The 57671-nt window shown below is 40.8% G+C and carries 56 protein-coding genes (2 of these 56 running past the window's edge); 27 read left to right on the top strand and 29 right to left on the bottom strand.

Translation table 11 applies throughout. The annotated features are described in order from the left end of the window. The 3 genes from ileS to murJ form a co-directional block, all read right to left on the bottom strand. On the bottom strand, positions 1-519 hold the 5' portion of the coding sequence (gene ileS, locus AAC000_RS11885; RefSeq protein WP_339722956.1) for an isoleucine--tRNA ligase. Its footprint begins 2298 nt before the window's first position; 519 of the gene's 2817 nt are visible here — the first part of the coding sequence; the start codon lies at positions 517-519; the stop codon falls past the left edge of the window. A gap of 41 nt (positions 520-560) precedes the next feature. Further along, positions 561-1487: a bifunctional riboflavin kinase/FAD synthetase gene (gene ribF / locus AAC000_RS11880; protein WP_339722954.1), complete on the bottom strand. Its 927-nt coding sequence runs from the start codon at positions 1485-1487 to the stop codon at positions 561-563. A gap of 160 nt (positions 1488-1647) precedes the next feature. Next, entirely contained in the window at positions 1648-3219 is a 1572-nt protein-coding gene (murJ, locus tag AAC000_RS11875) for a murein biosynthesis integral membrane protein MurJ (RefSeq protein WP_339722953.1), read from the bottom strand. Between the two features lie 224 nt (positions 3220-3443). Here murJ and rpsT point away from each other — a divergent pair, with 224 nt between their 5' ends. After that, a complete protein-coding gene (rpsT, locus tag AAC000_RS11870; protein ID WP_235312081.1) occupies positions 3444-3707 on the top strand; it encodes a 30S ribosomal protein S20 in 264 nt (87 codons plus the stop codon). A 292-nt stretch (positions 3708-3999) separates the two neighbouring features. On the opposite strand, the gene AAC000_RS11865 is transcribed toward rpsT, so the two are convergent. From AAC000_RS11865 to AAC000_RS11855, 3 genes are read right to left on the bottom strand one after another with little or no spacing between them, the layout of a single operon-like run. Then, positions 4000-4446, bottom strand: a complete 447-nt coding sequence (locus tag AAC000_RS11865; RefSeq protein WP_339722949.1) for a flavodoxin domain-containing protein — start codon at positions 4444-4446, stop codon at positions 4000-4002. A 39-nt stretch (positions 4447-4485) separates the two neighbouring features. Next, positions 4486-5232, bottom strand: a complete 747-nt coding sequence (gene truC / locus AAC000_RS11860) for a tRNA pseudouridine(65) synthase TruC (protein ID WP_339722947.1) — start codon at positions 5230-5232, stop codon at positions 4486-4488. 4 nt (positions 5233-5236) lie between these two features. Then, positions 5237-5557: a YqcC family protein gene (locus AAC000_RS11855; RefSeq protein WP_339722945.1), complete on the bottom strand. Its 321-nt coding sequence runs from the start codon at positions 5555-5557 to the stop codon at positions 5237-5239. Between the two features lie 78 nt (positions 5558-5635). On the opposite strand from AAC000_RS11855, the gene AAC000_RS11850 reads away from it, so the two are divergent. Both AAC000_RS11850 and AAC000_RS11845 read left to right on the top strand, forming a co-directional pair. Next, positions 5636-6661, top strand: a complete 1026-nt coding sequence (locus AAC000_RS11850; RefSeq protein ID WP_339722943.1) for a DUF3549 family protein — start codon at positions 5636-5638, stop codon at positions 6659-6661. Next, positions 6658-6963, top strand: a complete 306-nt coding sequence (locus tag AAC000_RS11845; protein WP_339722941.1) for a DUF3301 domain-containing protein — start codon at positions 6658-6660, stop codon at positions 6961-6963. The genes AAC000_RS11850 and AAC000_RS11845 overlap by 4 nt, the downstream gene beginning before the upstream one ends. A gap of 751 nt (positions 6964-7714) precedes the next feature. Here the strand turns inward: AAC000_RS11845 and AAC000_RS11840 are convergent. Together AAC000_RS11840 and AAC000_RS11835 are read right to left on the bottom strand one after the other, a co-directional pair. Further along, entirely contained in the window at positions 7715-8362 is a 648-nt protein-coding gene (locus AAC000_RS11840) for a GNAT family N-acetyltransferase (protein ID WP_339723006.1), read from the bottom strand. 162 nt (positions 8363-8524) lie between these two features. Beyond that, a complete protein-coding gene (locus tag AAC000_RS11835; RefSeq protein ID WP_339722939.1) occupies positions 8525-8893 on the bottom strand; it encodes a DUF3192 domain-containing protein in 369 nt (122 codons plus the stop codon). A 184-nt stretch (positions 8894-9077) separates the two neighbouring features. Here AAC000_RS11835 and AAC000_RS11830 point away from each other — a divergent pair, with 184 nt between their 5' ends. Beyond that, on the top strand, positions 9078-9368 hold the full coding sequence (locus AAC000_RS11830) for a hypothetical protein (RefSeq protein WP_339722937.1): 291 nt from the start codon (positions 9078-9080) through the stop codon (positions 9366-9368). Here AAC000_RS11830 and syd read toward each other — a convergent pair. Beyond that, entirely contained in the window at positions 9365-9922 is a 558-nt protein-coding gene (syd, locus tag AAC000_RS11825; protein ID WP_339722935.1) for a SecY-interacting protein, read from the bottom strand. The two genes, AAC000_RS11830 and syd, sit on opposite strands and share 4 nt — an antisense overlap. Positions 9923-10060: 138 nt before the next feature. On the opposite strand from syd, the gene queF reads away from it, so the two are divergent. From queF to AAC000_RS11800, 5 genes are all read left to right on the top strand, one after another. Further along, the gene (gene queF / locus AAC000_RS11820; RefSeq protein WP_339722933.1) at positions 10061-10900 is read left to right on the top strand and encodes an NADPH-dependent 7-cyano-7-deazaguanine reductase QueF; all 840 of its coding nucleotides are present in this window, start codon (positions 10061-10063) and stop codon (positions 10898-10900) included. A 44-nt stretch (positions 10901-10944) separates the two neighbouring features. Further along, entirely contained in the window at positions 10945-12303 is a 1359-nt protein-coding gene (gene ppnN, locus AAC000_RS11815; RefSeq protein WP_339722931.1) for a nucleotide 5'-monophosphate nucleosidase PpnN, read from the top strand. Positions 12304-12413: 110 nt separating this feature from the next. Continuing rightward, positions 12414-12788: a DUF3192 domain-containing protein gene (locus AAC000_RS11810; protein ID WP_339722929.1), complete on the top strand. Its 375-nt coding sequence runs from the start codon at positions 12414-12416 to the stop codon at positions 12786-12788. Positions 12789-12800: 12 nt separating this feature from the next. Then, positions 12801-14552 (top strand): hypothetical protein, encoded by a 1752-nt coding sequence (locus AAC000_RS11805; RefSeq protein ID WP_339722927.1) that lies wholly within the window; start codon positions 12801-12803, stop codon positions 14550-14552. Positions 14553-14668: 116 nt separating this feature from the next. Continuing rightward, on the top strand, positions 14669-14971 hold the full coding sequence (locus tag AAC000_RS11800) for a helix-hairpin-helix domain-containing protein (RefSeq protein ID WP_339722925.1): 303 nt from the start codon (positions 14669-14671) through the stop codon (positions 14969-14971). A 50-nt stretch (positions 14972-15021) separates the two neighbouring features. Here the strand turns inward: AAC000_RS11800 and galU are convergent, their stop codons facing one another. Together galU and AAC000_RS11790 are read right to left on the bottom strand one after the other, a co-directional pair. Continuing rightward, the gene (gene galU / locus AAC000_RS11795) at positions 15022-15915 is read right to left on the bottom strand and encodes a UTP--glucose-1-phosphate uridylyltransferase GalU (RefSeq protein WP_339722923.1); all 894 of its coding nucleotides are present in this window, start codon (positions 15913-15915) and stop codon (positions 15022-15024) included. A gap of 1 nt (position 15916) precedes the next feature. After that, on the bottom strand, positions 15917-17257 hold the full coding sequence (locus AAC000_RS11790; RefSeq protein ID WP_339722921.1) for a UDP-glucose/GDP-mannose dehydrogenase family protein: 1341 nt from the start codon (positions 17255-17257) through the stop codon (positions 15917-15919). Between the two features lie 540 nt (positions 17258-17797). Here AAC000_RS11790 and AAC000_RS11785 point away from each other — a divergent pair. The 3 genes from AAC000_RS11785 to galE all read left to right on the top strand — a co-directional run bounded on the left by AAC000_RS11785 (position 17798) and on the right by galE (position 20694). Then, entirely contained in the window at positions 17798-19303 is a 1506-nt protein-coding gene (locus AAC000_RS11785; RefSeq protein ID WP_339722919.1) for a peptide MFS transporter, read from the top strand. A gap of 69 nt (positions 19304-19372) precedes the next feature. Beyond that, on the top strand, positions 19373-19678 hold the full coding sequence (locus AAC000_RS11780) for a DUF6170 family protein (protein ID WP_339722918.1): 306 nt from the start codon (positions 19373-19375) through the stop codon (positions 19676-19678). A 2-nt stretch (positions 19679-19680) separates the two neighbouring features. Continuing rightward, a complete protein-coding gene (galE, locus tag AAC000_RS11775; protein ID WP_339722916.1) occupies positions 19681-20694 on the top strand; it encodes a UDP-glucose 4-epimerase GalE in 1014 nt (337 codons plus the stop codon). A 201-nt stretch (positions 20695-20895) separates the two neighbouring features. Here the strand turns inward: galE and AAC000_RS11770 are convergent, their stop codons facing one another. From AAC000_RS11770 to ccmA, 10 genes are read right to left on the bottom strand one after another with little or no spacing between them, the layout of a single operon-like run. Then, positions 20896-21660 carry a VacJ family lipoprotein gene (locus tag AAC000_RS11770; RefSeq protein ID WP_339723004.1) on the bottom strand — a complete coding sequence of 255 codons (765 nt, stop codon included), beginning with the start codon at positions 21658-21660 and terminating at the stop codon, positions 20896-20898. Beyond that, positions 21660-22919: a c-type cytochrome biogenesis protein CcmI gene (ccmI, locus tag AAC000_RS11765; protein WP_339722914.1), complete on the bottom strand. Its 1260-nt coding sequence runs from the start codon at positions 22917-22919 to the stop codon at positions 21660-21662. Before ccmI ends, AAC000_RS11770 begins: the two co-directional genes overlap by 1 nt. After that, a complete protein-coding gene (locus AAC000_RS11760) occupies positions 22916-23368 on the bottom strand; it encodes a cytochrome c-type biogenesis protein (RefSeq protein ID WP_339722912.1) in 453 nt (150 codons plus the stop codon). The genes ccmI and AAC000_RS11760 overlap by 4 nt, the downstream gene beginning before the upstream one ends. Next, positions 23365-23937, bottom strand: coding sequence for a redoxin family protein (locus AAC000_RS11755; protein ID WP_339722910.1), 573 nt, complete (start codon positions 23935-23937; stop codon positions 23365-23367). Before AAC000_RS11755 ends, AAC000_RS11760 begins: the two co-directional genes overlap by 4 nt. Further along, positions 23934-25940: a heme lyase CcmF/NrfE family subunit gene (locus AAC000_RS11750; protein WP_339722908.1), complete on the bottom strand. Its 2007-nt coding sequence runs from the start codon at positions 25938-25940 to the stop codon at positions 23934-23936. The genes AAC000_RS11755 and AAC000_RS11750 overlap by 4 nt, the downstream gene beginning before the upstream one ends. A 2-nt stretch (positions 25941-25942) precedes the next feature. Next, a complete protein-coding gene (gene ccmE / locus AAC000_RS11745) occupies positions 25943-26428 on the bottom strand; it encodes a cytochrome c maturation protein CcmE (protein ID WP_339722906.1) in 486 nt (161 codons plus the stop codon). Further along, positions 26425-26640, bottom strand: coding sequence for a heme exporter protein CcmD (ccmD, locus tag AAC000_RS11740; protein ID WP_339722904.1), 216 nt, complete (start codon positions 26638-26640; stop codon positions 26425-26427). The genes ccmE and ccmD overlap by 4 nt, the downstream gene beginning before the upstream one ends. After that, the gene (locus AAC000_RS11735) at positions 26640-27398 is read right to left on the bottom strand and encodes a heme ABC transporter permease (RefSeq protein ID WP_339722903.1); all 759 of its coding nucleotides are present in this window, start codon (positions 27396-27398) and stop codon (positions 26640-26642) included. The genes ccmD and AAC000_RS11735 overlap by 1 nt, the downstream gene beginning before the upstream one ends. After that, positions 27398-28051 carry a heme exporter protein CcmB gene (gene ccmB / locus AAC000_RS11730; RefSeq protein ID WP_339722901.1) on the bottom strand — a complete coding sequence of 218 codons (654 nt, stop codon included), beginning with the start codon at positions 28049-28051 and terminating at the stop codon, positions 27398-27400. The genes AAC000_RS11735 and ccmB overlap by 1 nt, the downstream gene beginning before the upstream one ends. A gap of 11 nt (positions 28052-28062) precedes the next feature. Next, positions 28063-28692, bottom strand: a complete 630-nt coding sequence (gene ccmA, locus AAC000_RS11725; protein ID WP_339722900.1) for a cytochrome c biogenesis heme-transporting ATPase CcmA — start codon at positions 28690-28692, stop codon at positions 28063-28065. 245 nt (positions 28693-28937) lie between these two features. Between ccmA and AAC000_RS11720 the strand changes: the two genes are divergently transcribed. The 3 genes from AAC000_RS11720 (at position 28938) to AAC000_RS11710 (ending at position 33076) form a co-directional block, all read left to right on the top strand. Then, positions 28938-31355, top strand: coding sequence for a flagellar hook-length control protein FliK (locus AAC000_RS11720; protein ID WP_339722898.1), 2418 nt, complete (start codon positions 28938-28940; stop codon positions 31353-31355). A gap of 15 nt (positions 31356-31370) precedes the next feature. After that, a complete protein-coding gene (locus tag AAC000_RS11715) occupies positions 31371-31724 on the top strand; it encodes an EscU/YscU/HrcU family type III secretion system export apparatus switch protein (protein ID WP_339722896.1) in 354 nt (117 codons plus the stop codon). Between the two features lie 272 nt (positions 31725-31996). After that, entirely contained in the window at positions 31997-33076 is a 1080-nt protein-coding gene (locus AAC000_RS11710; protein WP_339722894.1) for a methyl-accepting chemotaxis protein, read from the top strand. 106 nt (positions 33077-33182) lie between these two features. Here the strand turns inward: AAC000_RS11710 and recA are convergent, their stop codons facing one another. Both recA and AAC000_RS11700 read right to left on the bottom strand, forming a co-directional pair. Further along, entirely contained in the window at positions 33183-34214 is a 1032-nt protein-coding gene (recA, locus tag AAC000_RS11705; RefSeq protein ID WP_339722892.1) for a recombinase RecA, read from the bottom strand. Positions 34215-34354: 140 nt separating this feature from the next. After that, positions 34355-34840 carry a nicotinamide-nucleotide amidohydrolase family protein gene (locus tag AAC000_RS11700; RefSeq protein WP_339722890.1) on the bottom strand — a complete coding sequence of 162 codons (486 nt, stop codon included), beginning with the start codon at positions 34838-34840 and terminating at the stop codon, positions 34355-34357. Positions 34841-34921: 81 nt separating this feature from the next. On the opposite strand from AAC000_RS11700, the gene mutS reads away from it, so the two are divergent. From mutS to AAC000_RS11665, 7 genes are all read left to right on the top strand, one after another. Further along, entirely contained in the window at positions 34922-37543 is a 2622-nt protein-coding gene (gene mutS, locus AAC000_RS11695) for a DNA mismatch repair protein MutS (protein WP_339723002.1), read from the top strand. A gap of 60 nt (positions 37544-37603) precedes the next feature. After that, positions 37604-37990, top strand: coding sequence for an MAPEG family protein (locus tag AAC000_RS11690; RefSeq protein ID WP_339722888.1), 387 nt, complete (start codon positions 37604-37606; stop codon positions 37988-37990). A gap of 254 nt (positions 37991-38244) precedes the next feature. After that, positions 38245-39876, top strand: a complete 1632-nt coding sequence (locus AAC000_RS11685) for a CTP synthase (protein WP_339722886.1) — start codon at positions 38245-38247, stop codon at positions 39874-39876. A gap of 15 nt (positions 39877-39891) precedes the next feature. Further along, positions 39892-41190 carry a phosphopyruvate hydratase gene (eno, locus tag AAC000_RS11680; RefSeq protein WP_339722885.1) on the top strand — a complete coding sequence of 433 codons (1299 nt, stop codon included), beginning with the start codon at positions 39892-39894 and terminating at the stop codon, positions 41188-41190. Between the two features lie 136 nt (positions 41191-41326). Then, the gene (locus AAC000_RS11675; RefSeq protein WP_339722884.1) at positions 41327-41971 is read left to right on the top strand and encodes a hypothetical protein; all 645 of its coding nucleotides are present in this window, start codon (positions 41327-41329) and stop codon (positions 41969-41971) included. 695 nt (positions 41972-42666) lie between these two features. Continuing rightward, positions 42667-45951, top strand: coding sequence for a carboxypeptidase-like regulatory domain-containing protein (locus AAC000_RS11670; protein WP_339722882.1), 3285 nt, complete (start codon positions 42667-42669; stop codon positions 45949-45951). Positions 45952-46043: 92 nt separating this feature from the next. After that, on the top strand, positions 46044-46508 hold the full coding sequence (locus tag AAC000_RS11665; RefSeq protein WP_339722881.1) for a DUF2059 domain-containing protein: 465 nt from the start codon (positions 46044-46046) through the stop codon (positions 46506-46508). 760 nt (positions 46509-47268) lie between these two features. Here the strand turns inward: AAC000_RS11665 and AAC000_RS11660 are convergent. Continuing rightward, entirely contained in the window at positions 47269-47724 is a 456-nt protein-coding gene (locus AAC000_RS11660; protein ID WP_339722879.1) for a hypothetical protein, read from the bottom strand. A 595-nt stretch (positions 47725-48319) separates the two neighbouring features. On the opposite strand from AAC000_RS11660, the gene leuA reads away from it, so the two are divergent. Genes leuA through leuD form a run of 4 tightly spaced genes read left to right on the top strand, consistent with a single transcriptional unit; the run spans position 48320 to position 53045 of the window. Further along, a complete protein-coding gene (gene leuA, locus AAC000_RS11655) occupies positions 48320-49894 on the top strand; it encodes a 2-isopropylmalate synthase (protein ID WP_339722877.1) in 1575 nt (524 codons plus the stop codon). Positions 49895-49899: 5 nt separating this feature from the next. Further along, complete coding sequence (gene leuB, locus AAC000_RS11650; RefSeq protein WP_339722875.1) at positions 49900-50985, top strand: 3-isopropylmalate dehydrogenase; 1086 nt, start codon at positions 49900-49902, stop codon at positions 50983-50985. An 18-nt stretch (positions 50986-51003) separates the two neighbouring features. After that, the gene (gene leuC / locus AAC000_RS11645; RefSeq protein ID WP_339722874.1) at positions 51004-52416 is read left to right on the top strand and encodes a 3-isopropylmalate dehydratase large subunit; all 1413 of its coding nucleotides are present in this window, start codon (positions 51004-51006) and stop codon (positions 52414-52416) included. A 17-nt stretch (positions 52417-52433) separates the two neighbouring features. After that, the gene (gene leuD, locus AAC000_RS11640; RefSeq protein WP_339722873.1) at positions 52434-53045 is read left to right on the top strand and encodes a 3-isopropylmalate dehydratase small subunit; all 612 of its coding nucleotides are present in this window, start codon (positions 52434-52436) and stop codon (positions 53043-53045) included. Positions 53046-53102: 57 nt separating this feature from the next. Here the strand turns inward: leuD and AAC000_RS11635 are convergent, their stop codons facing one another. From AAC000_RS11635 to AAC000_RS11620, 4 genes are all read right to left on the bottom strand, one after another. Then, the gene (locus AAC000_RS11635) at positions 53103-53744 is read right to left on the bottom strand and encodes a hypothetical protein (protein ID WP_339722871.1); all 642 of its coding nucleotides are present in this window, start codon (positions 53742-53744) and stop codon (positions 53103-53105) included. Positions 53745-53747: 3 nt separating this feature from the next. Beyond that, a complete protein-coding gene (locus tag AAC000_RS11630) occupies positions 53748-54236 on the bottom strand; it encodes an RNA polymerase sigma factor (RefSeq protein WP_339722869.1) in 489 nt (162 codons plus the stop codon). 285 nt (positions 54237-54521) lie between these two features. Next, positions 54522-55079, bottom strand: a complete 558-nt coding sequence (locus AAC000_RS11625) for a zf-TFIIB domain-containing protein (protein WP_339722867.1) — start codon at positions 55077-55079, stop codon at positions 54522-54524. A gap of 100 nt (positions 55080-55179) precedes the next feature. Next, positions 55180-56937, bottom strand: coding sequence for a monovalent cation:proton antiporter-2 (CPA2) family protein (locus AAC000_RS11620; protein WP_339722865.1), 1758 nt, complete (start codon positions 56935-56937; stop codon positions 55180-55182). Between the two features lie 155 nt (positions 56938-57092). Between AAC000_RS11620 and AAC000_RS11615 the strand changes: the two genes are divergently transcribed. Beyond that, positions 57093-57539: a hypothetical protein gene (locus AAC000_RS11615; RefSeq protein ID WP_339722863.1), complete on the top strand. Its 447-nt coding sequence runs from the start codon at positions 57093-57095 to the stop codon at positions 57537-57539. 29 nt (positions 57540-57568) lie between these two features. Here AAC000_RS11615 and AAC000_RS11610 read toward each other — a convergent pair whose 3' ends face one another. Further along, positions 57569-57671, bottom strand: partial view of a hypothetical protein gene (locus AAC000_RS11610; RefSeq protein ID WP_339722862.1) — the 3' portion only. 2288 nt of this gene lie beyond the right edge of the window; the window shows 103 of its 2391 coding nt (coding positions 2289-2391); its start codon lies beyond the right edge, outside the window; its stop codon occupies positions 57569-57571.

Here is a 57671-nt window from a genome sequence, read left to right as displayed (position 1 = left end):
CACTACTAGGCCAAATTCACGAATAATGTTGGCTTCTGATGTAAAGTCCATGGTTTTGTAGGGGTTATCCCATTCACCCAAAACACCTAAACGGATAAAATCTGCCTTTTGACCTGCTATTTGTTTCTCGGCGTAGTCACGGCACTTTTGTCTAAATTCAGCGGCGGTGACTTTTTTACCTGGTTTCCCGACTTTTTTCTCAACCATTAACTCAATGGGTAATCCGTGGCAATCCCAACCAGGCACATAAGGCGCATCAAAGTCCGATAGGGTTTTAGACTTTACAATTATGTCTTTAAGAATTTTGTTAACCGCATGACCAATATGAATATCACCATTCGCATAAGGAGGGCCATCATGGAGAATAAAAGGCGTATTACCTTTTTTGGCTTCACGAATTTGCTGATAGAGTTTTTTCTGTGTCCACTGTGCCAGCATTTTTGGCTCACGTTGCGCTAAGTTACCGCGCATCGGGAACTCAGTTTCAGGCAAGTTCAGGGTATGTTTATAATCACTCATTGCTGCTTAAATCCAAATTGGTCAATTGTTACAGTAAAATATTAAGAGGCCGTTAACAGTGACTTTGCCACTAACGCATCTTTTTGTATTTGTTGATGAAGTAACTCAAAAGAATCGAACTTCATTTCTTGTCTAATTTTGCTTACTAAGGCCACAGAAATAAACTGACCATATAAATCATCACTAAAATCAAACAGATGTACTTCTAATTGTGAACGCTGACCATTCACTGTAGGCCGATGGCCAATATTCGCCACACCGGAATAATGTTTACCCGCCACACTGACTGTGACTGCAAACACACCATTAACCGGAGCCTTACAGCGTTTCAATAAAACATTAGCAGTAGGGAAACCAATAGTTCGTCCTCTTTTATCACCATGTAGTACTTTGCCAGCAATGGTAAAAGGTCGACCTAACATTTGCGTAGCAAGCTTAAAATCATCGTTGCTTAATGCATCACGTACGGCAGTGGAACTAATACGACAATCTGCAAGACGGAAACTTTGGGTGCTGACTACTTCAAATTGACATTTTTTGCCTTCTTCTACAAGTGTAGAAAAATCCCCTACCCTACCTTTACCAAATCGAAAGTCATCGCCCACCACCAAAAACTGAATCCCCAGTTTGTCGACCAATAATCCTTCCACAAAATCAGTAGCACTAAATGCCGCAAAATGTAGATCGAATTTCACGCATAACAAACGGTCAATGCCGAGGGCTTTCAATTGCGTATATTTATCGCGAAGTAAACTGAGTCGAGCGGGCGCCTGTTGGGGCGTAAACAATTCTTCAGGTTGAGGCTCAAATACCATTACCGTCGAAGGTAGTCCCAATTCTTTAGCTTTTTCAACAACTTGACTAAGTACAGCCTGATGCCCTAAATGCACCCCGTCAAACTTGCCAATTGTTAATACACAACCGCGATGTTTGTCACGAATATTATGTAGGCCACGAATTAGTTCCACTACACTCTCTTTAGCTCATAGGCTTGCTTTAAAAGCCAAAAGGCTCATTGAAAATCAATCAAAGGCGCGGATTATAACTGACTACAGGACGATTGAAAGCAGTAACATTAAGGAATCTGCATTTTTAAAAGCCGGTTTTTCCAGTTAACCTTTACGCATGTTATTTTGTGACGGCCTGCGATGCTGAAAAAGTGCTTTTTCTGACCCCTAAAATCAAGAGACTAAAAACAAACACCACTGCCCCTAAAGAAATTAATTTAGCTAACTCAAAAATTTTGTTTATTAAAGATAAATTAACCCAAGAAGCGGATTCCGGATTCAACAAGAAAATAACGGCGCCCATAGCCATACTGGCCAATACAATCTTGATGAGTAGTCTCACTGTTTGTGATGACGCAATATAAACACCTTGCTTATGTAATGCGCCGTAAAGCAGCAAAGCGTTCATAAGAGCCGAAAGAGATGTGGCCATAGCCAACCCCACGTAATCAAATGGCCAGACTAGAATCAAATTAAATAACATATTCGCCCCCATACACCAGATACCAAACTTCACTGGTGTTTTAGTATCTTGTCTCGAATAAAAGCCCGGCGCTAAAACCTTCACTAACATAAAACTTAATAAACCAAATGAATAGGCCATTAGACTATAGGAAGCAAAAGCGGCGTGCTGAGGCGTAAACTCGCCGCGCTGAAATATAGTCAACAACATGGGCTCAGCTAGCATAAACAAACCTGTTGCGGCGGGGATACCCAAAAGACAAACCATTTTCACTGCCCAATCAATATTGGCGCTAAAAGCTTTATCATCCTTAGACACATGATTGCGCGATAAGGTAGGCAAGATTACAGTCGCAATTGCAATGCCGAACAACCCTAACGGAAATTCCAATAGACGGTCAGAATAATACAGAAATGAGATCGCTCCCGTACCCAAGAAGCTAGCAATTACAGTGTCGAACAACAAATTAAGCTGCCCCACTGAGACCCCAAAAAGGGCTGGAATGATCAGGGTGCGAACTTTAACAATATCAGGATCCGACCATCCCCATTTGGGTTTAACTAACAAGCCCGCTTTAAATAAAAATGGCAATAAGAAAAGTAACTGAAAAAGCCCACCTAAAAAGACTCCCCATGCCAAGGCAAAGGCGGGTTCATCAAACCTTGGGGCTAAATATATTGCGCAACTAATGATGGCAACATTAAGCAATACTGGAGTAAAGGCAGCGACAGCAAACTTATTCAGTGTATTAAGAATGGCACCTGCCAAACCGGTTAAAGATACAAATAATAAATAGGGAAAGGTAATTTTAAGCATTAACGACGCTAATTCATATTTTTGTCCGGCGGGTTCGTCATTTAGATACTCAACAAACCAACCCATGCCAAAAAGTGCGGCTAGTATAGGTGAACCAATCACTCCCACAATAGTTACTATGGTGACTATCACGCCTAAAGTACCACTGACTTTAGCCACAAATTGTCTTAGGTGTTCCTCGTCACCTTCATGCTTAACATCGGCTAAAACAGGTATAAATGCCTGTGCAAACGCGCCCTCTGCAAATAAACGTCTCAGAAAATTAGGAATTTTATTGGCGAACAAAAAGACATCTGCATTCGCTCCTGCCCCCATTAAATTGGCAATAACGGCATCTCGCACTAACCCTAAAATACGGGAAATAAATGTCATGGCGCTGACAATCATGCCTGATTTAAATAACTTACCTGACACCTACTTCTTCCTAACCAACAAAAGGGCTATTATGCGTGAATACCAAACGAAGAGTCTATTGATTGGCCAATTAATTTGTGTCGGTGGTCATAACTTAATTTTGCTAAATTAAAAAGAATCCGTTATTTGTCTATAAAAACCACGAAACTGATTGACATAAACCGACTTGATCCTCATAATCCGCACCCTTGAATTTTGACTAGAATTTTTTTGGGAGTTCCAACTTGGCTAACATCAAGTCTGCTAAGAAACGTGCTATACAAGCGGAGAAGCGTCGCCAACACAACGCTAGCCGTCGCTCTATGACACGTACATCTTTGAAAAAAGTACTTTCTGCTATCGCCTCTGGTGATAAAGAAGCTGCTCAAGCTGCATATTCTGCGGCAACACCTTTACTTGACCGTATGGCAACTAAAGGTTTAATACATAAAAATAAGGCTGCTCGTCATAAGAGCCGCCTTGCAGCACAAATTAAAGCCTTAGCTTAATTTTGTACTGATTGAAAAAAAAGCGCCTATGGCGCTTTTTTTATATCTAAAAATTGAGTCAATACCATTCCATCTCAATTACTTGCCACTGTGTTATCTGTGATGAATTAGCGCTAAAAGCAAAAGATATTGAACCACAGAGGGCACGGAGAGCACGGAGGTAAAAACATTTGCCTCTTAACAATCAGTTTTTCTGTGTAGTGAAGCGCTCGGCGCCCGACACTCTGTGTTCTCTGTGGTGAATTCGGTTTAAAAATTGAACCACAATAAAGACACAAAGGATAACCAGAGTTTAGGTTAACGCGGGCAACAATGTTTCTGCCCATGCCAGCACTTCAACTTCTGGCTCGAGGGTTTCACAAGCATCAATCTCCAGTAGTTCTGTTATTGGCTTACCTTGTAACTCGCTCAACAGCTCGAAAATTTTCCGTCCAGCTCCGCAGTAAGTTTCACCATAACTACTATCACCTAGACCTGCCACTGCAAAAGGTTTCTGTTGCATCAATGGGAATTGCTCTCGTAAATCTTGTATAAAAAACTCCAAATTTGGCGGTATATCTCCCTGCCCCGTGGTGGAGCTAATAAATAACATAGACGACACTTTCTTAAAATCATCTAGGGTTGGATCAGTAAACACTTCTGAAGACAATCCTTGTGTACTCAACATAGTGCGAACTTCCTCTGCTACATGTTGTGCGTTTCCATATACCGATCCTACAAAAATACCGATTTTACTCATTTTAAAAGTCCTAATTAGGTAAGGTGATGATTTACATAACTACAAGTTGTTTATTGTTTTTAATTGATGGTGATTAACTTGCCACTTTTCTAATAAATCGTAAATATTTCTATCCAATTCACAACTTAAGACAAGTGTTTCTTCAGATACTGGGTGCTTTAAATGCATAGATTTGCAGGTCAAAGCCAATTGCTTAAAATTAAATTGTTGCCGTAAAAATACGTTATGTTTACCATCGCCGTGGGCGGTGTCTCCGACAATAGGGTGATTGATATGGGCCAAATGCCTTCTAAGCTGATGTTTACGCCCTGTTTTAGGTGTGAGTTGCACCAGTGAATATCTAGCCGACGCATACTTGCTGACAGCAAAGGGCAATTCAAATTTATGGAGTCGATTAAAAAGGGTCACGGCTTCTTTTGCTGGCTTATCTTGTTTGGCCATTTTATCTGCAATTTTGTCGAGCTTTTCCTTAAGTCCATAATCTATTACACCTTCATCCTTTATGTGCCCACGAACAATGGCTAAATACGTTTTATGAATTAATTGAGAGGCAAACTGTTCACCTAATTTTCTAGCAATATCAGCAGATAAGGCGAATACCAGTACGCCAGATGTGGGTCTGTCTAATCTATGCACCGGAAACACATGCTGGCCAATTTGATCTCGCAATAACTGCACAGCAAACTGGGTTTCATGTTTATCAAGCATACTGCGATGCACTAATAACCCTGATGGTTTATTAATGGCGACTACATGTTCATCTTGATAAATAATAGAGAGCTGCATGTTATTAAGCGGAAAAAACTAAATCAATTTGTTTAATCACTTCAATCACCCCATCACGATTCTTTGTTGCGACTAGACTTTGTTCCGCCATGGGTAAAAGTGTTACATTTTCTGGCAATGTACTACCAGAACTAAGCAATTCAGACATTTTGGGAATAAAAATAAACTGTAACCATTGTTCGAATGACAAAACATCCACTGAAAAAGGTAATGTACTTTGCAGGGCTGTGGCTGATGGCGTAGAACATGACCACAACCTAGCATCACGCAGACTTTGCTCTAGTTTGACTATCAGAATTTCGACTTCTATGTGACTTCGTGGCATGATCAACCGCTTATACTTATGGAAATAACCAACAAATTTATTTTCTAGCCGATTAATCTTTAATAAGTTCATAATAACATGAGTCATATCAATACTATCAGCGAATTTTTACTCCAAGCTGGTACAGACTATCGCGTTTTCGACATGGCTCGTGGCATCAGATCCCTTGAGTCTCAATTATTTTTAGAAATAGAAAATGCAACCAGACCTGCGCCTTGCCCAAGACAACAACATGCTTGGTTTGGGATTTTATTTTTCAATAAACAAATGAGTAATGAACGCTATATTTGGTTTGTTAAATTGCCTTTAGATGAACAAGGCTTAGTCATTGGCGCAGCCAGACAACAGTTTTTACAGATAGTCGTCGACGCTTTGGGGCAATCCCTCGAGAAACCCAACAATACCAATAACCAATTGCCAGATAACCCCTTTACTTTTATTCCAAATCAACAACAATTGGCTGACTTTAACAGTATCGCTCGAGTGGCATTAAATATCCCTCTTTCTCATCACGTGAATTTAGCTGAACAATATATAACCACCCCTGAGCAGCACGACTGGCGAGCAGTTTCTTTGCAAGGTATTGCAGACTTTACCGCGTCGTTACAGCAAAGCGCACGGAAAAATCTGCTATTAAATCGATTTTTAACCTTAGCACCAGAGATGCAATATGCATTGTGTGCATCTCTAGAAAATCATAGCATAGGTGAAGATATCAGTACGTTGTTAGTCACCTGGTATCAGCAAGATATTGAGGATGAAAAAAGGCTACATAGTGTGCTTCGAGGACTATGTCAAAGCCAAGCTAAAGCAGCAGTTCATACTCTGCTTACTTTGATACTCAATTCCGAAAAAGGACTATCTAGGTCAACACTTATGTTGATTGCGGCCAGACATTGGCAATACATGACAGAGCCCGCAATTCTCACTCTGTATGTGGAGCTATTGGCTATTTGCGAAGACGATACGTTTATCGGGTTGTTTTCTGATCTAGTACAAATACCAGAAATAAGAGAGTCTATGTTAAGCATTTTGCGTTGGCCTGAAAAGAGCCCACAACTCACACAGGCCGTTGGTCAACTATTTGGTCAAAATACACCATGAATTTATACGATTTAATCTTACTTATAGGAATTTTTTTGTTGGCCGCCATGTTTTGGCGTTTTCGCGCGATATCAGAAGCCCTCAAAACACAGTTGGATGCATACTGTGAAAGACAACAATTACAACTCATTAGCGTCGCAAGGGTAAAAACACGAATTGGGAGTTACAAAGGTAAACTTGATTTTCTTAGTGACTTTGTCTTTGAGTTTTCAGGAAACGGAGAAGACAGTTATCAAGGTCAGGTGCAAATGGTTGGTCTAAAAGTACTGAATATTGATACGCCTGCGTATCGAGTTGAATAATACACAAATCTTGCGTTCATAAACTATTTTCTGTGAGACCATTACAAATGAAAAAGGCATGACTTGAAAATATCAAGCCATGCCCTTAAAGAATTTTGAGGGTCCCTCTCTGCTGTCCATTGCAAAATTATCCTAAAAATTTCCGTATTATGCCTTTCCCTATACTCTCAATCATCCCGATGAGTCACTCTCCCTGAGTGTGTCCTTTATCCATTTCATCCCAAATGGGGCACCTTCCCGGTGTATCCTTGCTCCTTTAACTTGCGATTCCTTAGCAAGTCACACATCCAATGTGTATCCAAATCCCTTTCTTTGTTATCCAAACAAAGTCTCATCCTGAGTTCCCTATCCTTTGTCTCATATCCATTACGAGAAACCGTCCGTTGTTTTCCAGTCCATAAGCTTTACAATCCATGTAAAGCACTCACCCTGAGTTCCCATCCTTATAATACAACGACCCTGTTGTATTTCCTTCAACCTTGAAGTCGTCCAAGCTCTTCCTTGATGTCATCCTGACTCGTCGTGTTTCCTTGTGACGGGACTAAAGATAGAGGAATTGAAAAAGATTGCGAGTAGGTAAAATAAAAAAATTGGGGAAAGTGTAAGAGCAGCTAGTGGTGAAAAAATTTAGTTCATATAAAACAATAAGTTAAAAACGATGTAAGTGTAAAGAAAGTGAGAAATGACGAATTCACCTACGTCTTTGTACGAAATCTCTTACACCGAGACAGGGAAAAACTGACAGGATAATTTATTGGGCTTCACGAGGTCGAAACATTAAATGCCCTTTGATGCTACCGATCTCTAATTCTTCCACTAAATTATATTGGCCGTCTTCAAAAAAAGATAAACATTTAGGTAAAGTCACATACATACCAACCCCCTGACTTTTTGGGTCTTCAAGCATTATGCCTTCTATTGCACTCATTAATACATGCCCTAATCCATGATGTTGCAGATCAGGATGTACTCCAATCAGAGATAACATATGAAAGTACTCGGCTGGCACTCTTTCACGTACTTTAGTTTCTTTCTCGACCATTTGTTTAGTACCCAAAAACCCAGCAGTTAATAGCATTTTTAAGCGCCAATGCCAAAACCTATTGGGTCCTAACTCTGCATCTGGACTCACTAAACAGGCAACGGCTACCAATCTGTCATCATCAAACAAACCGATCATTGGCTGCTTAGCTAACCAAAATGCATTTAATTCTTCTCTAATGGCCGAACGTAAGCGAGATTCATACCCTTCTTTTTCGTATTGAAATATATCTACAAATAACGGGTCATCATGGTAAGCAAGGTATAATATTGACGCTGCAATTTTTAGGTCTTCAGCTGTTAAGTAAACAGCTTTTATATTATCTACGTCTGTAATTTGTTCTTCTTGTAATACCATCATGATTAGCGCCTATTCTTTTTATGAATACTCTACCCTATGGATGCAAACTTGTTAACAGTTTGTTGCAAATCCACAAGCTAATTTTTAAATAACCTCTTAATACAGCATAAATGGACACTAACATGCGTTGCTCACCGATATAACCAGTGAGCCCAATGATTAAATACTGATCCCTTTAAAAGCAGTTTCGCCCCAGCCTACCAATGCGCTATTCTTAAACACAAGAGGTGTACATTCATTCTTTGTAGTGACACCATCACCTTCGATACGTTGCGTTCTGTAATATAAGACCTGATAAGTATCGTTATCTTTAGTATAAAACTCATTAAAATCAGCGATCCCCATACGATTGAGTATTTCGTCATAACTGACATCTATCTGTAATCGCGAAATATATTTACGATTTTTCTGTTCTTTGTCTTGCCAGTCAGAATGATGACCATATTTTCCATCACCGTCTACAGAAATAACACAACCACTCAACCCTAGTGATAATCCAAATAATGCGACTAATGCGAACTTGTTCATTAATAATTCCTTACTATTTTTGTTGTAGTTAAAGACTAAAGCTAGCCAATTTAACAAAGTGTATTCAAATTTGAGGCCAGAACGCTAACCATCTGTTTTATATAAATATATGGTGATTACAATAAGAAGTGGTTAAAATGAAATTAGCGCTTTTTGCAAAATATTAGGAGTTTTGACCAATAAGATGAGCAATATCGATTATATTATTCACCTGTGTTTTGACATCTCAGAACAAGGTAAAACACCTTCAGTAGCCTTGATTAGAAATTTGTCACAGCGCACTCTTGCCATTCCGGAAGTGATTAAAGGGTTACAAAATTGGAAATCCAGTTCAGGCGGTCGCCCGCCCCTCACAAACCCACAATTAAATACTAGATCTACAACCGAGCAAACTTTACAACAGCGCGTCTCAAAGCTTGAAGCTCAGGTAGCCACACTCATGCAACAATTAGCCAATTTGTCAGATAAAAATTAAGCTTGGGCAGGTATTGGCTGCAAGGACTGAATGAAGACAGCTAAATTAGGTGCAACGACTTCTTTAGGTATCAGTCCGACTTGTTCAAGCATGACTTCACCACTGCTGTTATTAACGGTAAGGATAAAATCATCTTCATCTGTTAAGGCAACAAAGAAGGTTTCGGGTTGCTGTAACCTTCTTTTCATTAATATGTGCCCAATCAAGTTTTGTTGTAATCGTTCAAAATCGCCCTGATTCCATGGTTGCAATAATTGTAAATAACCTTTGTTTGTTTTGGCGTTTAAGTTATCACTCCAATAGGCTGAATAATAACTGACCACATCTGGATGAATTTTCATCTCTAATGCTGTTTCTAAATCCTTAAAATTGGCGCCTTCAGAACGCTTTACTGGCTGCCAGCTCACACTCTCTCCTGTTTTACCAGAATCCCTATAGCAGTCTGATGGCCAGTCGCTGTCATATTCAACCACTAACATCTCTGGATGTTTTTTAGCCGCACTTACATACTTTTCCACAAACTCATCTAATGCAGCGGTTACTTGTTCACTCATCAATACTCTCTTTCTACGACACCTTTTATTGGGGGTAATTTAACATCATTTTGAAAAAATGATATCTCAAGGTTTTGAGCACCTAAGTCATGAGGTAGACTGACGGAAACAACCTAGTCAGAATAAAAAAGAGTGAATGTGAGCGAAAAAATTGATAAGCAAACAACCCTTGCCGGGTTAAGTTTAGGCAAAGCCACCGAATACCGAGAGATATATGCCCCCGATTTGTTACAGGCTGTTCCTAGAAGTATGAACAGAGTAGAACTAAATTTAGGGGCTGAATTGCCGTTCTACGGAACCGATAGATGGAATGGCTACGAATTATCTTGGCTCAATGCTAAGGGTAAACCTAAGGTCGCTATCATGCGCTGTGAAGTGCCCGCCACATCGCCAAACTTAATTGAATCCAAGTCATTTAAACTTTATTTAAATAGCTTTAACCAAAGCCATTTTGACTCCATAGACTCAGTCACAGAAGCGTTAACAAAAGACTTATCTCAATGTGCTGGGGAAAAAGTCGAGGTAGAGCTATTCAAAGCGGCAGAATTTTCTCAGATGCGAATTGAAAGTTTCGATGCTGTGTGCATTGACGATTTGGATATTGAAGTCAAAAACTACCAACTGGAACCGGCTTACTTATCGACTAACAGCGAATTTGTTGAAGAAACGCTGAGCAGTGATTTGCTTAAATCCAATTGTTTGATAACCAATCAACCTGACTGGGGAAGTGTTTGTATTCGTTATCAAGGACAGCAAATCAATCATGAAGGACTATTGCGCTACCTAATATCATTCAGACAACATAATGAATTCCATGAACAATGTGTTGAACGAATTTTTTGTGACATTATGGCTAAATGTAAGCCCCAAAAATTAACTGTCTATGCCAGATATACGCGACGTGGCGGACTTGATATCAACCCCTTTAGAAGCAACTTTGAAAAAATATACTTCGAAGGTAGACTGGCTAGACAGTGATACCAGCTATATTCACGAAAATAACTTAATAAAATCAGGTGACTATGCAAAGAATTCAACTAAATCCTTTAGGCGCAATGAGCCAGCTATCCCAGCTAGAAGTTAACTTGCTAAGCGAATCTACAGACAGAGATCTATACAGATTATTCCGAAATTGTTGTTTGGCTGTTCTATATAGCGGCGCTGAAATAGATAATAGTGACAATATATTTGCACCTCACCACGACTTTGCAGTCAATTTAATTATTCGTGAAAGAGGCGTAAAAGTTGAGTTAGTCAACCCACCTGCACATGCTTTTGTAGATGGTGTATTGATAAAGGGGGTGCATGAACACATCTTTTCTGTGCTCCGAGATTTACTGCACATGGGGGCAAAGTATTCTGCACAATCATTGGGGGTAACACCTGACACTGCCTATATCACCCACAGTGTCTTTGATATGCTGCGCCATGCACAAACCATTAAAAACACAGCTGAGTTAAATATGGTGGTGTGCTGGGGCGGACACTCAATAAGTACAACAGAATATAAATACACGAAAGAAGTGGGTTATCAACTAGGCCTTCGCAATCTCAATATTTGTACAGGTTGTGGCCCAGGTGCTATGAAAGGTCCTATGAAAGGGGCCACTATAGGTCATGCTAAACAGCGTTATAAAAATGGCCGCTACTTAGGTTTAACAGAACCCGGGATCATTGCAGCTGAGCCACCCAATGCCATAGTAAATGAACTCGTTATTATGCCTGATATTGAAAAACGCTTAGAGGCATTTATTCGCTTATCCCATGCCATAGTCATTTTCCCCGGTGGAGCAGGCACGGCAGAGGAATTGCTTTACCTCATTGGCATTATGTTAGATGAGCAAAACCAACAACAAGTACTGCCAATTGTTCTCACTGGCCCCGAGCACAGTAAAGCTTATTTTGAGTCCATTGATCATTTTATTGGTGAGACTTTGGGGCCTGAAGCGCAGAACTTATATGAAATAGTCGTAGGTGATGCGGCAAAAGTGGCGCAAATCATTAAACAAAAACAATGTTTAGTCAGGGATTATCGTAAGCAAAGAGGCGATTCCTACGACTTTAATTGGTCACTTAAAATTGCAGCCGATTTTCAAAGTCCTTTTACTCCGAATCACAGTAACATGTCAGAGCTCAAGTTAAACTTTACGCAACCTAAAACCGAACTAGCCGCTGCGTTGCGTCAGGTATTTTCTGGGATCGTTGCCGGTAACGTTAAGTCTGAAGGAGTTGCTTTAATTAAAGAGCACGGTCCCTTCCAACTAAGAGGAGATCCAAAATTAATGGAGTTGATGGACGGCTTGTTAGAATCTTTTGTTGAGCAACAGAGAATGAAACTGCCAGGAAGCCAATATATCCCTTGTTATCAAATAACTGAATAAATAAAAGCGAGCAGCTGTTACGCTAGTTCAACGAAAATTTACGTTCAACTCACTGCAATCATCCAACTATTTTTATATGATTAGATTGGGTAAATATTAGAAAGAAACACATGAACAAAAAAGTAGTTAAGAGAATTGTTATTGGTGTAGGTATGTATGCGGTGTTTGTCATGGCCGTTATCACGCTCTATCCAGATACTCCACAGAATATGGACTGGGAAGACCGTCAGGAATACAACAAAATCCAAATATCTAAACTTGAATTGGGCTTACAGAAAAAACAGATACTGGAGTTATTAGGTAGCCCAGATATTACAGAAGCCAAGAGAAACGATAACTCTGAGCTGCAAGTGATGTTTTATCGTACTCACCATAGACAAGCCGATGGGATCACCACAGAAGACGAATGCACCGCGCTACTATTCAAAAATAACGAACTCATAGCATGGGGTGACAGTGCCTATCAATCTTTTATCGATGGTTAGGTAGGCCTCGATATGCCAGAGAAAATAGTTAAGCAACACTATATTGCTCTGGTAAAGTTACTTAAAATTTACCGCACTGCACCGTTAGACAGGGATTTGCTCCAAGCAACCCTACACTTTTGCAAAAATTTGTATGGGGCAGCTAAGGCACACCCTGATCTACTATTTGCACAACCGCAACTGTATAAATCGCAACTACCTTTTATCGTTAACCTATCGTTCAATTCAGTGGTGATAACCTGTTTATTGGCTGAGAGAAACAAGTTTGACCCATCTGTTACCATTCAATTAATGTGTGGATCCTTGAGTATCTGCGGATTAGAACAGTCATCAATTGAAAAACATTACCAAACAGTTGCAGACAATCAAAAACCAACCACAACAAAAATCGGTCAACACAATGCGACTTTTGTTCACTTATTAAAAACTAGCCGACAGCAAGTCTGGTTATCAAGTTATTTACTTGGCCCCCATATCCATTTGAGTCGTTATCCCCAAGAAAGTCTTACTAGTCCCCTTTCAGCCCTAACCTATATGGCCAACAAATTCGCTCTGTTATGTACAACTAACAAACAAAAACAATCTATTAGTTTTGCCAACGCTATCAAACACTTAAGCTTAATATGTTGCCACAAATGGTACGTTTTATTGATGCCACTAGTAGACTATCCAAGCGTTTCGCCACCAGGCAGTTATATTCGATTACGAGATAACTCCGTACATATGGTGTTATCTCTCAATAATAAAGGACTCGTCACCAAAGCGTTATCAAATAAACAGACTATTGGAATGCAGTCCAGTGAGACAGATATTCAGGTCATAACAACAGATCAAGTGACAAAAATTTATCCATGCCAGCAACTCAATGGATTTGCTCGGCTTAATCATTGGTGGGGCACTGAGCTGAATCAATGGCTTTCTAGCCATCAAGAACATGCCCCTAAAGTAGCATTTAACTTAATTCAGTCAATTAAGACTGCGCCAGCATCTTTAATGGTCATTCAAGATCAACTGAATCACGTCAATGCAGATATAGCGGTAATAATAAAAGCCATAGAAAAAGAGCCTTTGCATGCGCACCAACTGCTAGTCTCCGCTTCTTCGATGAACAGAAATAAACAGCCCGTTCGCAGTATTCAACATGGATTAGCCATGCTTGGTTTTGAACGCAGCAACAGTATTTTATTACAATACTCTTTGTTAGCTAGACTGAACCAACAATACTTTCCACTGCAACAAGCGCTTTTAACCTTTAACCAGTTTTTTGTAAATATCGTAGCTGAACTGGCTACCAGAACAAAATTACTTTCTTCTGAATTCGCCAGCACAACCGCTTATTTTGCGGTGTCTAGATTATTTACCCTCCCCACTATTCGAAGTTTAAAGCGCTGGGAAACGACAACAATTCCTCGATTTAAATTGGCAAGTCTAATAAAAGCTAAGGAGTCCCAACGCCTCAAGCACGACGGTTTTATGTTGGCAAAAACATGGCATCAAAATAAACAAATGTTAGAAGTATTGCGTGACTACGATCTAGTGTCGCCAGAGCAACAGAAAACCTCCTCTACCAGTCAATATTGCTATGTACTTGGGATCGGTTTAATCCTGGCCCAAGAACATTACTTTTTAAGAACAGGCCATTGCGAGGAGACAGAAGGCTATCTCAAAACGGGATTGCATGAACTAGGTTTAAGCCCAGCAACACTCACAAGTATGATGACAGAGGTGGTAGCGAGAACAAATGTGTTCTGTCAGCTTGATTGAATAATAGTCATTATCACTAGGACATTGAGCTAATTACTTTACGAACTTAGCAGTTGCTACTATGTTTATGCTGGTGCATATGCATCAACATGGAATCAACTATAAGGACTTAATTTATGAAAAAACTCCTCTTTGTATTATTACTTTCCAGTGTATTTCTAACTACTTCGACCAATTTTGCACTTGCCGACACGGCAAAAAGCAAAATGAGTCAAAAACAAATGACACAGGTCGATTTGAACACGGCGACGTTAGAGCAATTAGTGACATTGCCCGGTGTTGGCAAAAAAAAGGCAGCAGCCATTATCGAATACCGCACAAAAAATGGTAAGTTCAAATCTGTAGACGAATTGGTAAATGTAAAAGGTGTGGGTAAAAAAATGCTTGAGAAGTTAAAAGGGCAGGTAAAAACCAGTTAGAAATAAATCAATATTTAGGCCGCTCATTGTCACAACGAGCGGCCTGTTTACTAAAGCTTTAGGTCTGCTAGGAAAGACTTAAATTCCTCGCCCAACTCTGGATGACGTAACGCATACTCTACGTTTGCCGTCATATAACCTAATTTACTTCCACAGTCATGGCTTCTGCCTTTCATGTAGTACGCATCCACTTGTTCTGTTTTCATCAATGCAGTGATTGCATCAGTCAACTGAACCTCATCACCCGCACCGGGTGGCGTGTACTCTAGCATATCCCAAATTTTTCCAGACAACACATAACGACCTACAACCGCTAAATCAGAAGGCGCATCTTCTAAGTCTGGTTTTTCTACCATATCGTGAATTTTTCCAGACTCGCCTTGTTTTAACTCCAAGCCTTCTAAATCCACTACCCCGTACTTACTCACATCTTCTTGTGGAACTTGTTCAACCATAATTTGACTGACGCGGTTAGTGTTAAACTTCGCCACCATGTCCGCCAAATTATCTTTTTTAAGATTACAAGAATATTCATCTATTATCACATCGGGCAGCACCACCGCGAAGGGGGCATCACCGACCATAGGACGAGCGCATAACACCGCGTGGCCTAAGCCTTTTGCTACGCCTTGACGAACATGCATAATAGTGACGTCTTTAGGGCAAATAGCTTGTACCGCTTCAAGCAATTGACGTTTAACCCTTTTCTCCAAGGTTGCTTCCAGCTCAAAACTGGTATCAAAATGGTTCTCAATACTGTTTTTACTGGCATGGGTAACCAAAATAATTTCTTTGATACCCGCTGCAACACACTCAGCCACCACATACTGGATAAGAGGTTTATCCACCACAGGTAACATTTCTTTGGGGATAGCCTTAGTGGCTGGTAGCATTCTTGTTCCCAATCCTGCTACCGGTATAACTGCTTTTTTTACTTGACTCATATTAGTGTTCCTTTACTGATAAACCGCGACCAATAGCATAATAATGCAATCCGTATTCCATCATGAGTTTAGGCTCGAACAAATTACGCCCATCAAACAACAGTGGCATAGTTAACTTTTGTTTAATCAACTCAAAATCTGGTGCTCTAAATGCTTGCCACTCGGTACAAATAACCAAAAAGTCAGCGTTTTCTAATGCGGCTTCTTTCGTCCCCATTAGCGCTAAGTCATTTCGGCTTCCATAAATACGTTGTGTTTCTTCCATAGCCTCGGGATCATAGGCTTTCACACTTGCTCCCGCTGCCCATAGTTTTTCCATTAACACACGACTCGATGCTTCACGCATATCATCGGTGTTGGGCTTAAATGATAAGCCCCACAGTGCCACAGTTTTACCTTTTAAATCACCAGAAAAATGACGAGAAATATACTCAAACAGCTTTTCTTTTTGCGCATAGTTAACTTCTTCAACGGCTTCCAATACCCTAGCTGTATAACCTGCCGCTGTTGCACTGCGAGCTAGCGCTTGCACATCTTTGGGGAAACATGAACCACCATAACCACAACCAGGGTAAATAAATTGGTAGCCAATTCGGGGATCAGATCCTATGCCACGACGCACATTTTCAATATCCGCGCCAAATACTTCTGCAAGGTTTGCCATTTCATTCATAAAACTAATTTTAGTCGCCAACATACAATTAGCGGCATACTTAGTTAGCTCAGCGCTGCGAATGTCCATCACAATAATTTTGTCGTGATTTCGATTAAAGGGTGAATACAACTCGCGGAGTTTCTTCTCTGCAGTTTCACTATCTGTACCTAAAATGATACGGTCAGGGCGCATACAGTCATTCACTGCTGCCCCTTCTTTTAAAAATTCGGGGTTAGAAACCACATCATAAGTCACTGATTTACCCAAATCAGCTAACGTTTTGGCAACTTTAGCTTTCACTTTGTCTGCAGTCCCAACTGGCACAGTCGATTTATTAATGACAATTTTATGGGACTGCATGTGTGTAGCAATGGTTTCAGCCACAGCCAAAACATACTTTAAATCAGCTGAACCGTCTTCATCAGGAGGCGTTCCAACCGCAATAAAAATCACTTCACCATGTTCAATTCCACGTGCAGCGTCTGTAGTAAAATCAACTCGGCCCGCTTCATAATTAGATTTAACTAAAGGTGTCAGACCTGGTTCATATATAGGTATATGCCCCTCCTTTAATCGATCCACCTTGTTTTGGTCAATGTCGATACACACAACATCATGACCCACTTCAGCCATTACAGCTGCTTGTACTAAGCCAACATATCCAATTCCAAATACTGTTACTTTCATTTAACTGAGATCCCTTAATCTAATTTTTGGCATTTTCTATTTGAATTTACATAATAAAATATAAGCAATAAGAGCAAAAACAGTATCTAAACGCAAGTGCTGGATTAACTAGATGTTCAGTAAGTTAATTTATTTGAATCAAGCAACGGCTAACAAGGTCGTCTTACAGCTGAAACTTCCGAATATGCAGCTATCAAACTCAATTGAGAAAACTAATAAGGCAATAAACACAAGCAAATAGCCGAAGCATTCAAATTTTTATGCTCTATAACGCAAATGAAGAGAAATTGAATTCGGTAACAAAATAACTAAATTATCACCCGTGTATTCGCAGTTTTCTTGAGTTGTTGTGGCGACTCTAGTATAAACAAGGCGTCCAAATGACGGGCACAGTTAAGCGTTTTTCCAATACAGACTTAAAAAACCTTTTGGACTGAATTGATAACTCATAGACTTTAGATACTTTTGGCCTTCAGGGAGGCTTGCATCTTAAGGCTTAGCCTAACGTGTCAAACATTATAAAAATAAAAGGCAGATTAAATGACAACTGAAGCAGTTCAATCAAAAACAAAAGATTTTCTGGGGCATCCAGGGGGTCTATCCACATTATTTTTAACAGAAATGTGGGAGAGAATGAGTTACTACGGCATGCGCGCCATGCTGGTGCTGTTTATGACGGCATCGATACAAGAAGGTGGGTTAGCGATCACTGTTGCTTCGGCGACGGCTATATATGGCCTTTATACCGGTTCTGTATATTTAATGGGGTTACCCGGTGGCTGGATGGCTGACCGCTTGATTGGTGGACAACGGGCGGTTTGGTATGGCGGCATAATCATCATGTGTGGTCACATTGTTTTGGCCATTCCAAATGATTATACCTTCTTCATCGGCTTGATTTTAGTTGTATTAGGTACAGGTTTATTAAAACCAAATATTGGTGCATTAGTCGGTCAGTTGTACTCAAGTGATGACAAAAGACGAGACAGTGGATATACCCTTTATTATTTAGGGATCAATTTAGGTTCAGTTATCGGGTATACGGTCTGCGGGTATCTGCGTCTTAACATGGGCTGGCACTGGGCCTTTGGGGCCGCTGCAGTAGGTATGGCTATTGGCTTGGTTTTGTATAAAAAAACCCTGAGCAAATTAGAAGGTGCCGGTGCAGAGCCCACAGTTAAATTGTCACCACAAGCAGCAAAAATGAGCTGGTCAGTGATAGGTTTATTCTTGTTAGGCATTGCGGTAGTGACCTATATGTTAATGAATGATCTTATGGACTTTAACGCTGTAGTTGTCGCTGAGAACTTTGCAATAATCGCTACCATATTATTTTTAGGGTATTTTGCCGCGGTATTTTTTCTAGGAAATAATTCACCGAACGAAAAGCGTCAATTAGGGGCATTATTTTTAGTCTGTGTTGCTTCTATATTTTTCTGGACAGGTTTTGAGCAGGCCGGTTCGTCTCTAAATTTATTTGGACAAAATTATACAGATAGAATTATAGGTACTTTTGAGATCCCACCTGAATGGTTACAATCTGCCAACTCTATGTTTATTGTTATTTTGTCGCCTTTCTTCGCGGCAATGTGGATAAATTTAGCGAAAAGAATGATTACTCCTTCATATGGTTTTAAATGTGCCCTTGGTTTAGTTATTATGGCAACCGGTTTCCTTGTGATGTTCTTTGCTGCGCAAGTTGCTGCTACAGGTTTGAAAGTGGCGCCTTATTGGCTAATCGCGACCTACTTTTTGCATACTGTAGGTGAGTTATGTTTGAGCCCCGTTGCTTTGTCGGCGGTCAGTAAATTATCACCGAAACGTTTTGCTGGTCAGATGATGGGGGTATTTGTACTCACCTACTCTATCGGCAATGTTGTTGCAGGTTTATTGGCAGGAAACTTTGACCCTAATAAAGTCGAAGATATGCCTAACCTTTATCTACAGATTAGCTTATTTACTATTTCTATTGGTATTGTCATTTTCTTGTTTACGTTTAAAACTAAAAAATGGGAAAAATTGGCTGAATTACCTGCTAGTAATTAAGGTTAAACATGCCCAACTTGGTCATTAACTGAGTTGGGTTTTTATTGTTATACACAGGTCAAACTTGATATGAAGTTATACTTTTCGACCAAAACCATTCCACAATTACAACATTTATCTCTTACGCAAAGATTAGCAGCAATACAAATTGCACAAAAAAAGTTAATTGGACCAGAAAAATTACTCCTTAATGTGCTAAAAATGTTAATCGTGATCCCCGTGTTTATCTTTATCATTCAAATAGCAACAGATTGGATGGCTATTCTTTGGGCGTTACTTGTTACCCTACTTTATCCAATGCTAGTCAAACCAGTACAATACGGTTTGTGTGCTAAATATATTCCTCAATCTAACCCTCAACCTGAAGGAGATTAATAATGCAGACAATTTTAGTAACAGGCGGGGCAGGATACATTGGTAGCCATACTGTTTTGCAGCTATTAGAAGCTGGTAATCAAGTAATAGTGCTCGACAACCTGTGTAACTCTTCGCAAGAATCACTCAATCGTGTTGAAGAATTAACCGGCAAAAAAACGATTTTTGTGCAAGGAGACATTCGCGACCATACCATTTTAGAATTACTTTTTTCCAAACATAAAATAAATGCGGTAATCCATTTTGCCGGGTTAAAAGCAGTAGGTGAATCAGTAGAGAAGCCACTCAATTATTATAACAACAATGTATATGGCACTTTGACGCTATGCGAAGCCATGAAAAAGTTTGCGGTTAAAAATCTCGTATTTAGCTCATCTGCAACCGTTTATGGTGATCCCGTTGAACTGCCTCTTCGAGAAGATATGCCAACAGGTCAACCTACCAATCCCTATGGTATGTCAAAACTCATGGTTGAATTAGTGCTACGCGACTTATACAAATCTGACAATGAGTGGAATATTGCACTACTGAGGTATTTTAATCCCGCTGGCGCTCACCCATCAGGACGTATAGGTGAAGATCCAAATGGTATCCCAAACAATCTAATGCCTTTTATCACCCAAGTGGCCACAGGAAAGCGTGAGCAGCTTTCTATTTACGGCAACGACTATGACACCCCTGATGGCACAGGTGTGAGAGATTATATACATGTAGAGGATTTGGCAGCGGGTCACTTAAAAGCCTTAGAAAAACTCTCCACCACTCCTGGCATAGTGACTTACAACTTAGGCACTGGCCAAGGTTATAGTGTCTTGGATATGGTCAAAGAGTTTGAAAAACAAAGCGGCAAAGCGATTCCTTACCAATTTGTACCACGCAGAGGAGGTGATGTGGCTTCTTGTTATGCAGACCCCAAAACGGCCAGCGAAGCCTTAGGTTGGACAGCCACTAGAGGACTCGCAGAAATGTGCAGAGACTCGTGGAATTGGCAAGCAAGTAATCCAGACGGTTATTAACTGTCTCTAAAAACAAAAAGTATTGAATCACTAAGGGCACAGAGACCACGCATTAAAGTCACTTTGATGAAAGTCACTTTGATGTTAACAAATATTAACTCTGTGTCCCTAGCGCTCCGTGCCCTTTGTGGTGAATATTGCTACTCGGTCTTTCTGTTTTCTATTTTCTATTTTCTATTTTCTATTTTCTATTTTCTGCAATTAAAAATCATCCAAAAACGCATCGATATCGTCTTCTAGCGCTTCTTCCTCTTCGGACTTTTCAATCTTTCCATCTTTCACTTTAAATTCCAAATTTTGGAAATAAGCACTTTTCACAAATGCATAAGGATCGGCAGAAGAGTTGAGTTGTTGCTCTTGTTGTATTACCGAGGCTCGGCTTTCTAGTGCTTTAATGCCGATACGCAAAAAACTCAAATAAAAATTCAGGCCATCAATAGGTAAATAAGCTGAATCCACATAATCGCCAACTGAGCTACGCACATCGGTTGGCCCAAGCGCTGGAACCATCAAATACGGCCCTGTATCGACCCCCCACTTGCCGAGAACTTCTCCAAACTCTTCTTCTTGTGCCTCTAAACCAATTTCGCTGGCAACATCAATCAAGCCCAATAAACCCACAGTTGAGTTCAGCAAAAAACGTCCAAGACTGATAAAAGTCCCGTCCAGCTTCCCTTGCAACAAATTATTAAGACCGTTGGAAGGCTCTTCTAAATTTTCTGCCACATTCAATAAACCTGTGCGCGCAATTTGCGGCATATAATCCACGTAGGCCACAGCAGTGGGTCGCAAAATATATTCATCTAAAATCTCATAGTTAAAATCCCACATGGTACGATTAAATGACTCTAATGGATCTTTTGGATCTTGATACTGTTGTGCCTTTTCAGTAGTCGTTTGTTGGGATGCACACCCACCAAGCAGCAACAACCCTGTTGCTAAAACTAAAACAGCTACTCTCTTCATCATAATTCTCTATCTATGGTTATTGTTTCTTGGATCATTTCGTTCGCGCTCAAAGTCACGATCAACTCACCTTGGAAGTCACCCGCTGACTGAGTCCCGTTTCCATCTATAGAAACCCTAGCGACCAACTTAGCTTGTTGTAATTGCGACAAGGTATAATTGGGCGTCATAGCATTGTCATTAGACAACTCAACTGTCATTGGGAATTCTCCTAGAGGCATTTTCACCACCGCAGCTGGCATTTTCATTTTTCCGGTACTTTCTTGAGCAAACACAAATAAATAGCCATTTTTAGGCAATTTTGATTGCAGTTCAGCATTGATATTGATGGTCACCAACACACCCGTTGTACTGGTACCTGCAACGGATGGCTTAGATGAATTTTGCGCACTTTGACTCACCTGACCAAGCTCTGCCTGCAATTGCATAATACGCTGGTTAACTGCCATATAATTGGGGTCTGATTCGGGAATAAACGCGACTAAATTTTGCCAGTTTTCAAGCGCTAGCGCTTTATCACCTAACTCAGTTGCGGCAATGGCTAAAACCCCCATAGCATTGGTATTGTCTGGCTCTAAAGTCAGAATGTGCAGCAACACCTTTTTAGCCTGCAATACTTGCTGTTCTTGTCCTGTCATCAATAACGCTTGTGCATAACTTGATAAGGTTCCAGTGTTATTAGGGTCATATTTCAAAGACTTTTCAAAGGCTTGAATTGCACTGTCTATCCTATTAATAGCGCCCGACACTCGCCCTAACAACATCCAACCAGTCGCATCTTCAGGTGTGTCTAACAATTTTGTTCTCAGGCCTAAGGCAAAGGTTTGTAAGTCCTGTAAATTAAGACTTTCGTCGCCTTTAATCATTCGTTGCCCTAGCTCGCTAGTTTGCTGCTGGGCCATCTGCCATTGCTGAATAGGTTGAATTTGATTGGCATATAAATAAGCTCCAATACCAACCGACAAACTAAGCAGTGCGCCAATTGCTATGGCAAGGCCTGCGTTAGATTCATTACTTTGCGCAATCTTGACCTCATCCAATAGCGCAAGTTTTAGCTCATTCTCAGATTGTATCCTGTCATTATCACTCAATAACCCTTGCTGTTGCTCAGAATCTAACTCGACTAAACGTTGTTTGATTAGGCTCTTGTTGGTTAAGGAACTCACAGAGTCATCGGCCGTTTTACGCAGCCACGGGAAGGCGATAAACGTTAAAGCAATTAAAACAAACAGCCCCGCACCTAGATAAAAAAGACTCACTCTTCACGCTCCAAAATTGCTTGTGCTTTGTCTAGCTGCTCTTGATTAATCTCGGGGACTTGGCGTTTACGAGACATGATAATTCCGGCCAAAGCAATAAAAATAAACAAAACAGGTAATAACCACAACCAAATTGTCATAGGGTTAACTGGTGGTTGATAATATACAAAGTCCCCATACCTTTGTTTCATAAAATCAATCACTTGGGCTTTGTCATAGTCTTTTTGCAGCAACTCATAAACCTTGCGTTTTAAATCTACCGCTATCATGGCATCAGAATCGGCAATGTTTTGATTTTGACATTTAGGGCAACGTAATTCTTTGGTTAACTCGATAAACAAAGCGTTCTTTTCAGGGGATTCAAAGTGAAACTTATCTTCTGTGGCTGTAACTTGGCTAGATAAAACACCTAACAACACCACAGCAAAAGTGGTTATCAATCGATTCATTGGGCCACCAACTCGTCATAAATTGGCGCGAACTTATTGTTCCAAACACGAGGATTGATATCACCAATGTGATGTAAACGTATCTTGCCTTGTCGATCAATCAAGTAGGTTTCAGGGGCACCTGTCACCCCCAGATCCATGGATAAATCTCGTTTTACATCGAATATATTGTAAGCATAAGGATTACCTAATTGACTGAGCTTGTCGGTGACTTCCTGCTGCACTCGTGCCACAGTTTTAATCCCAAAATCAGGGTCCATATCTTGGTCGAAGTACAAACCTACAATATGTTTACCCTCACCTTGCAACTGCTTTAAATAAGGCAACTCTATTGCACAGGTGACGCACCATACTCCCCACACATTGAGCAAGGTCACTTCCCCAAGAAAGACATCTTGGGTATAGGTCTTCTCGATATTCATTAAATCAGGCAAAACAAATTCAGGCATAGGCTGTTGCAACAAGGTAGATTGATGCTCTCGTGGATTAGAAAACAAACCTTGATACAGGAATACAATCAATCCCAAAAACAGTCCCAAAGGGATTAAATATACTGCTATTTTTTTCAAGATATTTGCTCCTTTAATACTGGGGATGACGTTTTAACTGTTTGAGGTTTTTTCACAATCTTAGCCATTCGATAACGCCTATCACTAATAGACAAAACGCCACCAAACGCCATAATAAAAGCCCCTAGCCATATCCAATTAATAAAAGGTTTCACATAAATTCGTAATGACCAATCACCATTTTTTAATTGCTCACCTAAAGCCACAAATAAATCTCGTGTTAATCCAGAGTCTATCCCGGCTTCTGTCATGACATTTCGCTGAACCGGGTAAAAACGTTTTTCAGCTTCTAGTGCAGCGACCTTTTTACTGTTTTGGTATACATCAACATGACCCACGTCTGCGGTAAAGTTGGGTCCCGCATAGGCCGAAACATCTTTAAAGACAAACTCATATCCTTGCAATGTCACGCGGTCGCCTATTGCCATTCTAACGTTACGCTCTACATTGTATGCGCTCACTAATGCTATACCGATAAGGGTCACGGCAAAGCCTAAGTGTCCAAATACCATGCCCCAATGACTAGGCGTAAGCTTTTGTAAACTTTGCAAAGTGCTAAATTTGCCTGACTTTACTTGAGGTTCAATACGCTGGCGAATTTCCATTATAGTCGCCACAATGATCCAGAAACTCATTACTAAACCAAAGGCAGCCATATAACTGGACTGTTCAAAACTCGCATTCACTAACACACCAGCAGAAACACTTAACGCAAAAGCGAACAACAACTGTTTATATAAAGCCTGAGCCGATTGGCTTTTCCAGCGCGAAAGCGGGCCAATACCCATAAACAACACGAAGGGCATAATCAGGTAAGTGAACATTTGATTAAAAAATGGCGCCCCGATTGAAATAGACCCCATGCCGAGTTCTTTATGTACAAGAGGCAGTAAAGTACCAAGTAGCACCACCAAAGTCGCAGCGGTCAAAAAGACATTATTGCCTATCAACAAAACTTCTCGTGAAAACAGTTGGTATCTACCGTTGCCTTTGAGTTGTGGTGCCCTGTAGGCATACAAGCCTAACGATCCACCTATGATCACCACCAACAAACCAAGAATAAACAACCCTCGGCTAGGATCACTAGCAAAAGAATGCACCGACACTAACACCCCAGAACGAACCAAAAAGGTGCCTAATAAACTTAAAGAAAATGCTGAGATAGCTAACAATACAGTCCAAGACTTAAAGACTTTACGTTTTTCTGTGACGGCCAGACTATGGATCAATGCTGTACCTATAAGCCATGGCATAAAAGACGCGTTTTCAACGGGATCCCAAAACCACCAGCCCCCCCAACCGAGTTCGTAGTACGCCCACCAACTACCAAGTGCCACACCAGCAGTCAAAAAAGACCAAGCGGCAATAGTCCACGGCCGCGACCAACGCGCCCAAGTTGAATCTAATTGACCAGAAATCAATGCAGCAAGAGCAAAGGCAAAGGCCACAGAGAACCCCACATAGCCCATATACAACATAGGTGGATGAATAATCATCCCAAAGTCTTGTAATAAAGGATTTAAATCTTTGCCGTCTATAGGGAAGAAAGGCAAAAGTCGATCGAATGGATTAGAGGTAAGCAACATAAACAAGTAAAAACCAATACCTACCATACCTAAAATAGATAACACCCTAGCGACCATTTTGATGGGAATAGCTTGACTAAAAAGTGCCACCGCCACTGTCCATATAGAAAATATCAGTACCCATAATAAAAATGAGCCTTCATGGCCGCCCCACACAGCGGTGATTTTGTAATAAATTGGTAGGGTACTGTTTGACGTATTGGCCACGTACGCCAAACTAAAGTCGTCGGTTATAAAACCATGAGTCAAACAAGCGTACGCAAAAGCGGTAAACACAAACATTGCAATGGCTAAAGGTTTGGCCATTGCCATCATTCGAGCATGATTTTTATAAGCGCCCCACATCGGATAAACAGACAACAATATCCCCATCATTAGGGCTAAAACTAAAGCGAAATTACCTAATTCAGCTAACATGATTATTCACCTGCCTCTGATTTACCGTAACTTGCTTGGTCTGGTTTAACGTGTTTAATGCCCTTCATCTTTTCTGCCAATTCTGGCGGCATATATTCTTCATCATGTTTGGCTAAGACTTCATGGGCCTCAATATGATTGTTTTTAGTTAATACGCCCGTTGCCACAATCCCCTGCCCTTCACGAAACAGGTCGGGCAATATCCCTTGATAACTCACTGTCACTGCAGGGCCGGTATCCACTAGATCAAAGCTTACCGCCAAGGTTTCTTGATTTCGTTTAACCGTGCCAGGCACAACCATGCCACCGATTCGTAAACGCTGTCCCACTTCGGGGATTTGTCCATCTTTACCCTGAATAATTTCAGAAGGTGTGTAGAACAAATCGATATTTTGAGTCAATGCATACAGCATTAAGCCTATAGCACCACCCACTATCACTAAGATTGCAGATACCACCAGCAAACGTTTCTGACGTCTTGGGTTCATATTGTATCTTCCTTACTATTTTGCTCAGCCGCCGCTTTAATGCGCGCTTGCCTTGTTTGCTCTCTCAAAACTTGCGTCAAAAGTGTGCGTTTAGAAAAAAACGAATCTAACCACAACACCAACAAACTCAGTGCCGTTACTCCAAAAGATAACCATACATATAAACCGTATCCACCCATATCAAGGAAACTACTGAAGTCTTCAAAATGCATTATTTCACCTCACTCAACGCAGCGTCTTTCGTTGCCATCTCCACCACCCAAGGGCGTCTTATTTCTCTTTGTAATATTTCATTTTGCATACGTAAAAGGAAAATCGCACCGCTGACCAACGCCCAGCCCAATATAGACAGCAGAAGTGGCCATAACATTTCCGGGGGCATAGAAGGTTTATCAAATTTCATAATAGTGGCGCCTTGATGCAACGTATTCCACCATTCAACTGAGTAATGAATGATCGGCAAATTGATCACACCAACAATAGCCATGACCCCTGCGGCTTTGCCACCTTGTTGTTTATCGTCAAAGGCTTTGTATAACGAAATCACTCCAAGAAACAAAAACAATAATATCAATTGCGACGTTAATCTGGCATCCCACTCCCACCAAGTACCCCACATAGGTTTACCCCAAGCAGCACCGGTAATGAGTGAAACAAAAGTCACTGTAGCGCCTATAGGTGCTAAGGCGACCATTGCCATAAAAGACGTTTTGACTTGCCAAACCAAACCAATAAACCCAGCGATAGCCATAGCGCTATAGAGGCTTTTAGATAACACGGCACTGGGCACATGCACATAAATAATCCGATAGGCTTCACTTTGTTGATAATCCGTTGGGGCAAAGGCTAATCCCCAAATGGTTGCAACTAAAATCACTATCAACCCCAGCAAACTAAACCAAGGCAACAACCTTTGGCATAGATGATAAGTACGTTCAGTTTTAGCGTAAGGATGTAACCACTTCCACATCAGGTTTGACTCACTCTAAGTGCATAAGCGATGGCAAAAGGCGCCAGCGCTAAAGAAAAAAGAAACATAGCGCCAATAATCGCTAGTTGCGCAGTATATTGCAATTGCATTGAAGCCGATTCCACAGCTGACGTAGCAAAGATTAATAAAGGAATAAACACTGGCAGTAACAATAAAGCCAACAACACCCCGCCGCGATTTAATCCCACGGTCAAGCCTACGGCTATGGCACCAATAAGGCTCAATAATGGCGTACCTAAAAGCAAGGTTATTAACAGAGCCCAATACATTGGCTCACTCAAATGTAAAAATAACGCCAATAAGGGTGATAACAAAATTAAAGGGAAAATACTGGTTAACCAATGGGCCACCACTTTTACAAGCGCAGCTGCAGGTAATGAGGTGCTAGACAACATGAGCTGCTCTAACGAGCCATCATGAAAGTCATCACGAAACAAACGTTCTAGGCCTAACAGAGACGACAATATTGCAGCAACCCAAATGACACCGGGGCCTATCCTTTGCAATGTATTTGATTCAGGTCCAACCGCTAAAGGAAATAGACTAATCACCAACACAAAAAATAACATCGGTTGCATCAACTCAGCTCTTTGACGATAAGCCAAGGCTAAGTCACGCTTTAAAATAGCCATCAATGCCGCCACTAGATCCGATACTCCAAGGTCAGTTCTTCAGTTGGATAGTCCAAACGTAAAGCTTGATGGGAAGTCATTATCACAGCACCACCACCGCGAAGAAATTTAGTGATTTGTTTAGTTAACAAATCAATACCTTGAGTATCAAGAGCAGTAAAAGGTTCGTCTAAAATCCACAATTTTGCGCTTTCTTTAAACCAAAACCTCGCCAAGGCTACTCGGCGTTGCTGCCCAGCAGACAAATTGGCGACGGGAATATCTTCTAACCCAACTAGGTTGAGTTGAACCAAGGTACTAAAAATGGTCTCGACTGAAATAGCAACTTGATGCTGTTTACACCAATACTGCAAATTTTCTACGGCACTCAAAGTCTGATTAATGCCTAACTTGTGACCAAAATACACCAAGTTTTTGTGGTAATTTTCACGATAGCTTTGGATATTTTGTTGTGAGAAAAACACCTCACCAGAATCGGCAGTGACTAATCCAGCTAACACTCTTAACATACTGGTTTTACCGGCACCATTTTGACCTTTGACGTACAGTAAATCACCTTGCTGAACCGCAAAGTTGATGTTTTCAAACAATAACCTATCTCTTTTGACTACAGACAAATTAGTTACAGAAAGTACCGCCAAACCTATCCTCGTTTATTCTATTAAGCGTGCAGCCAATTAATCCCCAATAATATCATAGGCTTTGCCCCTGACCTACTAGCTAAACCAAATAGATAACTCGAAATGGTAACAAAATAATAAGATGCTCAAATTAGCTATATCCAAAATAAGAGGGCAGAGTGAATAAGTGGATTAGCCAATATAGGTGAGTTGCGAGTAAACTGTAATTTAACTCATGCTTCTTAATATCAGCCGATAACTTTTATATGCCTGACATTACTCAATCATCTCAAGCCACTCTCACTCAGGCACTCACTCAACTGAGTCAATTAGCGCCTACGTCAGACGCTGCTCGGCAAGGTGTTGAAGTATTAGTGAAACATCTAGCAGGTAACGTTTTAAGTTTAAATAAAAGCGCGGTTTTACTCAATAAAGTCGTTTTGTTAAACAATCCAGAAATAAAGGGTAAACTTGCTGAGGGTCAAACTCATCAATTAAAAATTTCTGCGGACCCAGTTCCCACGCTTACGTTTTTTTCACAGGCAAGCCCTAAACTATCCAATGTTATCCCACTAACTGACCAACAACTACAGAGTTTATTAAGGTTACCGGCAAAACAATTGCTTTCAGGTAACGTGCAACTGAAAGCTGATATACCCAACAAACTACCTCTGATTAATGCTCAAGTAATATCGGTATTACCCAAACAACAAATTAATGCTCAGATCACCTCCAATCCCGGTAATTATCAAATTAAGTCAACTCCCTCTGAAGCCCAAAATGTCCCCCTGAGCAATCAACAAAGTATCCTAAAATTAAGCCTTGTTGATCAGAAACCGCCGCTCGAAATTGCACTGCCTATTAAACAACTCAATCAGTTTGCACCAGGTGAAAAAGTCACGCTTGCCATTACGCCCAGAGGCAATAACTGGCAGCTCACTATCCTACAAAACCAAACAAATGGGCCGAAGCAAACACACAATAGCGTGGCAGACTCTGCTGACAAGGTGCAGTTAAAGAGTCAAGGGGCGACTACACCATTGCCCCAAGCAGCACCTAAACTAGCCAATCCACTGTTACCACAAACAGCGGCAGCGAATACCACTACATCGGCAGCTGGCACTAGTGCCAGTCAAGAAATTAAAGTCGCTAACAATCAACAAAGTATACTCACCCCGCTACTTGCCACTCCGGTAATTAAAGCCAGCTTACAAGGACTCAGCCCCACTAAACCCGTTTCCTTTGAACTCCCTGTCAAAGCGGTTTTACAGCAGCTAACAAAAACCAATCAGCTGCAAAACCACGATCTGCTGCAAAAACTGCAGTCGCTACCTATAGATAAACTCTCACTGCAAATAAAACCCAGTGGTGAAATTGACCTTTTGCTACAAAACATTAAACCCGTAGCCACCATCCCTGTCACTAAAGAGATTGCCCAAACATTAGCACCACTAAAGTTGCCGAATTATCAAACAATCATTAAACAACTTGATTTGCCTATAGAAACCAATAAGTCACGGCAATCGCCGCGCCCAGAAGTCCACCTAGCTGCACCTAGGTCCAACACAGTTGTGCCTCAAGATAACTTAGCGGCTAATAAATTAAGACCAATAGTGCCACCAGTAGATGGCAATCAATCTGCAGAAATAAAGTTAAGTCTCAAAGAGGCCGCAGCTAATTTATTAACAAGGTTACAAGACAATCCCGTAACCCAAAGTGTGATTAGTCCTAGTCTACTTGCCAACAAACCCCAACAACTTAATCTAGTGCAAAGTTTATTGCGTATAGTGCAAGCTAAAGCAGAACCGCCTGCAGTCACCTTACAGGCAGTCGAAAAGGCGCTGGGTGATACAGAGTTTTTTAAGGGGGTAACAGAGCAGCCAAGTAAACAATTAGTTGAACAAGTGTTACAACAAGTCAAGCAAGCATTGCCCCAAGGAAAAGAACAAGACGTCAATCAAATCAGACAATTGTTGACAACCCCCGCCCTTAATTTATCCGCATTACAAATGATTAACCCCACATCCGGACAAGGTTTTATGAGTGGTTTAGTCACCTTGTTACAAATGTCACTCAGTGCAAGACTGTCACGTACACAAACGAGTCGTTCAGAACATATTACTGAAACACTCAATAATGTATTAAGTGGCGTCAGTAAAACCAAATCTAGTGCCACGCCAAAAGCCATGAGTGATTTATCACAATTAGAACAGAAACATCAATTAATGAAAGAAATTGGTCGTTTGTTATCGGGACATCAGACAAGCAAACTAAGTAATGCTGAGCAAATGATTCAGGGGCAAGAAAGCTTTTACTACAATTTGCCTTCTGCTTTAGGCGGCAACTTTAAAGACATTGAACTCTTAATTAAACGAGAAGAAAATCACCAAGAAAACACATCTGAAGAAGGAAACAGCAATAAAACATGGCAACTCACAATGAAGCTATCCGTGGGTGAATTAGGAGAATTATTAACTAAGGCTAAACTGAGAGCTGACACCTTAGAAATAAACTTTTACGCTTCTAATGAAGCAGTCAAAATTCAAGTCATGAACTACTTGCCATTACTGCGTAGAAAGTTTGACTCCCTTGGTATCGAAATGAGCAAAAGCCATTGCCAGCTAGGAAAAATCCCAGACACTCTGCAGCAACGTCCTTATCACATGTTTCAAGCCAAAGCTTAAAAGGCCTAAAAACCCATGACTGATCAAACATCAAAAAAACCCAAGCAAAAAAGCGCCGTTGGCCTTAAGTATCAACAGGGTAATCAAGGTACCTCAGATTCTGACAGTAAGTCACCTGCCCCCACTATTATTGCCAAGGGATTTGGTGACTTAGCTGAAGAAATTATTACCCTTGCTAGGCAAAATGGGGTGTTAGTACATGAAGACCCTTACCTTAGCGATTTTCTAGCCACCTTAGACTTAGGCCAAGAAATCCCAGATCAGCTCTATCATGTTATTGCAGAACTGATTTCTTTCTCATACGTATTGCAAGGTAAGTTCCCCGATAGCTGGGCCAAAATGCATAACAAAGTATCTAAGAAAGTATAAAACGAATCAGTAAATAATTAACACTAACACCATTCGTGCCCTACCCTTGTCCAAGGGGAAAAACGCACAATCAAAGGTAATAAAAGTTCGGATGGCCGCGAGGTGTTATTAAACAACAGAATAATTTTAGTTCTGCGGCAATCAGCCGAAAACTAATTAAATCGTTATAGAATGACACAATGCTGAATGAGAAGTTATGCTATAAATTCTCATTAATTATAAAAAGGGACATTGGACCTTTAATATTTATTTTATATGTGGAGTCTCAATTCATGTGGGTCAGTAAAAGCAGATACGTTGAATTAGAACAAAAATTAGCGCAATCAGAAGCCGAAAAAAATCGCTATAAAACTGAAAACGAAGACCTCATTGCTGAGTTAAGTGATGTCAAAGCGGCCTCAGCCATCAAAGAAGAATTGAGCTTTGATAAACAAATATGGCCCAACTTGCTTGATTGTATCAGCCAAGTGACAAGTATTAGGGAGTCTGTTTTATCTTCCTATGAATTAATCCAAGACGAATCACAATCTATCGATGAACTGAATCAAGTATTGGATAGCGGCCAAGAATCAATAACGGGTATTGCAGGTGGCATGGAGCAAATAACCGAAAAAATGCAAAACATGTCGCAAAGTATGGCTAACTTAGAGGCCATTGCTGACAGTATTAATTCTTTTGTAGAAACCATATCTAAAATTTCTGACCAAACCAATTTGTTAGCCCTTAACGCCGCAATTGAAGCCGCAAGGGCCGGTGATGCTGGACGTGGGTTTTCTGTTGTAGCCGATGAGGTAAGAAGCCTAGCAAGTAATACCAGCAAGTCCGCCGAAGAAGTAGGCGGTCTCATTGCTAGAATTAAGCAAGATACTGAGTCTGGCGTTAAATTTGCGACTGCACTTGAAGAGTCTAACGTTGAGTTATCTAATACTATTGCCGGTTTAAATACCAGTTATAGTGGAATTAACACTACAGTTGGTGCAATGAAAACTTCCATTATTGAAGCGTCGGATAGCAGTTTTATTCAAACTGTTAAGCTAGATCATATCGTTTGGAAAGGCCAAGTCTATGAAGTAGCCTTAGGGCGATCTCAAAAATCGGTTGAATCATTTGAAGATCACAAACAATGTAGATTAGGTCAGTGGTATAACAGTGACAAATCCCGTCAGTATCAAAAGAATTCGTCTTACAAAGCACTTGAAAGACCCCACTCAGAGGTACACCAACATGGCATCGCAGCTTTAAAAGAATTACAAAGCGGTGATATCAAACAAAGTTTACTTTCTTTTGAAAAAATGGAACAGGCCAGTGCGCAGTTGATTAATGTCTTAGATGACCTAGCCACACAAGGTTAATTATAAACCCATCTATGTAAAACTCAGTCTAACTTTTTCCAATCGCTATAAAAAAACCCGCTACTTTAGCGGGTTTTTCAGTACTGCCTTGAGACTATTCTTTGAACTATTCAGCGTCTTCTTTTTTAGGTGTTTCATCGGCCGCTACTGGTTTTGACAACAATAAATCTCTTAAACGTTTATCAATATCTGCTGCCATTTCTGGATGTTCTTTTAAATAAACAATGGAATTAGCTTTACCTTGCCCAATACGCTCACCATTGTAGCTGTACCAAGCACCCGCTTTTTCAACCATTTTATGGGTCACACCTAAATCAATGAGTTCACCAAAGCTGTTTATACCTTCGCCATACATGATTTGGAATTCAGCTTGTTTAAATGGAGGTGAAATTTTATTTTTGACGACTTTAACGCGAGTTTCGTTACCCACTATTTCATCACCCGCTTTAACGGCACCAATACGGCGAATATCCAAACGTACTGACGCATAAAACTTCAAGGCATTACCGCCAGTAGTGGTTTCGGGTGAACCAAACATAACCCCAATTTTCATACGAATTTGGTTGATAAATATCAACATAGTATTCGACTGTTTAAGGTTACCCGTCAATTTACGCATAGCTTGGCTCATCATTCTCGCCGCAAGCCCCATGTGTGAATCACCAATATCACCTTCAATTTCAGCCTTAGGAGTCAGTGCTGCAACCGAGTCCACTACTATGACATCAACTGCACCAGAACGAGTTAACATGTCACAAATTTCTAGCGCTTGTTCACCTGTATCTGGTTGCGAGACTAAAAGCTCGTTTACGTCTACTCCCAATTTTTTAGCATAAATAGGATCAAGAGCATGTTCAGCATCAATAAAAGCACACACTTTACCGTTGCGTTGTGCTTCTGCAATCACTTCTAGCGTTAAGGTAGTTTTACCGCTGGACTCTGGACCGTAAATTTCAACTATACGCCCTAAAGGTAAACCACCCGCACCAAGCGCAATATCTAAACCAAGAGAGCCCGTTGAAATCGTTTCAACGTCCATGGTTTTATTGTCGCCCAATTTCATGATAGAACCTTTTCCGAATTGTTTTTCGATTTGGCCTAAGGCGGCGCTGAGCGCTCTAGTTTTATTGTCATCCATCAGAATGTCCTTTGTGATTGTCGGTATTGGAGTGATTCACTTCAATACTAATTGCTATACAGTAGTTAGGTGCGAAGTATACTGTATGGTTATACAGTTACAAGTAAAAAGTCGAAATTATTTTTAGGATATATGTGTATTTATTCAGGCAGCAACTGCAAGGTATTTGATAAGGCAAATTCAATGGCTTTTATTCTAACGGTTTCTCTATTGCCATCAATCAGTAATTTTTGACTACTGCTTTGCCCATCAATAAAAAAGCCAAACCACACTGTACCTACTGGTTTTTCTGGGGTGCCCCCATCTGGACCCGCAATGCCACTAATGGCAACGGCCACTTCAGCTTTGGCATATGTCGCAGCTCCTACTGCCATCTCCTCCACGGTTTGCGCCGACACGGCGCCGTATTGATTTAATGTATGCTCACTGACACCTAACATCTGTTGTTTGGCATCATTTGAGTAAGTGATAAAACCTTTTTTAAACCAAGCTGAGCTTCCAGAAATACTTGTGATGGCGTATCCTACTCCCCCTCCAGTGCATGATTCAGCACAGGAGATTTGCCAACCTTTAGCTGCAAGTTTGTTTCCTAAAAGTTGAGCTAATTGGGTTATGTCTGCAGTCATGTAGGCAACCTAAATATGTGATATCTAATGATGAATATGTCACGCCAACCATCAGATAAAAAGAATAAAGTAATCGCTATTATGCCATCGAATAATTTTTCAGAGCAAACCTTAATAACTAGTCCAGCACTACAGTCTCACACACCTATGATGCAGCAATATCTAAAAATTAAGGCAGAACATCCAGATATATTGCTATTTTACCGTATGGGTGATTTTTATGAGTTGTTTTTTGATGATGCCAAGAAAGCCTCAGAATTACTCGATATATCATTAACTGCCAGAGGTAAATCCGGTGGCAATGCCATTCCTATGGCTGGCGTGCCTTATCATGCAGTTGAAAATTATCTGGCTCGTTTAGTCAAAATGGGCCAATCGGTCGCCATAGTGGAACAAGTAGGCGATCCCGCCACCAGTAAAGGGCCAGTAGAACGCAAAGTGCAACGTATTGTCACCCCTGGAACTGTTTCTGACGAAGCCTTATTAGAAGATAAACAAGACAACATATTAGCGGCGGTGGTCAGTGTTAAACAGCAGAACACCCAGCACTTTGGTTATGCCACACTTGATGTCACCACTGGTCGTTTCACCTTGTGTGAACCAAAGGATATCGAAGCCCTAGCGGCAGAAATTCAGCGTACCAATCCAGTAGAGTTGTTATACCCAGAAGACTTTGCTTTTCAGCACATAATACAACAGCGAAAAGGCTTGCGACGTCGCCCAATGTGGGAATTTGATTTTGACACAGCCACCAAGCAGCTAAACCAACAGTTTGGCACCAAAGAACTCACAGGTTTTGGGGTCACAGCCAATAAAACCGGTTTGTGCGCAGCAGGTTGTGTGATGCAATATGTGAAAGACACCCAAAGAAGTGCCCTACCCCATATTCGTAATATCCTACTTGAAACCGAATCCGATACCGTTTTAATGGATGCTGCTACTAGGCGAAACTTAGAATTAACCCAAAATTTAGCAGGGGGTAAAGAGCATACCCTCGCTAGCGTGTTAGACAATGCATCCACTCCCATGGGCAGTCGGTTATTACAACGATGGTTACATCGACCATTAACCAATATCAAAATACTGACTCAACGACAGCTAAACATAAAATCCCTACTCAATAGTGATTATCCACAGTTGCAAACTAGCCTCAAGCAGGTTGGCGACATGCAAAGAGTGCTGGCACGTTTAGCGCTGCGTTCGGCTCGCCCCAGAGATTTTGCCAGGCTGCGGCAAGCCTTTATGTTATTGCCTGATATTCAAGGATTTGTCACCGACCAATCTGCTGAGTCTGCTAACAGCGGTTTGATGCAACTGGCAAACGATATCAATCAATTTCCAAGGTTTGCTGATTTACTCAATAACGCCATAGAAGACGCCCCTCCGGTTTTAATTCGCGACGGTGGTGTCATAAAAGCAGGCTACAACGCAGAATTAGATGAACTTCGCGCCTTATCCAAAGGGGCGACTGATTATTTAGATGAGTTAGAACAACGGGAAAAAGACCGCACTGGCATTGCCACTCTCAAAGTGGGATACAACAGAGTACACGGCTATTTTATTGAAGTGAGTCGCAGTTATGCTGACCAAGTTCCCCCAGACTATGTGCGTAGGCAAACCCTAAAAAATAATGAACGTTACATTATCCAGGAATTAAAAGAGCACGAAGACAAAGTACTCACCAGTCAAAGTAAATCTTTGGCTTTAGAAAAACGCCTGTATGACGAACTCTTTGATATTTTATTGCCCGAACTAGTAAGTCTAATGCAAAGTGCAGACGCAATAGCAGAGCTAGATGTACTCACAAATCTTGCCGAACGAGCTGAAACCCTAAACTACCATTGCCCTGAACTGAGCACACAAAGTGGCATCCACTTTGGACAAGGCCGTCATCCGGTAGTGGAACATGTCATGAAAACACCTTTTATTGCCAACCCCATTGAGGTTAACCCACACAGACGAATGTTGGTGATCACCGGTCCAAATATGGGCGGTAAATCGACTTATATGCGTCAAACCGCACTGCTTGTTTTGATGGCGTATATTGGTAGCTTCATTCCTGCTGAAAATGCCCAAATTGGACCCATTGACCGAATATTTACTCGCATAGGTGCGTCTGATGATTTGGCCTCAGGTCGCTCAACTTTTATGGTGGAAATGACCGAAACCGCTAACATACTCAATAACGCAACGGCCAATAGTTTAGTACTGATGGACGAAATTGGCCGCGGCACGAGTACCTACGACGGTTTGTCATTAGCATGGGCATGTGCTGAATACTTGGCCATTAAACTGCATTCTTATACCTTATTTGCTACCCATTATTTCGAGCTCACCCAACTAGCTGACGAGTTACCCGAACTCGCCAATGTGCATTTAGATGCGGTAGAACACCAAGAAACGATTCGTTTTATGCATGCAGTCCAAGAAGGTGCCGCCAACAAAAGTTACGGTTTACAAGTGGCACAATTAGCCGGTGTACCCAGAAGTGTGATCCAACAAGCCAAACGCAAATTAGCCGAGCTAGAAAATCAACCAGTAGCCAAACAACCACTAATGGCTAGACAAGAACAACAACTCGACCTACTCAACTCTGTGGATGAGTTACGTTTAACATTAAAACAAATTAAACCCGACGACCTAACGCCTAAACAGGCATTAGACTACTTATATCAACTCAAAACCTTAGCGTCTGAAGATTAATACTGTTATTAAATATAAGGGTATAACTCAAGATCACTTTACTAAAACAAGGAATTCGCAATGGAATTACCAGCAATTGTTACCCTTATCGCATTAATAGAGTATTTATTTTTTGCATTCAAGGTTGGCTTTAGTCGTGAAAAATATCAGGTGATTGCCCCTGCGGTATCAGGCAACCCAACATGGGAAAGACTGTACCGCGTACAACAAAATACCCTAGAGCAATTAATTGTATTTGTTCCAGCATTGTGGATATTTGCATTTTTTGTGAGTCCCACAATCGGTGCTGCAATTGCGAGTTTATTTTTAATAGGCAGACCTATCTATTACATCACTTACGTGAAAAACCCGCGCAGCAGAGCAATAGGATTTGTAATGGGCTTTTTAGCAAACGTTGCGCTGATAATGGGAGGCTTGGGTGGAGCGATAGTAAATTTAGTGAGTTAATTCAGACAAGATAAAATTATTAACACCCTAAGTCACCACCCAGTTATGACTTAGGGCCTTTGATAATTCATTAAATTGAAATACCTTATGTCTTTTATTTCAGATTAATCTTTGTCTGGGATGCCTTTTGTTAGTATAATGCCTTCCCGTCTAGTAGTGGTTTTTTTCTTGCGGCGTATCAATAAGATCAACAAGAGAATTCAAACCAAACTGTACAAAGCCTATTCAATTCAAACGCCTTTATTAGGGTTCACATGACAAATTATATTTTCGTCACAGGTGGTGTGGTTTCATCACTTGGAAAAGGTATTGCTGCAGCCTCGCTTGCCGCAATTCTAGAAGCTAGGGGCTTAAGCGTCACAATGCTCAAGCTTGACCCCTATATCAACGTTGACCCTGGCACAATGAGCCCAATTCAACATGGTGAAGTTTTTGTTACCGACGATGGTGCCGAAACAGATTTAGACTTAGGTCATTATGAGCGTTTTATTCGTACTCGCATGACCAAACGCAATAACTTTACCACTGGCCGAGTCTACGAAGAAGTACTCAAAAGAGAGCGCCGTGGTGATTATTTGGGTGCCACTATTCAGGTTATCCCCCACATCACCAACGAAATTAAACGCCGCGTGATTGCTGGCGCTGAAGGTGTCGACGTAGCCATAGTAGAAGTTGGTGGTACCGTAGGTGACATTGAGTCACAACCTTTTATTGAAGCAATACGTCAATTAGGCGTTGAAGTAGGCCGCAATCGTGCGATGTTTATGCATCTCACATTAGTGCCTTATCTTGCTGCATCAGGTGAAGTTAAAACCAAACCCACGCAACATTCTGTAAAAGAATTACGCTCGGTTGGAGTACAGCCCGATATTTTGGTTTGTCGTTCTGAAGTCCCCTTACCTTCTAATGAACGCCAAAAAATTGCCTTGTTTACGAATGTAATAGACAAGGCCGTTATTTCATTAAGAGACGCCGACAGCATCTACAAAATCCCCGCCATGCTCAAAGCCCAAGGTTTAGATGAATTGGTAGTGGAACGTTTTGGCCTAGAATGCCCGGAGGCAGACTTAACCGAATGGGAGCAAGTACTTTACGCTGAGTCCAATCCTATAGGTGAAGTCACCATAGGTATGGTAGGTAAATACGTTGAATTACCCGATGCATACAAATCTGTGAATGAAGCCCTTAAACATGCCGGTTTAAAAAATCGTTTAACTGTGAATATTAAATTCGTTGACTCACAAGATATCGAGAGTAAAGGCGAACATATTTTACAAGGCCTTGATGCCATCTTAGTACCAGGCGGTTTTGGTGAGCGTGGTATTGAAGGTAAAATCACCGCGGCCAGATACGCGCGGGAAAATCAGGTACCTTATTTAGGTATTTGTTTGGGCATGCAAGTGGCATTAATTGAATATGCACGTAACGTCGCTGGCATGGAAAACGCCAACAGTACTGAGTTCGATGCAAATTCGCCTTTCCCTGTTGTTGGACTTATCACCGAATGGTTAGACGCGGCAGGTACGACTGAGTCCAGAGACGAAAGTTCAGACTTAGGCGGCACCATGCGTTTAGGCAGTCAACTATGTCATCTACTTCCCGGTAGTAAAGTACATGACATGTATGGCACCAGCGAAATATACGAGCGTCATAGACACAGATACGAAGTGAACAATAACTTGCGAGAAAGAATCGAAGCAGCAGGACTCAAAGTCACAGGTCTATCTGCTGATAAACGTTTAGTAGAAGTCATTGAAGTTGCTGATCACCCTTGGTTTGTAGCAGGTCAATTTCACCCAGAATTTAACTCCACTCCTCGCGACGGTCACCCTCTTTTTACAGGGTTTGTTAAAGCCGCAGGCGAATATTTTAAGAATCACAATTAATAGAAGGCAACAACCATGTCAAAAATTAGCAAAATTATCGGCCGTGAAATCATGGACTCCCGTGGTAACCCAACGGTAGAAGCAGATGTGTATTTAGAGTCTGGCGCTATGGGCAGAGCAGCAGCGCCTTCAGGAGCGTCAACCGGTTCTCGTGAAGCCTTAGAATTACGTGATGGCGACAAAAGCCGTTATTTAGGTAAAGGTGTATTAAAAGCTGTCGCTGCAATAAATGGCGATATTCAATCTGCTTTATTAGGCAAAGATTCTCTAGCCCAAGGTGAAATCGATCAAATCATGATCGACTTAGATGGCACAGAAAACAAAGAAAAATTTGGTGCAAATGCCATTTTAGCCGTTTCATTAGCAGTAGCGAAAGCAGCAGCAAATGCAAAAGGTGTGCAATTGTTTGAACACATTGCTGACTTAAACGGCACGCCAGGTGTTTACTCTTTACCTCTACCAATGATGAACATCATCAACGGTGGTGAGCATGCTGATAACAATGTTGATATCCAAGAATTTATGATTCAACCTGTTGGCGCAGAAAGCTTTAAAGAAGCATTACGTATGGGCGCAGAAATATTCCATGCACTTAAAAAAGTATTATCTGCAAAAGGCTTAAACACAGCGGTTGGAGATGAAGGTGGTTTCGCACCAGATTTAGCATCAAACGCTGACGCTTTAGCGGTAATCAAAGAAGCGGTTGCAGCAGCAGGTTACGAGCTAGGTAAAGACGTGACTTTAGCCATGGATTGTGCGGCTTCTGAGTTCTACAACAAAGAAACTGCTATCTACGACCTTAAAGGTGAAGGCAAACAATTCACAGCTAACGAATTCTCTGATTTCTTAGCAACACTTTGTGATCAATACCCAATTGTTTCAATTGAAGATGGCTTAGATGAGTCAGATTGGGATGGCTTTGCTTACCAAACCAAATTATTAGGCGACAAAGTTCAAATCGTGGGTGATGACTTATTCGTAACAAACACTAAGATTTTAGCCCGCGGTATCGAAAATGGCATTGGTAACTCAATCTTAATCAAGTTTAACCAAATCGGTTCTTTAACCGAAACATTAGCCGCTATCAAAATGGCTAAAGATGCTGGTTTTACCGCTGTTATCTCACATCGCAGCGGTGAAACTGAAGATGCCACTATCGCTGATTTAGCGGTGGGTACAGCTGCTGGTCAAATCAAGACAGGTTCTTTATGTCGTTCTGATCGTGTATCTAAGTACAACCAATTATTACGAATTGAAGAATTCTTAGGCGACAAAGCTATCTTTAACGGTTTATCTGAAGTTAAAGGTCAATAATCGCTCTTATGCTATTTGTAGTTAATAAAACTGCAAATTCTGTGGCATAGAGTATAAAATGGTCAGCTAACGCTGGCCATTTTTAGTTTTAAGCATATTTAACAACGTCATAACGAAAGCACTAATACAAGCAACTATGCAAACTTCCCACTCTCAACAGGTAGACATTTTTTCTGACGATCAGCGACAGCTGCACTATGCTGAATTATGTAATGCCCTATATGAGCGCGAACTTGCCAGTTTAGCCCAGCAAAAAATAAACAATGTAAGTCTATTGCAACGAAAAATTGCAGGCCTAAGACACCATGTTAAACGCGCCGCTTATAGCCTGTTAGAACACCACTCACCTCTAAAAGTCGATATTCACAATGCCAGTTGGCAAGCAAAACAAGCCGCAAAATGTATGGCCAATAGTTTTAATGCCGAAAAAACCCAACTATGGTTTTCTAGCAATATTCAAATTGGCTGTACTATTGCTATTCACGTTAAACAACTTGGCTATGAACATATTGAATTGGACTCCATAGACAGAATCGAATTAACCACTCAAAGATTACATACTAATAAGTTTGGTTGGTTCAAAATCAATGGAGAGTTTGCCGAAGACAATTATAGGCGAACAGAAGTGCTTAGTTTAAGACTACTAAAACCCAGCAAAGCAATTTTAACTGCAGCCTGTTGTGGTCATACTTGGGTACATAAAGGTAAAGGTCAACAAAGGGCGTTGTCTTTAAGGGAGTTACTTTTATCCTTAAGTATCAATTGGAAGACCTTTCGATAATTAATCAATAAAGCCACAACATCAGACTTAAACTCTTGTTGAATAAAGTGAATTTCTGCTTCCACTTATCCAAAAATAAAACACAAATCATTACTCTACTAAAGGCAAACACTAACCAAAAGTGCCTTACCCGCCCCAAAAATAAATTATTTATATATTTTTGCATCCCCCGAATATCTATTAGGTATTGCCAATTTAACTATGTTCAGAACAGTAAACCTTCAAAAAGTTCCCTTTTTTCAGCATAAAACCTCTAAAAAGTTACATTTTGAGTAAACTAATTACAAATTGTTGATAAATTTGCGTACTTCTAGCCCTCCTTCACTATATACTTTGTAACTCGTAGAATACGTCATGGATTATGTGTTGAACGAATTTGATTTAGGTGCTTGACGGCTATGCTTCTATCATTATACAATTTTGTTTGACGTCATATAGTTATGCCAGTTAAATAGTTATATGTTACGTAAAATTTTGTTTTGAAACAGAACTACTACGAAGGATTGTTATAGGTTTTAACTATGAATAAGTGTTTCTACGGTAAATGTTATTTGTCAATAACAAATATATGATGATATATTGCTTGCCCGTAAAACATGATAATGTTGCAAACCGAAAAACAGGATTGAAATGTACTCAATATGTTCACATAGAAAGTACTTAATAATATTTAAATAAATAGGAACACTATAATAATGGTTAATACAACTCAATTTTATAAAACTAAAGTAGCGCTAGCAGTAGTCCTAAGTTTAGGTTTGGCTGCATGTGGCGATTCAGAAGGTGATGCTGGTAGCACATCAACGTCCCAAACTGATGCACCTAGTGCTGGCTCAGAAGCAATAAATAAAGCGACTGGTTCAATCCAAGGTGTGGTATTGGACACGAACGCTGAGCCAGTTGTAGGCGCAACTGTTACTGTTGCAGGTCAAACTGCGGTCACAGACTCTGCGGGTACGTACTTGTTTGATGATGTACAAGTGACAAATGTTGCTGGTTCTGATGATGACACTGGTCACGCCGCTTTTGTTATTGTTATTCAAGCGCCAGAAGGTTATGCGTCAACAGCAACGGTAAATGTTACGCCTAGTGCTCAAATTGATGCTGAAAATAATGATGAAACTGGAATTCCATTAACTACTTTTATAGATGGGTTCTTAGCGCAAGCTGGCACAGCTGTAATTCCGAAGTTGGAATCATCAGTTGAAGGTTATGTACGTAACGATATTACCGGTGAGCCAATTGCGAATGCAAAAATCGTGTTAGATTTTACTGGTGTAGCTGCGTCAACTGCTTCGGGTACAGTAAATACGCCTAATGGAAATGTTAGCTTGTCAGGTCAAACTGTTTCTGTTACGACAGATGATGAAGGTCATTTCTTGTTTGAAGGTGTTTCGAACGATTCTAATTTCGACTTGTCAATCTCTGGCTACTCTTTTGTTACTCCGGCTACTGGTCAAACTCAAACAGATTTTGCAGGTACTACAGCAGAACAAGTTGAAACTTGGGTTGGCACATTAACAGCAATAGCTAATACAAGTTCAGATACTAAACCCCCGTTCATTACAAGTGTTGACAGTTCAATTGGCGCCGCAGCTGATGCATACAACATGCTTGAACCTGGTTTTGATGGTACAACAGGTATCGTTTTTAATATTTCAGAAGCGGTATCGCAAACAATTGATGCAACTAACGTTTCAGTTTGGAGTGAAACTCTACAGGCTTATAAAGCGGTAGCTTCTGTAGAGCAAACGGCTACTACATTAAAAGTAACTCTTACTGATGCAGTAGCTTCAGGTGAAGAAATTCATGTCTTGTTCCAAATGAATGAATTGCGTGATGGTGCTGGTAACTTGTTTACAGTTACTGAGCCTTCTACTGACTTAGCGTATACAGTTGCAAATGGTACTCAAACAACTTACGCTGAAGTGCGTTTGCAAGGTCACTTCGTTGCTGATACATCTGCAGCTATTACACTTGCTCAAACTTGGAGTGAAGCAACTACTGATGCTTATGAAGATTCAGATGGTAACGTTCAAGCCGGTGTAAATCGTTTAAATAGCGATCCTGCTGATAGTTCTACTCGTATGGAAAATCGTTTAGACGCTGAAGATGATGGTTTGTTAAATGCAAGTGGTTCTGCTGTTGTAGGTACTACTGCAACAATTTCTGTTGACCAAACTGCTGGTACATCTTACCTACTAAGCGTACCGACCGGTGCTGTTGTTAAAAATGGCGCTACAGCTGCAGTTATTTCAGCTGCAGATTACGGCACGAATGGTATCACTAATAGCTCGTTGATTATTGAGCTTGTTGATGTAGGTGATGAAGTTTCTGTTACTCCATTAGATGATTTCTCTAACCCTGGTACAGAGCAATCAATTGAATTGACAGATAACGTACCTGCTACTACTGCTCTTCAAGAGTCTTACGGTTTAGGTGAGATTGCTCCATTAGTATTTGGCGGTGGTGTTGATACGGTAATTGATGGCGGTGAAAACTCTGTTTTAGGTACTTCAGGTACTGCTGGTGACCCATTAATTTATGTTACTCCACGTTTATTGGCTGGTTCAGATGCAAATTGGGCTTCTGATATCTTAGCCGGTGATGAAATCTTTGACGGTTTAGGTGGATTGCCTACTGCAGACACTTTAACTACTGGTGTTGCACCACAAGATATTCCTAGTGAAGCTTATACTGCTGATCAGTGGGCTGCATTTGCTGCTGCACCTGTCACTGCTACTTTCGGTATTTCGTTCACTGAAGAAGTTGCTGTAACTGGCACGCCGGCTTGGGCAGGTACTGCTACATTGACTGACTACTTGTCAGCTACTGATAGCGCGACTTCAAATGACGCAAGTTCTGTTTTAGTTAACTCAAACTTTGTTGGTCTGGTTGTAACTACAAACGATGTGTTAACTTTAGGTAACGTTGACGCAAATAATTCATCTGCTAATGCAGTTAACTTTACTGATGTTGTAGCAGATGATGCTGGTAACAATTCAGGTGTTGACAGTAAGGCTCGCGTTGCTTTTGCTGATGCATTACCTCCATTTGTTGTTTCAGCCTCATTAACTGTTCCTTCATTCACTGTAGTGTTCAACGAAAGCATTGACGATAGCGACTGGGAAACTGAAGTGTTAGCAATGACATTGCAAGATGACGCAGTTGGTGCAACTTCACTTTCTGGCGCTGGTTTTACCGCTGCTGATTTATCTATCTCAACTGATGGTACTACCGTAACATTTGATAATGACGGTTTAACAAGTGGTGAATTTACTGCTCTAATTGGTTTGTTCAGTAACGGTGCGGTTGAAACTGTACTTGATAACAGTGAAGCCGATGATAGTTACGATTTTGCTGAAGGTGGTACTGTACGTGGTCATGCTCGTCTAGACTTCAGTGGCGTAACTGATGCAGTAGCTGACAACGACAATGCTCTTGGTCAGCAAACTAACTCTTGGTCTGCTTACGTTAATGATATCTATAACGATGGTACAAATGCACTAGAGATGCCTTCTGCTCCATTGTTTATGGCTTGGTCAGAAATTCCTGAATTTGATGCTACTTTGAACTTAGTTGATGGTGTTGATGGTGATACAGTATTCACTCTTACGCTAACAACAGGTAATGGTTTATCATTTGATTTAGATGCATCATTTGACCAAACAGCAGGTGCGTTAAGTAACATTACTAATGCAAATGTTGCTTCTGGCCCATTAGCGTTAACAGGCGAGCAAGTTGATGACTTACTAAGCTTCACTACCGGTGGCGCAGCTACTGATATAGTTGACGGTTCAAGTAGTGGTTTGATTGCACAAGGCGGTACTAGTATTTCATTCTCACTAACGTTTGATGCTGCATTAGCGACTAACGATCAAATATTGTTTGATAATGCTTCGTTAGAAAACGCTAACCAAGTGGTCGATACATTAGGTCGTTTAGACCCAGTTCAAGCGGTAGTTGTTCCACTTAACTAATCTACTTAACCAGTAGAAGGTTTGAACTTTAATAAAAAGAAGCCCTCGGGCTTCTTTTTTTTTATAATTTATTTTATTGATGGAAAGAAATCGTGTTAACAAGAGTACTTACAACGTCCCTACTTTTACTAGTAGTAGCTACTAAAACGAGTAGTGCACAAACTATTCCTCCTGAAGGGCTAGTCATGAAACTTGAACCTTTAGGCACTAAGTTAGCAAAAACATTTGTCACACCTGAAATGCTACTTGAATATAAAAAACAGCTCGCACAGCGCATCATTCAAGCCCATCCTCAGTACAGCGGCCAAGAACAAAAAATAGAGTTATGGCTCGAAAAAGAGTTCAAGCTAGATGAATACTTTTTCTATCTCGGCCAACAGTTAGGGCAAAAATTTAACAAGGAGGAAATTGATACAATAGTAAAGTTTCTGTCTACCCCAGTAGGAAAAAAATTGCTTAAAGAGAGTAACTTTATGTCAAGAGAAAGCGCGAGAATAGCGGCAGCACTAGTGCAAAAAAAACTGCCATCGCTACTCAATGAAAATAGCAAGAAGTAGGATCAATATAGCAATAGGTTAGATTACTAATGATATAGGTAACTCACTAAATAATTTTTATCTGAAATTAAAAAGTATCATTCACTGTGGGAGGAATTTCATAGGCTTATTAGAAGCTGTAACAACTATTGTATAACTGCCACTAAGTAAAAGACATCAAGAGCCATTCCTATAGTTCGACAATTAAAAAACATTTACAGCCAACAATTATGGCTCGACATCGACTACTTTTATGTTGCCACTATAACGAGCAAGTACACATTTATTTAACGAAGCCACCACTAGTGTCAATACATGTACGCAAACAATGTAAGGAAATTAAGCGCCTGGAAATTGTTTGCTATTTCTATATTAAACAGCCCCACTAGCTATTTCAGAAATGGCATTGATTGTATTCAATCCAGTAAACTTCTTCTGGGTACTCTATGATCAATAAGTAAGACACTTGAAGAACGTCATTTTTAATGAGCTGAGGGAAGCTCAACTGTTTTAAGGAAATTTTCCAATGCCGCGAACGACTAGAAGTCTCCCCCTCTCTTTTTCTCTTGTTGTTAGTATAGTCTTATATTAGTTTTAACGAAGATGATTAAACTAGGAGCAACTACCTAACGCACTCACTGTAGCGAAGGTAATAAGCGATTTTGAGATATTAAAAGATTACATGATGTAAAAAGAAAGGTATTGAAAAAGATCACTAAAAACCCAGCAAGTAAATGTTCTAACCATTACTTGCTGGATTTTAGCTACTAAAAATTAGTTTCTACTGTTTAATAAGTTCCTGATTTCCAGATTTTAAGTTGCCGTTTTTTAACAAAGCCATTTCTATAATTTGCAGAGGGAAAACCGTTGTGTCTCTATCTTCAGCGAAGGTAAGAGTTATTAAGTTTTTATTAAGAACATAACTCCCCGTGGAATTACCCGATAAATCTTTAGGCCTACTCATTGTGCGAGTATGATCAAATGTTCCATCACTATTCAATGTGTATACTTGTTTAGCAGCCATCTTTTCATTTTCTACGATTATAGCATATGTACCATAGACTCCGGCTTGATCATCATCCGATAATTGATATTCTTCGTACATTTCTTGTTTTTCCTTTACTTCTATATTTTGTTCTGTAGTTGTTATATTTGATTCGGTATCTTCATTACTCACTGCACTATAAATTAAATAAGCAGATAAAATGATTCCTAATCCAATTAATACTTTATTCATTAATGTTGTACCTTTTGTGGTGGCTTCTTAAGTTTTGCTATTATATGGGAAATTGATTTAGCCATAAAGTTCCATCACATTGGAAATTTAAGACGATTTTAACCATTCAATTCAGAACAGTATTAAAGCAACCAAGACATGGGGACGACTGTTATCATTTACTACAAACCAGTAAAGAAAAATGAATAAATAGTAATAAAACCACAGCTTGTACACTGAAGTACTCTTTGTGCTTTGAGTTAGTTAAGCAATTTGAAAAGAACAATTTGCCTCCTATCGCAGTAACAACACCTAAAAATTTAAATTTATACCTTTAAGTTATATGTTTTCTGGCAATCGGTGGTTGACGTGTTGGGGCTATCCGCGTTACAAATACGCATCAATTTTGTGATGCGCAAATGTAAGAATTTTAAACATGTTAAACATGAATAACGCTTTTTTATCTACTTTACTCCTGCTGGCAGCAAGACTGCACGGGTAGGTTGTAAGCAAGCGTTGACCAGTTTACAAAACCCGTGCTTAGCACGGGTTTTTTGTATGTGTATTTCTGCGATTACTTAGGGTAATCAATCAATAGAGCAATAAGGGGAAAGGTATGTCTGGCCAAAACAATGCAAACCAGGTCAAAATTTTCGACACCACCTTGCGGGACGGCGAACAAGCCTTGCCTGCCAGTTTAAGTGTTAAGGAAAAATTAAAAATTGCTCTGGCTCTAGAACGTCTTGGCGTAGACATTATCGAAGCAGGTTTTCCGGTGTCGTCTCCTGGTGATTTTAAATCAGTACAAACTATCGCCCGTGAAATAAAAAATGCCACTGTGTGTGGTTTGTCGCGTGCCTTAGCCAAAGACATTGATGCCTGCGGTGAGTCCTTAAAAGTAGCCGAACAGTTCCGCATTCATACCTTTATTGCCACCTCTGATATTCATGTGAACACTAAATTACGTAAGTCTCAGGATGAAGTAGTAGAAATGGCGGTACAAGCTGTCAAACATGCCCGCCGTTATACCAACGATGTTGAGTTTTCTTGCGAAGACGCAGGCCGAACCCATATTGATTACTTATGCCGCATGGTAGAAGCCGCCATTAACGCTGGGGCCACTACAGTGAATATCCCTGACACAGTGGGCTACACTACCCCAACCGAATTTGGTGGCATCATTCAAAACCTATTTAACCGTGTACCTAACATCGATAAAGCAATCATTTCAGTGCATTGCCACAATGATCTAGGTTTAGCGGTTGCCAACTCGTTGGCGGCTGTGGAACAAGGCGCCAGACAAGTAGAAGCCACCATTAATGGTTTAGGTGAGCGCGCGGGTAATTGTTCATTAGAAGAAATCGCCATGATACTGCAAACTCGTCAAGCACGACTTGGGCTGCATACCAATATCAAAAGTGAAGAGATATCACGTACTTCTAAATTGGTCAGCAATTTGTGCAATATGCCGGTACAAGCGAATAAGGCGATTGTTGGGGCTAACGCCTTTAGTCATTCTTCAGGTATTCACCAAGATGGCGTATTAAAAGGTCAAAATACCTACGAAATCATGACTCCAGAAAGTGTCGGCATCAACAAAAACAATTTGAATCTCACCTCTCGCTCTGGCCGACATGTGATTAAACATCGCTTGTTTGAGTTAGGTTATAAAGAAACCGACTTTGACTTAGAAACAGTGTACGAAGCTTTTGTTAAACTCGCCGACAAAAAAGGCCAAGTGTTTGACTATGACTTAGAAGCACTATTGTTTTTCAGCCAAACCAAACAAGAAGACGAACATTATAAACTGACTTATTTACAGGCCAATTCAGGTAAAGAAATCATACCTAGCGCCACAGTGCGTATGATGGTGGGCGACCAAGAAATAACCGAATCGGCCACAGGCAATGGTCCAGTAGATGCCGCTTACAATGCCATTACTAAAGTAGTGGGCCACAACCAAGTAGAGATTGTCGACTTCAAACTGGATTCCAAAGGTGAAGGTGCCAACGCTTTGGCCCAAGTATCTGTTATCGCCGAATACAAAGGTCGCCGTTTTAATGGTATTGGTTTGGCAACAGACATTGTGGAATCAGGGGTGAAGGCGTTAATTTACGTATTAAACAACACACATTTAGCAGATCGGATTGATCAGCAAAAAGAACAACAAGTAAAAATTGCAGGGGTATAGAAAGAATGTCTGACTACAACATAGCAGTATTGGCTGGCGATGGGATTGGCCCAGAGGTCATGGTTGAGGCCAAAAAAGTGTTAGCAGCCGTTAGCAAAAAATTTAATATTTCGTTTAATCTCAGCGACTTCGATGTCGGTGGCATCGCCATAGATAATCATGGCAAAGCCCTACCCGCTGCCACACTAAAAGGTTGCGAAGACGCAAGCGCGATATTATTCGGTTCGATTGGAGGTCCAAAATGGGACAGCTTACCTTTAGAAGAACGCCCTGAACGCGCCGCTCTTTTAGCCTTACGCGGGCACTTTGATTTATTCAGTAACTTACGCCCAGCGAAAATCTACCCTGGACTGGAAAACTTTTCTCCTCTTAGGGCCGATATTGCGGCCGCAGGCTTTGATGTATTAGTCGTGCGTGAACTGACTAGTGGCATATACTTCGGTCAACCCAAAGGGCTTGAAGGCGAAGGTGAAGAACAGTTTGCTTATGACACTATGCGTTATAGCAAAAGAGAAATTCGCCGTATTGCTATTAGTGCTTTTGAAGCGGCGCAAAAACGTGGCAAAAAAGTCACCTCGGTAGACAAAGCTAACGTATTGGTATGTAGCCGTTTATGGCGAGAAGTAGTCGAAGAAGTGGCGAAAGACTACCCCGAAGTCGAACTTGAACACATCTATATCGACAACGCGACTATGCAGCTTATTCGTGATCCGGGTCAGTTTGATGTGATGTTATGTTCGAACTTGTTTGGTGACATTATTTCTGACGAATGTGCCATGATCACCGGCTCAATGGGGCTACTTCCCTCAGCCAGTATCAACCAAGACAATTTTGGTATGTACGAACCTGCTGGTGGTTCAGCCCCAGATATCGCAGGTAAAGGCATTGCCAACCCTATTGCGCAAATTTTGTCAGCATCCATGTTATTACGTTTTAGCTTAAACGAAACAGCAGCGGCCGATGCAATTGATGCAGCCGTAGTGAAAACCTTAAGTGATAGCATACTAACAGGCGATTTACTTAGCCCTGAGCAACGTCATTTAGCTAAAAATACCAGTGAAGTGGGCGACTATATCGCCGCGTTAATTTAATAAATTTAGGAATTAGTCATGGCTACCACCTTATATGACAAAATATGGCAAGCGCATATTATCGATGCGAAAAAAACTTCAGAAACCGGTGAAGAAGGACTCATTTATATAGACAGACATTTGATCCACGAAGTCACCACCCCACAAGCTTTTGCTGGTCTAGAAGAAAAAGGCCGTAAAGTCCGTTGCCCAGAGCGCACCTTTGCGACTATGGATCACAGTATTTCTACTCGCTCTTTGGCGCTAGATGCTTGTGGCCCAACCAATAAACTACAACTACAAACCTTGGCAGACAACTGCAAAAAGCACGGAATTGAGTTATTCCCTGTGGGTCATCAAAAACAAGGTATTGTGCATGTTATGGGACCAGAGCTTGGTTTGATTCAACCTGGCATGACAGTCGTGTGTGGTGATTCACACACGGCAACACACGGCGCTTTTGGTGCTTTGGCCTTTGGTATTGGTACCTCACAAGTTGAGCATGTGTTTGCGACCCAAACGCTGAAACAAAGCAAAGCAAAAAGCATGAAAGTGCAAGTCAATGGTAGTTTGCCTATTGGTATCACCGCCAAAGACATTATCTTGGCTATCATAGGCAAAATTGGCCATGCTGGCGCCACTGGCCACGTGATTGAATATTGTGGCGAAGCGATTTCTGCACTTTCTATGGAAGAGCGTATGACGGTTTGCAACATGAGTATTGAAGCGGGCGCAAAAGCCGGTTTAATTGCCCCAGACCAAACCACTTTTGATTACCTTAAGGCGCGTGAATACGCCCCTAAAGGTCAACATTGGGAACAAGCCGTCGCTTACTGGAACACCTTAGTATCTGACGCAACAGCCAGCTTTGACACTGTTATCGAATTAGAAGCCGCAGATATCACGCCACAAGTCACTTGGGGCACCAACCCAGGGCAAGTAATAGGCGTAAATCAAGCTGTGCCCTCCCCTAGCGATTTTTCAGATCCCATAGATAAAGACTCTGCCAACAAAGCCCTTAAATATATGGACTTAACGCCCGGTCAAAAACTGTCTGATTTAACCGTTAACAACGTGTTTATAGGCTCATGCACCAATGGTCGCATCGAAGACATGCGCGCCGCAGCAGCCATAGCAAAACACGGCAAAGTGGCAGCGGGTGTGACCGCTATAGTGGTACCGGGTTCGGTATCAGTGAAAGCCCAAGCTGAAGCCGAACACTTAGATAAAATATTTATCGATGCAGGTTTTGAATGGCGTTTGCCGGGTTGCTCAATGTGCTTAGGCATGAACGACGACATCCTTAAACAAGGTGATCGCTGCGCTTCAACTAGTAACCGGAACTTTGAAGGTCGTCAAGGCCGTGGTGCGCGCACCCACTTAGTTAGCCCCGCTATGGCTGCGGCTGCAGCATTGGCTGGTCACTTCGCCGATGTGCGCGACTATCAATAGGCAATAAGGAATCCATCATGACAACAGCTGGAATTAATATCCATACAGGTACGGCTATGCCTCTAAATCAAGCCAATGTGGATACTGACCAAATTATCCCTAAACAATTCTTAACGGCAGTAACGCGCAGTGGTTACGGTAAACATTTATTTCATGATTGGCGTTACCTCGACCAACATGAACAAGTGCCCAATCCTGACTTTGTGTTCAACAAGGCAGAACACCAAGGTGCCAGTATCTTGCTGACCCGAGAAAACTTTGGTTGTGGTTCAAGTCGTGAACATGCCCCTTGGGCGCTCGACGACTATGGTTTTAAGGTGGTTATTGCCACTAGTTTTGCAGACATTTTTTACGGTAACTGTATCAACAATCAATTATTACCTGTTCAGCTTACCAGTAGCCAAATGGATCAACTTTTTGATTTGGTTGAAAATGACGCTGCTGCGCAAATCACAGTAGACTTGCAACAACAAAAAGTCACTGTGGGCGAACTAAGTTTTAATTTTGACATTGCCGAGCAGCATAAAACCAACTTGTTAAAGGGTTTAGATGCAATTGGTCAAACCTTAGAGCTAGACGATAAAATTACCGCTTTTGAGAATAACTTGCCCGAGTGGCAAAAAGCGTAAATGCAGCTATCAATTCAAACGGCTCTTTTAGAGCCGTTTTTTATTATGGCTAAATCATTACTTTCTCAACTCTTCCATATCAGCAATTAACTCTTCTAGCTTTTTAAACTGGTGGCCATACACCATATTGAGATCCCATTGATAAATCGCTTCAGCGTATCTAGCAAAAAAAACCATACCCACTACTAAAGCAACCCAAATATAATAGGGTTGCCCCAGAATAATTAGACTCGTTGGAAATACTTCAAGTAATAATGCAATCAATTTACCCCCCGCTTTACTCACAATCGCTTGAGTGGCCATGCCAAGAAAAAACAGTGGATAGAATATTCTGTAATAACCTGAATACACCTTTATCGAATTTTTTAACCAGTGATTAAAAGTCACAATATAGTCATAACTGCTTTGACCTTTTGACAAATCTACAGATTTTTTAAGCTCCTTCTTAGCTATGATGACTATTGGAGCAAGTAAGCAACAAATATATAATCCCAAAAATGGTGCACCAACAAGACTCATAATAATGAGCATAACTACACAGCCCCAGACTATGGCTTTAATATTGACTGCAAACATATTTAGTAGCTTGTCTACTAGGTTCTGTGACTTGCGATTATATAAATCATTTACTTTAGGGGCTGACAAATGTGCCTCGTTCACAAAACCTTCTTTCCACATCACTTCAATTGATTTACTCATGTGTTAGCCCTCTGGATTGATATATTTATTAAGCCTGTCTTTAATTCGCTTGATACGCACACCAATATTGTTGGCATTACTGCCAATAATTTCGGCTATTTCTTCATATGACTTTTCTTCTAGATAAAGCAAAATAACGGCTCTGTCTGTTTCAGATAAATGTTTGATGGCAGCATACAATTGATTAATTTCATCGCTTACAAATGCCTTGCTGTCATCAATCACTTCTTCAGGTAAAGAGTCCGACACTATTTGTTTGTCGCCATTCTTGCGTCGCTTTAAATAAGTCAGGCATACGTTGAGTGAGATACGATATATCCACGTTGACCATGCACTTTCTTGGTTAAAGTTATCTCTACTGCGCCAAATTTGCAGACAGACTTCTTGGTAATAATCTTCAAAATCTTCTTGGCTATTGGTATAAGCGCGACAGATTTTAATGATAATTCCCGCAAACGGCAGTATAGATAATTGGTAAAAGTCACTTCCCATTTAAATTCTGTAATCCGATTATTTGTTTTGCATAGTTAGTGGCAGAGTGTCAGAGTTTATTACTTAAAAATTTACTATTTTTTATTTATTAATAAGTAACTGACGAAATTAAGGTTATCAAAAAAGATTAGAACAGGCTCTTCGCTAAATCACGATAGCGATAATGACGCCTAAAAATTTTCGTGCATGTGATAATTTGCTTAGACAATGTTTTTGTTTATCTTTCGTTGGTTTGCGAATGCACGAAAGATAAACAACAAATTTAGGTGATGAATTGCACTAGCGTTAACGCCTAGCAGAATAGGGATCTTCGGCCATTAAATAAGCACGTAAGTCGGCTTTATGGGGTTGCGACTGTAGCCAATCACGCATTTCTTTTACTTTGGTATACGCTTCATCACCAAACCTATCACGGTAAATATCACTGAGGTGTTCTTTGGCACTGTCCTGGCGAATTTTTCGTTGCCAAGAATCAGTTACTAATGCATTGAGGCTGCCGGCTAACCCTTCACGGATCAATAATTCCCATTCACCTTTATCTAACCATAAACCACCTATGGCCGAACTATAATCCAGTCTATGACTATTGTGCGCTGAGATCTTAAATTTACGCATTATAGTGTGAGTAACTGGACACAATATCGCGTGCTTTTTCTCTAAAGCTTCCACTTCTTCGAATTGGATATCTTTGGCAAATTCATAATTAGGATGGCGTTCACGCCATGCAGCGTAATCCTCAATTAAAATCCAATCGCCACCACAATCTGAGCAGGTGTGCGCCCTGAATAAACCGTCGATAAAGCTGGGATTAAGTGTGCCTTTACTACAAGCCGTGCATTTCATATTACGCTCTATTTTTAATCGAAACGAATGTCAAATATGCCAGATAAGCAAGGTCTAGCCAAGTAAAAGCAGCGAAAGCCAATGGAAGCCCTATAGTGAATTAATCCATATTTTGTTTATCTTCTTCAAACAAATGTTGCAGTTCTAAGCGCCCTTGTTTGCTGATTTTAAGTAGTTCCTCAAAATCCATATTTTGCATCAAGGTATTTTCTAACAAGTGTTTATCATGAGCAGCAAATATATCGATTAAACTTTTGGCTTCGGCATCGCCTAGCCCGTAGGCTTGTAGCAGCATATAAGCGGCTTCTAACCCGCCCGAGAAAACTTCCCTGACATTAGTATGAATACCGAGATTAGATAGTTTAATTGCCGTGAATCGATTTCTTGCCCTAGCAATTATCTTAACCTCTGGAAAATGTTCTTTAACTAACTCAGAAATTTTTAAGGCGTCGTCTTCATCATCCACTGCCACCAAAAGCACTTTAGCGTGTGCAATCCCCGCTGCTTCTAATAGATCTAGTCGACAAGCATCACCAAAAAACACTTTATTGCCAAACTGCTTCACAAACTCAATATGTTCTGCGTCTTTATCCAGTGCAGTAAAAGGAATATTATTGGCGGCTAAGATCCTGCCAGATACTTGACCAAAACGCCCAAACCCAGCAATCAGTACTTCTGGCTCACTCAGTTCAGCCTTAGAGTCATAAACAGCCGGGCAGTTTTTACTGGTAAACCATAAACTATGCAAAATAACTAAAGGTGCCGTTAACGCCATAGATATCCCCACAATTAATGTCACCTCACTACTAATTTGCAGCGGTATTATGCCGTTACTTGCAGCTTGTGCCATTACCACAAAAGCAAATTCGCCCCCTTGGGATAACATTAAAGCGACGCGCCAAGCATCAGTGTTGCTTTGCTTAGCTAATTTAAACACCGAGAAAATAATCAGAGTTTTAACTAACACCAGTAGCAGGCTTGCTGACACAATAAAAAGGGGCTCAGACATTAAAATCCCTAAGTCTAAGTTCATACCTATGGCAATAAAAAACAAGCCAAGTAACAAACCTTTAAAGGGCTCTATTTCAGTTTCAAGCTGATGTCGAAAACTAGAATTGGCTAACAACATACCCGCCACAAATGCTCCCATTCCCATCGATAGTCCTGCTTCCTCCATGCCAATAGCCGTCGCCATAACAATAAGCAGTGCTGCTGCTGTCATCACCTCTTCGCTACCGTACTTAGACACTATACGTAAAAAGGGGTTAGTTAAATAACGCCCTACGGCTAAAACGACAACTATCGCTAATACGCCCACCCACCACGCTGGGGCCTCAGTATTAGTAGTGGTTGAGAGATGTTCCACTAGCAGTAAGATTGGAATGACTGCTAAGTCTTGCATGAGTAAGATAGAAAAGCCCTGCTGACCAGGTGGCGATTTAAGAATCCGATGTTCAGTCATAAGCTGCACTGCAAAAGCCGTAGAGGACAAAGCCAAAGACAAACCTATTACCAGTGAAATCACCAAAGAAAATGCCATTAAGTAATGCAGAATAAGTCCAATCACTAAGGCGCTAATCAGCAGTTGTCCACCACCTGTAAATAAAATTTGATTGCGCATGCCCCACAGTTTTTCTGGCTGTAATTCTAGGCCAATCACAAATAACAGTAGCACCACCCCCAACTCTGCAAAGTGTAATATGGTGGCAGGATCATTGACCCAATTCATCACTTGGGGACCAATCACCAAGCCTGCGACTAAGTAGCCTAATATTGCACCTAACTTAAACTTCTTAAAAATAGGCACCGCAATCACAGTGGCGGCTAAAAAAATTACTGCTGATCCTAAAATACTCATCAAATTGACCTATCTTTATGTAATACGAAATAGTGTGAAGAAAATAACGACTCTATTCAATCCGCTATTTGAAATAGTGAAAATGTAAATTCGCCTAATATTTAACCATTTGTTAATGTTAAACTTCGAGTTAATGATTTAACGAGAGAATTCCAATGAACGTGACAATGAATAACCCTAATACCACTGCGCCCATTTGGTTTGTTATTTTAGCGATTGTTCTCACTGTTTGGAATCTAATTGGAGTCATGCTTTTTTTGCAGCAAATGGCAATGACCGCAGAACAAATAGCGGCACTGCCCGAAAAACGACAGCTATTACTTCAAAACATTCCGTTTTGGGTAAACATTGCTTTTGGTTTTGCGGTGTTTGCTGGCACTTTAGGCTGTATTGCATTAGCGTTGAAAAAAAGCATAGCCTTAGCTTTTTTGTTAATTTCCCTAGTTGGTGTAATAGTGCAAATGTTTCATGCTTTTGTTCTCACCCAATCCTACGAGTTATATGGTCCTGGAGGCGCACTTTTGCCCCTGATGGTAATAGTCATTGCACTCTTTCTCGTTTGGCTAACAGTTAACGCTAAGTTAAAGGGATGGATAAACTAAGTCGAGGCAATAGATGGTTGCACTACCCTTTATGGTAAAGGTAGCTCAACCGTCACGTCCCATGTTTTACCTGCTTGAATATCGCTGATAATTTGCCCTGCAATACATTCTCCGTTTACTATCAAGCGCTGC

Origin of the sequence: uncultured Paraglaciecola sp. (genome assembly GCF_963977085.1) — a bacterium.
Taxonomy (GTDB): Bacteria; Pseudomonadota; Gammaproteobacteria; order Enterobacterales; family Alteromonadaceae; genus Paraglaciecola.
The sequence above is the reverse complement of the archived record's forward strand: the minus strand, read 5'-3'. Positions and strand labels throughout refer to the sequence as shown.

Bases quoted from the DNA above. Each gene is read 5' to 3' on its own strand.
- AAC000_RS11855 (WP_339722945.1), bottom strand. From the start codon at position 5,557: ATGCCACGAAGTCACATAGAAGTCGAAATTCTGATAGTCAAACTAGAG.
- AAC000_RS11710 (WP_339722894.1), top strand. From the start codon at position 31,997: ATGTGGGTCAGTAAAAGCAGATACGTTGAATTAGAACAAAAATTAGCG.
- AAC000_RS11675 (WP_339722884.1), top strand. From the start codon at position 41,327: ATGCAAACTTCCCACTCTCAACAGGTAGACATTTTTTCTGACGATCAG.
- mutS (WP_339723002.1), top strand. From the start codon at position 34,922: ATGCCATCGAATAATTTTTCAGAGCAAACCTTAATAACTAGTCCAGCA.
- AAC000_RS11840 (WP_339723006.1), bottom strand. From the start codon at position 8,362: ATGGTATTACAAGAAGAACAAATTACAGACGTAGATAATATAAAAGCT.
- ppnN (WP_339722931.1), top strand. From the start codon at position 10,945: ATGCAAAGAATTCAACTAAATCCTTTAGGCGCAATGAGCCAGCTATCC.
- AAC000_RS11620 (WP_339722865.1), bottom strand. From the start codon at position 56,937: ATGAGTATTTTAGGATCAGCAGTAATTTTTTTAGCCGCCACTGTGATT.
- leuC (WP_339722874.1), top strand. From the start codon at position 51,004: ATGGCTACCACCTTATATGACAAAATATGGCAAGCGCATATTATCGAT.
- AAC000_RS11735 (WP_339722903.1), bottom strand. From the start codon at position 27,398: ATGTGGAAGTGGTTACATCCTTACGCTAAAACTGAACGTACTTATCAT.
- AAC000_RS11850 (WP_339722943.1), top strand. From the start codon at position 5,636: ATGAGTCATATCAATACTATCAGCGAATTTTTACTCCAAGCTGGTACA.
- AAC000_RS11845 (WP_339722941.1), top strand. From the start codon at position 6,658: ATGAATTTATACGATTTAATCTTACTTATAGGAATTTTTTTGTTGGCC.
- AAC000_RS11770 (WP_339723004.1), bottom strand. From the start codon at position 21,660: ATGAAGAGAGTAGCTGTTTTAGTTTTAGCAACAGGGTTGTTGCTGCTT.
- ccmD (WP_339722904.1), bottom strand. From the start codon at position 26,640: ATGCATTTTGAAGACTTCAGTAGTTTCCTTGATATGGGTGGATACGGT.
- galU (WP_339722923.1), bottom strand. From the start codon at position 15,915: ATGAGTCAAGTAAAAAAAGCAGTTATACCGGTAGCAGGATTGGGAACA.
- AAC000_RS11835 (WP_339722939.1), bottom strand. From the start codon at position 8,893: ATGAACAAGTTCGCATTAGTCGCATTATTTGGATTATCACTAGGGTTG.
- AAC000_RS11625 (WP_339722867.1), bottom strand. From the start codon at position 55,079: ATGAAATGCACGGCTTGTAGTAAAGGCACACTTAATCCCAGCTTTATC.
- AAC000_RS11660 (WP_339722879.1), bottom strand. From the start codon at position 47,724: ATGAATAAAGTATTAATTGGATTAGGAATCATTTTATCTGCTTATTTA.
- AAC000_RS11805 (WP_339722927.1), top strand. From the start codon at position 12,801: ATGCCAGAGAAAATAGTTAAGCAACACTATATTGCTCTGGTAAAGTTA.
- recA (WP_339722892.1), bottom strand. From the start codon at position 34,214: ATGGATGACAATAAAACTAGAGCGCTCAGCGCCGCCTTAGGCCAAATC.
- AAC000_RS11630 (WP_339722869.1), bottom strand. From the start codon at position 54,236: ATGGGAAGTGACTTTTACCAATTATCTATACTGCCGTTTGCGGGAATT.
- AAC000_RS11720 (WP_339722898.1), top strand. From the start codon at position 28,938: ATGCCTGACATTACTCAATCATCTCAAGCCACTCTCACTCAGGCACTC.
- eno (WP_339722885.1), top strand. From the start codon at position 39,892: ATGTCAAAAATTAGCAAAATTATCGGCCGTGAAATCATGGACTCCCGT.
- AAC000_RS11685 (WP_339722886.1), top strand. From the start codon at position 38,245: ATGACAAATTATATTTTCGTCACAGGTGGTGTGGTTTCATCACTTGGA.
- truC (WP_339722947.1), bottom strand. From the start codon at position 5,232: ATGCAGCTCTCTATTATTTATCAAGATGAACATGTAGTCGCCATTAAT.
- AAC000_RS11800 (WP_339722925.1), top strand. From the start codon at position 14,669: ATGAAAAAACTCCTCTTTGTATTATTACTTTCCAGTGTATTTCTAACT.
- galE (WP_339722916.1), top strand. From the start codon at position 19,681: ATGCAGACAATTTTAGTAACAGGCGGGGCAGGATACATTGGTAGCCAT.
- leuA (WP_339722877.1), top strand. From the start codon at position 48,320: ATGTCTGGCCAAAACAATGCAAACCAGGTCAAAATTTTCGACACCACC.
- AAC000_RS11865 (WP_339722949.1), bottom strand. From the start codon at position 4,446: ATGAGTAAAATCGGTATTTTTGTAGGATCGGTATATGGAAACGCACAA.
- AAC000_RS11670 (WP_339722882.1), top strand. From the start codon at position 42,667: ATGGTTAATACAACTCAATTTTATAAAACTAAAGTAGCGCTAGCAGTA.
- AAC000_RS11750 (WP_339722908.1), bottom strand. From the start codon at position 25,940: ATGTTAGCTGAATTAGGTAATTTCGCTTTAGTTTTAGCCCTAATGATG.
- leuB (WP_339722875.1), top strand. From the start codon at position 49,900: ATGTCTGACTACAACATAGCAGTATTGGCTGGCGATGGGATTGGCCCA.
- AAC000_RS11790 (WP_339722921.1), bottom strand. From the start codon at position 17,257: ATGAAAGTAACAGTATTTGGAATTGGATATGTTGGCTTAGTACAAGCA.
- AAC000_RS11785 (WP_339722919.1), top strand. From the start codon at position 17,798: ATGACAACTGAAGCAGTTCAATCAAAAACAAAAGATTTTCTGGGGCAT.
- syd (WP_339722935.1), bottom strand. From the start codon at position 9,922: ATGAGTGAACAAGTAACCGCTGCATTAGATGAGTTTGTGGAAAAGTAT.
- ccmE (WP_339722906.1), bottom strand. From the start codon at position 26,428: ATGAACCCAAGACGTCAGAAACGTTTGCTGGTGGTATCTGCAATCTTA.
- ccmB (WP_339722901.1), bottom strand. From the start codon at position 28,051: ATGGCTATTTTAAAGCGTGACTTAGCCTTGGCTTATCGTCAAAGAGCT.
- AAC000_RS11780 (WP_339722918.1), top strand. From the start codon at position 19,373: ATGAAGTTATACTTTTCGACCAAAACCATTCCACAATTACAACATTTA.
- AAC000_RS11635 (WP_339722871.1), bottom strand. From the start codon at position 53,744: ATGAGTAAATCAATTGAAGTGATGTGGAAAGAAGGTTTTGTGAACGAG.
- AAC000_RS11700 (WP_339722890.1), bottom strand. From the start codon at position 34,840: ATGACTGCAGACATAACCCAATTAGCTCAACTTTTAGGAAACAAACTT.
- leuD (WP_339722873.1), top strand. From the start codon at position 52,434: ATGACAACAGCTGGAATTAATATCCATACAGGTACGGCTATGCCTCTA.
- AAC000_RS11615 (WP_339722863.1), top strand. From the start codon at position 57,093: ATGAACGTGACAATGAATAACCCTAATACCACTGCGCCCATTTGGTTT.
- AAC000_RS11715 (WP_339722896.1), top strand. From the start codon at position 31,371: ATGACTGATCAAACATCAAAAAAACCCAAGCAAAAAAGCGCCGTTGGC.
- AAC000_RS11810 (WP_339722929.1), top strand. From the start codon at position 12,414: ATGAACAAAAAAGTAGTTAAGAGAATTGTTATTGGTGTAGGTATGTAT.
- AAC000_RS11760 (WP_339722912.1), bottom strand. From the start codon at position 23,368: ATGAATCGATTGATAACCACTTTTGCTGTGGTGTTGTTAGGTGTTTTA.
- AAC000_RS11690 (WP_339722888.1), top strand. From the start codon at position 37,604: ATGGAATTACCAGCAATTGTTACCCTTATCGCATTAATAGAGTATTTA.
- AAC000_RS11830 (WP_339722937.1), top strand. From the start codon at position 9,078: ATGAGCAATATCGATTATATTATTCACCTGTGTTTTGACATCTCAGAA.